Source organism: Candidatus Solincola tengchongensis (assembly GCF_015711935.1).
In the GTDB taxonomy this organism is placed as follows: Bacteria; Actinomycetota; Geothermincolia; order Geothermincolales; family RBG-13-55-18; genus Solincola_A; species Solincola_A tengchongensis.
In genome coordinates this window covers 1-57671 of the sequence record NZ_JACVJJ010000031.1, presented here as the reverse complement: position 1 = coordinate 57671, position 57671 = coordinate 1, and the positions used below count along the sequence as shown (strand labels likewise).

General features: G+C 61.7%; 51 protein-coding genes and 1 tRNA gene (1 of these 52 running past the window's edge). 44 read left to right on the top strand and 8 right to left on the bottom strand.

Going from position 1 to position 57671, the window contains the following annotated elements:
* The 3 genes from H7007_RS02055 to secG form a co-directional block, all read left to right on the top strand.
* Positions 1 to 985 carry the 3' portion of a phosphoglycerate kinase gene (locus tag H7007_RS02055; RefSeq protein WP_287152828.1) on the top strand. 200 nt of this gene lie to the left of the window's left edge, so only the last 985 of its 1185 coding nucleotides appear in the window; its start codon lies off the left edge, out of view; the stop codon is at positions 983 to 985.
* Positions 986 to 1004: 19 nt separating this feature from the next.
* Complete coding sequence (gene tpiA, locus H7007_RS02050; RefSeq protein ID WP_287152827.1) at positions 1005 to 1766, top strand: triose-phosphate isomerase; 762 nt, start codon at positions 1005 to 1007, stop codon at positions 1764 to 1766.
* Positions 1767 to 2363: 597 nt separating this feature from the next.
* On the top strand, positions 2364 to 2600 hold the full coding sequence (gene secG, locus H7007_RS02045; RefSeq protein WP_287152826.1) for a preprotein translocase subunit SecG: 237 nt from the start codon (positions 2364 to 2366) through the stop codon (positions 2598 to 2600).
* A 413-nt stretch (positions 2601 to 3013) separates the two neighbouring features.
* Here secG and H7007_RS02040 read toward each other — a convergent pair whose 3' ends face one another.
* The 7 genes from H7007_RS02040 to H7007_RS02010 are packed head-to-tail and all read right to left on the bottom strand — an operon-like array spanning position 3014 to position 9063.
* The gene (locus H7007_RS02040; protein WP_287152825.1) at positions 3014 to 3742 is read right to left on the bottom strand and encodes a 2Fe-2S iron-sulfur cluster-binding protein; all 729 of its coding nucleotides are present in this window, start codon (positions 3740 to 3742) and stop codon (positions 3014 to 3016) included.
* 1 nt (position 3743) lies between these two features.
* The gene (locus H7007_RS02035) at positions 3744 to 5600 is read right to left on the bottom strand and encodes an NADH-ubiquinone oxidoreductase-F iron-sulfur binding region domain-containing protein (protein ID WP_502754843.1); all 1857 of its coding nucleotides are present in this window, start codon (positions 5598 to 5600) and stop codon (positions 3744 to 3746) included.
* 4 nt (positions 5601 to 5604) lie between these two features.
* Positions 5605 to 6081 carry an NADH-quinone oxidoreductase subunit NuoE family protein gene (locus H7007_RS02030; protein WP_287152823.1) on the bottom strand — a complete coding sequence of 159 codons (477 nt, stop codon included), beginning with the start codon at positions 6079 to 6081 and terminating at the stop codon, positions 5605 to 5607.
* Positions 6082 to 6094: 13 nt separating this feature from the next.
* The gene (gene porB / locus H7007_RS02025) at positions 6095 to 7021 is read right to left on the bottom strand and encodes a pyruvate synthase subunit PorB (protein WP_287152822.1); all 927 of its coding nucleotides are present in this window, start codon (positions 7019 to 7021) and stop codon (positions 6095 to 6097) included.
* 10 nt (positions 7022 to 7031) lie between these two features.
* Complete coding sequence (locus tag H7007_RS02020) at positions 7032 to 8210, bottom strand: transketolase C-terminal domain-containing protein (RefSeq protein WP_287152821.1); 1179 nt, start codon at positions 8208 to 8210, stop codon at positions 7032 to 7034.
* Between the two features lies 1 nt (position 8211).
* Entirely contained in the window at positions 8212 to 8505 is a 294-nt protein-coding gene (porD, locus tag H7007_RS02015) for a pyruvate synthase subunit PorD (protein ID WP_287152820.1), read from the bottom strand.
* A gap of 6 nt (positions 8506 to 8511) precedes the next feature.
* Positions 8512 to 9063: a pyruvate ferredoxin oxidoreductase subunit gamma gene (locus tag H7007_RS02010; protein ID WP_287152819.1), complete on the bottom strand. Its 552-nt coding sequence runs from the start codon at positions 9061 to 9063 to the stop codon at positions 8512 to 8514.
* An 827-nt stretch (positions 9064 to 9890) separates the two neighbouring features.
* Between H7007_RS02010 and metK the strand changes: the two genes are divergently transcribed.
* The 36 genes from metK to H7007_RS01830 all read left to right on the top strand — a co-directional run bounded on the left by metK (position 9891) and on the right by H7007_RS01830 (position 49993).
* Positions 9891 to 11090, top strand: coding sequence for a methionine adenosyltransferase (gene metK, locus H7007_RS02005; protein ID WP_287152818.1), 1200 nt, complete (start codon positions 9891 to 9893; stop codon positions 11088 to 11090).
* A gap of 83 nt (positions 11091 to 11173) precedes the next feature.
* On the top strand, positions 11174 to 11674 hold the full coding sequence (gene def, locus H7007_RS02000; protein ID WP_287152817.1) for a peptide deformylase: 501 nt from the start codon (positions 11174 to 11176) through the stop codon (positions 11672 to 11674).
* Between the two features lie 35 nt (positions 11675 to 11709).
* The gene (gene fmt, locus H7007_RS01995; RefSeq protein ID WP_287152816.1) at positions 11710 to 12657 is read left to right on the top strand and encodes a methionyl-tRNA formyltransferase; all 948 of its coding nucleotides are present in this window, start codon (positions 11710 to 11712) and stop codon (positions 12655 to 12657) included.
* A gap of 31 nt (positions 12658 to 12688) precedes the next feature.
* Positions 12689 to 14056, top strand: coding sequence for a 16S rRNA (cytosine(967)-C(5))-methyltransferase RsmB (rsmB, locus tag H7007_RS01990; protein WP_287152815.1), 1368 nt, complete (start codon positions 12689 to 12691; stop codon positions 14054 to 14056).
* Positions 14057 to 14468: 412 nt separating this feature from the next.
* Positions 14469 to 15584: a recombinase RecA gene (recA, locus tag H7007_RS01985; protein WP_287152814.1), complete on the top strand. Its 1116-nt coding sequence runs from the start codon at positions 14469 to 14471 to the stop codon at positions 15582 to 15584.
* A gap of 290 nt (positions 15585 to 15874) precedes the next feature.
* The gene (gene rny, locus H7007_RS01980; RefSeq protein ID WP_350340601.1) at positions 15875 to 17416 is read left to right on the top strand and encodes a ribonuclease Y; all 1542 of its coding nucleotides are present in this window, start codon (positions 15875 to 15877) and stop codon (positions 17414 to 17416) included.
* A 386-nt stretch (positions 17417 to 17802) separates the two neighbouring features.
* Entirely contained in the window at positions 17803 to 18909 is a 1107-nt protein-coding gene (locus tag H7007_RS01975) for an ATP-binding protein (protein WP_287152812.1), read from the top strand.
* A gap of 425 nt (positions 18910 to 19334) precedes the next feature.
* Positions 19335 to 19595, top strand: coding sequence for a stage V sporulation protein S (locus tag H7007_RS01970; protein ID WP_287152811.1), 261 nt, complete (start codon positions 19335 to 19337; stop codon positions 19593 to 19595).
* 437 nt (positions 19596 to 20032) lie between these two features.
* On the top strand, positions 20033 to 20404 hold the full coding sequence (locus H7007_RS01965) for a DUF948 domain-containing protein (RefSeq protein ID WP_287152810.1): 372 nt from the start codon (positions 20033 to 20035) through the stop codon (positions 20402 to 20404).
* A gap of 30 nt (positions 20405 to 20434) precedes the next feature.
* Positions 20435 to 21205 (top strand): sugar phosphate isomerase/epimerase family protein, encoded by a 771-nt coding sequence (locus H7007_RS01960; protein WP_350340602.1) that lies wholly within the window; start codon positions 20435 to 20437, stop codon positions 21203 to 21205.
* 257 nt (positions 21206 to 21462) lie between these two features.
* Positions 21463 to 22779, top strand: a complete 1317-nt coding sequence (miaB, locus tag H7007_RS01955) for a tRNA (N6-isopentenyl adenosine(37)-C2)-methylthiotransferase MiaB (protein ID WP_287152809.1) — start codon at positions 21463 to 21465, stop codon at positions 22777 to 22779.
* A gap of 247 nt (positions 22780 to 23026) precedes the next feature.
* Positions 23027 to 23875: a class III extradiol dioxygenase subunit B-like domain-containing protein gene (locus H7007_RS01950; protein ID WP_287152808.1), complete on the top strand. Its 849-nt coding sequence runs from the start codon at positions 23027 to 23029 to the stop codon at positions 23873 to 23875.
* Complete coding sequence (gene amrA, locus H7007_RS01945; protein WP_287152807.1) at positions 23872 to 24411, top strand: AmmeMemoRadiSam system protein A; 540 nt, start codon at positions 23872 to 23874, stop codon at positions 24409 to 24411. Before H7007_RS01950 ends, amrA begins: the two co-directional genes overlap by 4 nt.
* A gap of 274 nt (positions 24412 to 24685) precedes the next feature.
* A complete protein-coding gene (gene miaA, locus H7007_RS01940; RefSeq protein WP_287152806.1) occupies positions 24686 to 25657 on the top strand; it encodes a tRNA (adenosine(37)-N6)-dimethylallyltransferase MiaA in 972 nt (323 codons plus the stop codon).
* Positions 25658 to 26515 (top strand): diaminopimelate epimerase, encoded by an 858-nt coding sequence (dapF, locus tag H7007_RS01935; RefSeq protein WP_287152805.1) that lies wholly within the window; start codon positions 25658 to 25660, stop codon positions 26513 to 26515.
* 123 nt (positions 26516 to 26638) lie between these two features.
* Positions 26639 to 27799, top strand: a complete 1161-nt coding sequence (locus H7007_RS01930) for an LL-diaminopimelate aminotransferase (RefSeq protein WP_287152804.1) — start codon at positions 26639 to 26641, stop codon at positions 27797 to 27799.
* Between the two features lie 63 nt (positions 27800 to 27862).
* Positions 27863 to 29158 carry a GTPase HflX gene (gene hflX, locus H7007_RS01925; protein WP_287152803.1) on the top strand — a complete coding sequence of 432 codons (1296 nt, stop codon included), beginning with the start codon at positions 27863 to 27865 and terminating at the stop codon, positions 29156 to 29158.
* Positions 29159 to 29289: 131 nt separating this feature from the next.
* Positions 29290 to 31401 (top strand): sensor domain-containing diguanylate cyclase, encoded by a 2112-nt coding sequence (locus H7007_RS01920; protein WP_287152802.1) that lies wholly within the window; start codon positions 29290 to 29292, stop codon positions 31399 to 31401.
* A 153-nt stretch (positions 31402 to 31554) separates the two neighbouring features.
* Positions 31555 to 31632: transfer RNA gene (locus H7007_RS01915), tRNA-Pro, on the top strand.
* Between the two features lie 233 nt (positions 31633 to 31865).
* Positions 31866 to 32441, top strand: a complete 576-nt coding sequence (gene pgsA / locus H7007_RS01910; RefSeq protein WP_287152801.1) for a CDP-diacylglycerol--glycerol-3-phosphate 3-phosphatidyltransferase — start codon at positions 31866 to 31868, stop codon at positions 32439 to 32441.
* A gap of 79 nt (positions 32442 to 32520) precedes the next feature.
* A complete protein-coding gene (locus tag H7007_RS01905) occupies positions 32521 to 33204 on the top strand; it encodes an MBL fold metallo-hydrolase (RefSeq protein WP_287152800.1) in 684 nt (227 codons plus the stop codon).
* Between the two features lie 361 nt (positions 33205 to 33565).
* Complete coding sequence (locus H7007_RS01900) at positions 33566 to 36055, top strand: sugar phosphate nucleotidyltransferase (RefSeq protein ID WP_287152893.1); 2490 nt, start codon at positions 33566 to 33568, stop codon at positions 36053 to 36055.
* 399 nt (positions 36056 to 36454) lie between these two features.
* The gene (locus H7007_RS01895; protein WP_287152799.1) at positions 36455 to 36988 is read left to right on the top strand and encodes a cysteine hydrolase family protein; all 534 of its coding nucleotides are present in this window, start codon (positions 36455 to 36457) and stop codon (positions 36986 to 36988) included.
* Positions 36989 to 36992: 4 nt separating this feature from the next.
* On the top strand, positions 36993 to 38171 hold the full coding sequence (locus H7007_RS01890) for a nicotinate phosphoribosyltransferase (protein ID WP_287152798.1): 1179 nt from the start codon (positions 36993 to 36995) through the stop codon (positions 38169 to 38171).
* Positions 38168 to 39112, top strand: coding sequence for a lipoate--protein ligase family protein (locus H7007_RS01885; protein ID WP_287152797.1), 945 nt, complete (start codon positions 38168 to 38170; stop codon positions 39110 to 39112). Before H7007_RS01890 ends, H7007_RS01885 begins: the two co-directional genes overlap by 4 nt.
* Before the next feature lie 533 nt (positions 39113 to 39645).
* Positions 39646 to 39954, top strand: coding sequence for an RsiG family protein (locus H7007_RS01880; protein WP_287152796.1), 309 nt, complete (start codon positions 39646 to 39648; stop codon positions 39952 to 39954).
* A 318-nt stretch (positions 39955 to 40272) separates the two neighbouring features.
* Positions 40273 to 40743 (top strand): double zinc ribbon and FHA domain-containing protein, encoded by a 471-nt coding sequence (locus tag H7007_RS01875; RefSeq protein ID WP_287152795.1) that lies wholly within the window; start codon positions 40273 to 40275, stop codon positions 40741 to 40743.
* Positions 40744 to 40785: 42 nt separating this feature from the next.
* Positions 40786 to 41520, top strand: a complete 735-nt coding sequence (ftsR, locus tag H7007_RS01870; RefSeq protein ID WP_287152794.1) for a transcriptional regulator FtsR — start codon at positions 40786 to 40788, stop codon at positions 41518 to 41520.
* Position 41521: 1 nt separating this feature from the next.
* Positions 41522 to 41998 carry a DUF5615 family PIN-like protein gene (locus H7007_RS01865; protein ID WP_287152793.1) on the top strand — a complete coding sequence of 159 codons (477 nt, stop codon included), beginning with the start codon at positions 41522 to 41524 and terminating at the stop codon, positions 41996 to 41998.
* A 104-nt stretch (positions 41999 to 42102) separates the two neighbouring features.
* Positions 42103 to 43911 carry a magnesium transporter gene (gene mgtE, locus H7007_RS01860; RefSeq protein ID WP_287152792.1) on the top strand — a complete coding sequence of 603 codons (1809 nt, stop codon included), beginning with the start codon at positions 42103 to 42105 and terminating at the stop codon, positions 43909 to 43911.
* Positions 43912 to 44121: 210 nt separating this feature from the next.
* On the top strand, positions 44122 to 45429 hold the full coding sequence (locus H7007_RS01855) for a D-alanyl-D-alanine carboxypeptidase family protein (protein ID WP_287152791.1): 1308 nt from the start codon (positions 44122 to 44124) through the stop codon (positions 45427 to 45429).
* Between the two features lie 167 nt (positions 45430 to 45596).
* Positions 45597 to 46187: a hypoxanthine phosphoribosyltransferase gene (hpt, locus tag H7007_RS01850; protein ID WP_287152790.1), complete on the top strand. Its 591-nt coding sequence runs from the start codon at positions 45597 to 45599 to the stop codon at positions 46185 to 46187.
* 398 nt (positions 46188 to 46585) lie between these two features.
* Entirely contained in the window at positions 46586 to 47056 is a 471-nt protein-coding gene (locus H7007_RS01845; RefSeq protein WP_287152789.1) for a bifunctional nuclease family protein, read from the top strand.
* A gap of 188 nt (positions 47057 to 47244) precedes the next feature.
* A complete protein-coding gene (locus H7007_RS01840) occupies positions 47245 to 48297 on the top strand; it encodes a potassium channel family protein (RefSeq protein WP_287152788.1) in 1053 nt (350 codons plus the stop codon).
* 125 nt (positions 48298 to 48422) lie between these two features.
* On the top strand, positions 48423 to 49439 hold the full coding sequence (locus H7007_RS01835) for a septal ring lytic transglycosylase RlpA family protein (RefSeq protein ID WP_287152787.1): 1017 nt from the start codon (positions 48423 to 48425) through the stop codon (positions 49437 to 49439).
* Between the two features lie 119 nt (positions 49440 to 49558).
* Positions 49559 to 49993 carry a PDDEXK family nuclease gene (locus H7007_RS01830; RefSeq protein WP_287152786.1) on the top strand — a complete coding sequence of 145 codons (435 nt, stop codon included), beginning with the start codon at positions 49559 to 49561 and terminating at the stop codon, positions 49991 to 49993.
* Here the strand turns inward: H7007_RS01830 and H7007_RS01825 are convergent.
* Positions 49956 to 50726 (bottom strand): helix-turn-helix transcriptional regulator, encoded by a 771-nt coding sequence (locus H7007_RS01825; RefSeq protein WP_287152892.1) that lies wholly within the window; start codon positions 50724 to 50726, stop codon positions 49956 to 49958. The genes H7007_RS01830 and H7007_RS01825 overlap by 38 nt on opposite strands.
* A gap of 129 nt (positions 50727 to 50855) precedes the next feature.
* Here H7007_RS01825 and H7007_RS01820 point away from each other — a divergent pair, with 129 nt between their 5' ends.
* The 5 genes from H7007_RS01820 to H7007_RS01800 all read left to right on the top strand — a co-directional run bounded on the left by H7007_RS01820 (position 50856) and on the right by H7007_RS01800 (position 56572).
* Complete coding sequence (locus H7007_RS01820; RefSeq protein ID WP_287152785.1) at positions 50856 to 51152, top strand: hypothetical protein; 297 nt, start codon at positions 50856 to 50858, stop codon at positions 51150 to 51152.
* 93 nt (positions 51153 to 51245) lie between these two features.
* Complete coding sequence (locus H7007_RS01815; RefSeq protein WP_287152784.1) at positions 51246 to 51455, top strand: DUF1858 domain-containing protein; 210 nt, start codon at positions 51246 to 51248, stop codon at positions 51453 to 51455.
* Positions 51456 to 51966: 511 nt separating this feature from the next.
* Positions 51967 to 52527, top strand: a complete 561-nt coding sequence (locus tag H7007_RS01810; protein ID WP_287152783.1) for a signal peptidase I — start codon at positions 51967 to 51969, stop codon at positions 52525 to 52527.
* Positions 52528 to 52941: 414 nt separating this feature from the next.
* The gene (locus H7007_RS01805) at positions 52942 to 53700 is read left to right on the top strand and encodes a glycerophosphodiester phosphodiesterase (protein ID WP_287152782.1); all 759 of its coding nucleotides are present in this window, start codon (positions 52942 to 52944) and stop codon (positions 53698 to 53700) included.
* A 1138-nt stretch (positions 53701 to 54838) separates the two neighbouring features.
* The gene (locus H7007_RS01800) at positions 54839 to 56572 is read left to right on the top strand and encodes an AMP-binding protein (protein WP_287152781.1); all 1734 of its coding nucleotides are present in this window, start codon (positions 54839 to 54841) and stop codon (positions 56570 to 56572) included.
* Positions 56573 to 57671 lie beyond the last annotated feature (1099 nt).

The window sequence follows — 57671 nt, the reverse complement described above, 5'->3', positions numbered from 1 at the left end:
GGTGGTGGAAACGCTGCGTCTGGACCCGGTGGCCGAGAGGCTAAAGGCACTTCTAGGCGTGCCGGTGCGCAAGCTGGACACGGTGGTAGGCCCCGAGGTGGAGGAGGTCTGCTCCGCACTGCGGCCCGGGGAGGTCGTGCTCCTGGAGAACCTGCGGTTCCACCCCGGCGAGACGGCCAACGACCCCGATTTCGCTGCCGCGTTGGCCCGGCTGGGAGACATCTACGTGAACGACGCCTTCGGAGCCGCCCACCGAGCACACGCCTCCGTGGTGGGGGTCGCAGAGCGCCTTCCGGCCGTTGCCGGACTGCTCATGGAGAGGGAGCTCCAGGCTCTAGGAGGTCTTCTGCAGGACCCCGCACGTCCCTTCGTGGCCGTGCTCGGAGGGAGCAAGATCTCCGACAAGCTCAAAGTGCTCTTCAGGTTGCGCGAACTGGTGGACACCTTGATACTGGGCGGGGGCATGTGTTTCACGATCATGAAATGGAAAGGTCTGGAAATAGGTAAATCTCTATGCGAGGAGGAATTTCTAGACCAGGTGGGAGAGCTCATGGAGGGAGAAACGCCCGGCAGGGCGGAGATCATGCTTCCCCAGGACGTGGTGGTGGCCGACGACTTCCGCCCCGACGCGGAGATCCGGGTGGTGGAAGCGGGCGGCATCCCTCCAGGGTGGATGGGCCTGGACATCGGCCCACGCACCCGCGATGCCTACGCCTCGAGGATAGGAGAAGCGGCCACCATCTTCTGGAACGGTCCCATGGGGGTCTTCGAATGGGAGCGCTTCCAGGAAGGCACGCGCAGGGTGGCGGAGGCCATTGCCTCCTCGGGAGCGGTTACCGTGGCCGGAGGAGGGGATACCATATCCGCCATCCGCAAGTTCGGCCTGGAGGAGAGTTTCACCCACATCTCCACTGGGGGAGGCGCTTCCATGGAATTCCTGGAGGGTAAGGCCCTTCCGGGAGTGGAGGTCCTTCAGGAAAAATAAGGAAAGGGGGACCGCAGACATGCGCTTACCGCTGGTTGCCGGGAACTGGAAGATGCACAAGGATCACCGCGAGGCCGTCGATCTGGTGAGGGAGCTGGACGGCCTCCTGGCCGGCCTGGAAGGGGTGGAGGTGGCGGTGTGCCCGCCCTTTACCGCTCTCTCCGACGTCGCGCGGACGCTCAAGGAATCCCGATCGCGTATCGTCCTGGGAGCCCAGGACGTCTACCCGGCACCGGAAGGGGCCTACACGGGGGAGATCTCCCCGCGGATGTTGAAGGCACTGGAGGTGCATTACGTCATCGTGGGACACAGCGAACGCCGGGAGATCATCGGGGAAGGGGACCAGCTGGTAGCCGCCAAGGCGCGCGCCGTCCTGGAGGAGGGCATGGTCCCCATCCTCTGCGTTGGCGAGACCCTGGAGGAGAGGGAAGAGGGTAAGGCGGAATCAAAGGTCAGGGGGCAGCTGGAATCGGCCCTGGCCGCCTGGAGCAGCGACGAGGCCTCCGCCTTGGTGATAGCCTATGAGCCGATCTGGGCCATAGGTACGGGAAAGACGGCCACCCCCGAGGACGCCCAGGAGATGAACTCCTTCATTCGCGGATGGCTCGCCGAGAGGTTCGGGCAGGATACCGCCTCCGGCGTGCGCATCCTCTACGGAGGGAGCGTCAAGCCGGATAACGCCGCCGAGCTCATGGCCATGCCGGACGTTGACGGGGCGCTGGTCGGCGGGGCCAGCCTGAAGGCAGCGGATTTCGCGGCCATAGCCCGTTTCCGGGAATAGTCATCGTCGCGTCGCAGAAGGCACTATCCGCGGCGACCTCCCTTACTCCACGCAGTTGGCGGAAGAGGCAGAAGGGAAGGCCTCGGAAGTTTTGCGCCTGCGTAAAACCCCTCCTGAAAGGCCGTATAAAAAGGGGGGTTGCTTTCCTCACGATTCCCGCGCCCGCGAGTCTTATGCCCGTGTGCTCAAGCCGGTAAAAGGGGTGGTGAGCATTCCGTTGACGGGGCGGCGGATGCGCCGAGGGATCACATAGGAGGCGCTGCCTTGCGTAAAACCCGGACCGGCAGGGGAGGGACCGCCGCGGCGCGGCAACAAGACGCGGAATCGAGCGAAAGAGGCTCACCCGTGGTGGGCCGGACGCTTCGGAAGGAGGGGTAGCGTAAAGATTCGGTAGGCGCCCGGGGTTTGAAAGGGGCCGAGAGGCCACTCCGTCGTCCCGGCAAAAGGAGCGAATCCGACTGGAAGAAAGGTTTGATCTCTCGACGGGGGGACGTTTGAGTCGCAGGAGTGGTACAATCGTAGACGAGAGGTCCAGGGAACATGACCTCAAGCCGTCGAAGAGGAGAAGAATTGAAAGGTAAGGTCAGGAGGTAGGAATTGGATATCCTGAAATACATAATGCTTCCCCTGTTCTTTCTCTCCGGGCTCTCCATGACCATCTTCGTGCTCCTGCATTCCGGCAGAGGAAGCGGGCTCTCCAGCGCCTTCGGTGGGTCCTCCTTGGGAGGCCTCTCCGGGACCCAGGTGGTGCAGAAGAACCTGGACCGCATCACCATAGCCAGCGCCTTCATCTTCGTCATTACCACCATAGTCCTCATCTACATCTACAAGTGAGGACGAGGGGTTCAATGCCCTCCCACGGCCTTTAAGGGTGTAGCCGTTGCTATTCTCATGCAGGGCTCCCAGCCTTTTTTCATCAGGCTTGGCTTCACCGGGAAATAAAAGAGCCCACCCGGGGACTCTCTTCTTCACGGGAAGATGTCAGAGTACCTGCTCGTACTTTGGGTGGACTTGTTCACGCCGTGTCTTAAAACCCAGCCGTTTTAAAAACGAGCCCTGGACGTCTTGTAGAGCCCAACCCCTCAGGGGACCAATGATGACTTGGCGCTTCATTACTGGATCAAAGGGTTATCCGGCGAGGTTACCTCAAGAGGCTCAGGAGATATCTTCCAAAGCGACCGGGAACTCCGAGTAGATGTTGATCACCTTCCATCCCGGTGTGCCCGCGTCTCCTCGCGGGATGGGAATCAGCGGTGGTCCGGGCACTTGTCGAAGAACGACCTGTCCTTGCCCGTTCTTTTCACAATCCAGTCCACCTGGGCCTCGGGTATGTAGGGGATGCCGCAGACGCTGCACCTGACCATATTGAAGTCCTTGTGCCATATATGGCGCACGCCGTCCCTCTCCTCGAGCTTGATGGCCCCGGTGGGGCAGGCGTAGGCGCAGGCGCCGCATCCGATGCACGCGTCCGACGGCTTGTCGTAAGGGGTGGCTGGTTTCTTGTCCGCCCCGCGTCCGACCATGGCTATGGCGTGTACGCCCACCACCTCGGCGCAAACGTTGGCGCACAGCGCGCAGGCGATGCACTTGTAGCGCTCGTTCTCTCCCTCGTCCTTGCGGAAACGGACCTCGGTGACGCCCTCGGCGGCGGCCATCCTCCGAATGACCTCCGAATCCGGCACGCGCGCCAGGAGTAGCTCCAGCAAGCCCCTGCGGACCCTGCGCACCAGGGGGGTGTCGGTCTTCACCTCCAGGCCCTTGCGCACCGGGTAGTTGCAGGAAGTGACCAGCCTCATCCTGCCGCCCTGGTGGGCCTCCACGAGACAGACGCGGCAGGAGCCGCCGCTGGAGGTCACCTCGCTGTTGTAGCAGAGCGAGGGGATGTAGATGCCGTTCCGGCGCGCCACCTCCAGCACGGGGGTGTCTCTTTCGGCCTCAAAGGTCCTCCCGTCGATGACCACGCTTATCTTTTCCATGCTACAAGATCCTCACCGCGTCGAAGGTGCATACGTCCTTGCAGACGCCGCACTTGATGCACTTTGACGTGTCGATCACATGGGCCTCCTTGCGCTTGCCCGTGATGCAACCTTGCGGGCAGTTCTTGGCGCACAGGCGACAACCGGTGCACGCCTCCGGGTCTATGGAATAGGTGATGAGCGCTTTGCACACCCCGGCCGGGCACTTCTTGTCCTTGATGTGGGCTTCGTATTCCTCCCGAAAGTACTTGATGGTGGAGAGCACGGGGTTGGCGGCCGAGGTCCCCAGGCCGCACAGTGCCCCCCAGGTCAGAAGATCGCACAGCTCCTCCAGCATGGACAGGTGCTCTTCCCGGCCCTTTCCCTCGGTGATCTCGGTGAGCAGGTCGAGCATGCGCGGCAAGCCGTCGCGGCAGGGAGTGCACTTCCCACAGGACTCCTCCACCAGGAACCCGGTGAAGTACCTGGCGACGTCCACCATACAGGTGTCCTCGTCCATCACGATGATGCCCCCGGACCCCATCATGGATCCGGCTTTGGTGAGGCTGTCGAAGTCGATGGGCAGGTCCGCAAGGCTTTCGGGGATGCAGCCGCCGGAGGGGCCACCGGTCTGCACCGCCTTGAACTTCTTCCCGCCCAGGATGCCTCCACCGATCTTATCCACCAGTTCGCGTATGGAGATGCCCATGGGGACCTCCACCAGGCCGGTGTTGTTGACCTTGCCCACCAGGGAGAAGACCTTGGTGCCCTTGGAGCTCTCGGTGCCCATGCTCGCATACCATTCCGCGCCCTTGAGGATGATCTCGGGCACGTTGGCCCATGTCTCGACGTTGTTGAGGACGGTGGGTTTGTTGTAGAGGCCCCTCTCTACGGAGCGGATGTACTTGGCCCGCGGCTCGCCCACGTTCCCCTCCACGGAGCGCATTAGCGCCGAGGACTCGCCGCACACGAAGGCACCGCCGCCGCGGCTTATCTTGATGTCGAAGGAAAAACCGGTCCCCAGGATGTTCTCTCCCAGCAGGCCCTTCTCGCGGGCCGCCTCGATGGCGATGGTCAGGTTGCGCACCGCCAGGGGGTACTCGTCGCGCACATAGATATACCCCTGATGCGAGCCCACGGCGTAGGCGCCGATGATCATGCCCTCGATCACCGCATGCGGGTCTCCCTCCATGATGGAACGGTCCATGAAGGCACCCGGGTCTCCCTCGTCGCCGTTGCACATCACGTAGCGGACGTCGCTTTCCACCGCCGCGCAGGAGCGCCACTTGGTCCCGGTGGGGAAACCGGCACCGCCGCGCCCGCGCAGGCCCGATCGCTCCACCTCGGAGATGATCTCCTCGGGTTGCATCCCCAATGCCTTGGCCAGCCCGGCATAGCCGCCCACCAGGATATAGTCGTCGATGCTGGTGGGGTCGATGGTGCCTATATGCCTCAGGGCGATGCGCAGTTGGTGCTTGTAGAAGGGGATCTCGCTGTAGCGCGGGACCATCTCCCCGCTGGCCTTGTCCTTGTAGGCCAGCCGCTCCACGATGCGGCCGCCCTTGATGGATTCCTCCACGATCTCCGGCACGTCCTCCGGTCTCACCTTAAGGTAGAGGATGTCTTGAGGCCTGAGCACCACCAGCGGGCCGTTCTCGCAGTATCCGTGACAACCCGTGGTCTTGAAGCCGATGTTCACGTCCACCTGGAGCCCCTGCTCCCTTATGGCCTCCGTGAAAGCCTCCGCCACCAGCCTGGAGCCGTTGGCCTGGCAGCCGGTGCCGAAGCATACCATCACCGTGGGCAAGTCGGGTTTGGACGCCGCGGCCAACTCCCGGCGGTAGGCCTCCAGTTGCTCTACGGAGTTGATGGCTCCCATATCCCTAACTCCCAACATGTTTCTTGACCATGTCCACGATCTTGGATGGGCGGCTCTGTCCGTGATATACCTCGTCGACCAGGACCACCGGCGCCATGGCGCAGGCCCCCACGCAGTTGACGCATTCCAGGGTGAACTCCCCGTCCTCCGTGGTCCCGTTACGTCTCACCTTCAGCTCCCGCTCCAGCGTCTCCAGGAGCTGGGGCGCGCCCTTTAGGTGACAGGCCGTCCCCGTGCACACCTTGATGGTGTGCCTGCCGCGAGGGGTGAGTGAGAGCGCCTTGTAGAAGGTGCCCATGGCATAGAGCTTGCTCAAGGGTACCCCCATGACCTCGCTCAAGCGGCGCATACCCTCCTCGGGGACATAGTGGAACTCCCGCTGGAAGTCCTGAAGGATCGCCAGCAGCGATTCCTCCGATTTCTCGTATCGGTCAATTATGCGGTCGAAACGGCTCAAGTCTTGAGTCGCGTCCTTGGTCATCTCCGCCATGTCGTCAACCCTCTTCACTCAGCTTGACCAGTTTCTCGTATTCCTCCGTAGTGCGTCGCTGGATGGCCTCGATGTCCTCTGGCGTGAGGTGCCGGAAACGGCCCTGTCCCTCGATATATTCCCGCACGGGGAGTATGGGATCCGGCCTGTAGGTGAGGCGGTACTTCCCATACTCGCATTCGTAGAGCGGGAACACACAGGTGTTCACTGCCAGGCGCCCGTACCTGATGGCCTCCTCCGAGGGGATGCGCCATCCTGTGGGGCACACGGACAGGATGTGCAGGTATGCCGGACCCTCGATGTCCGCCGCCTTCTTCACCTTCTCCATGAGGTCGAAGGGGAAGCTGGGGCATGCCGTGGCCACGTAGGGGATGTTATGGGCGATGGCGATCTTGGGCAGGTCCTTCTTCTGGGTGCGCTGGCCCTTGGACAGCCTGCCGGCCGGGCTGGTGGTGGTGCTGGCGCCCCAGGGAGTGGCGCTGGAACGCTGGATACCGGTGTTCATGTAGGCCTCGTTGTCGTAACACACGTAGACGAAGTCGTGCCCTCTCTCCAGGGCACCGGACAGCTGGCCCATGCCGATATCCGCGGTTGCTCCGTCGCCTCCCATGGCCACGAAGTTAATCTTCTTCGGGGGCAGTTTCCCTTTGCGCATCATGGCCTTCATGCCCGACTCGCAGCCGGTGATCACGGCCGAGGCGTTCTCGAAGGCCACGTGGATCCAGGGCACCTCCCAAGCCGTGGTGGGCAGAGGAGAGGAGACAATCTCCATGCAACCCGTGGCCATGGCCACTATGGTGTCGCGCCCCAGAGCCTTCATGACCAGGCGGACGGCCAGCGCCTCGGCGCATCCCTGGCAGGCGCGGTGACCGGAGGCGAAATATTCGCCCTTTTCGACCAGCCTGGCCGAGTAAACCGAGAACTTGTCCATATCCAGCTCCTCACTCGCGGACGCCGTAGAGCGTGAACCCGGCCGTGTCGCCCGCGGCGGCCTTGGCCTTTCCTCCCAAGATGATGGCCTTGAAATCCTCCACCCTCACATCCCTGCTGGCTAGTCCCGCCACGTAGTTCACTACCGCGGGAGCGTGTGGCCTGCGGTACATGGCGCTCCTCACCTCCAGGGCCACCGGGCCGCCGGGGCCCCCGAAGCTTATGGCGCGGTCCAGCACGATCAGGGCTTCCTTTCCGTCCACCGCCCTGTAGAGGTCCGCGAAGGGAAAAGGGCGCCATAGCCGGATCTTGATCACCCCGACCTTCTCTCCCTGCTCCCTCAGCTCGTCAACGGCGGCCATGGCCGTCTCCCCGAGGGAGCCCATGGTCACGATGCAGTACTCGGCGTCGTCGGCGCGGTAGGTCTCTATGGGGTTGTAGCGCCTCCCGGTGAGGGCGGCCCACTCCTCCCAACCCTTTACGCAGGTGGCGTAGGAATCCACGAGCGCCTTTTCCCGAGCCATCTGCGTCTCCGTGTATATTTCCGGCATGCCGAAACACCCCATGGAGACCGGGTTGTCCGGGTGCAGGGCTTTTTCCATCCTGTACTCGGGAATATATCGCCTTATCAGTTCGTCATCCTCGAACTCGATGGGCTCGATCATGTGGGTCAGGATGAAGCCGTCGATGTTTATGGCCACCGGCAGGCGAACCTCGGGGTCCTCGGCCACGCGGAAGGCCCAGAACACGTGATCGTAGGCCTCCTGGCCGTTCTCCACGAACACGTGTATCCAGCCGCCGTCGCGCACCATCATGGTGTCGGTGTGGTCGTTCCAGATGGACAGCGGCGCGGAGAGGGAGCGATTGGCGAGAGCCATGACCACGGGCAGCCGCATGGCCGAGGCGATGAAGAATATCTCCGCCATCAGTGCCAGCCCCTGGGAACTGGTGGAGGTGAAGGTGCGGGCGCCCACGGCGGCCGCACCGCAGCACACGCTCATGGCGGAGTGCTCGCTCTCCACGGGGATGAACTCCGCGTCCAGATGACCTTCGGCCACCATCTCGGAGAGGTGCTCGACGATATGGGTCTGCGGGGTGATGGGGTAAGCCGCTATGACGTCGCAATCCGCTTGCCCCACTGCCTCGGCCACCGCCAGCGATACCTCTATTCCCCTGCGCTCCCTGGCCATGTCAGCCTTCCTCGATCTCCATGTGTATGCATCCTACCGGGCATTCCCTGGCGCAGATGCCGCATCCCTTGCAGTAATCCAGGTCGGCCTCGAAATGCCCGTCCTCGGACTTTCCGATGGCCGCGTCCGGGCAGTAAAGCCAGCAGACGCCGCAACGGATGCACTGATCCTTGTCCACCACCGGCCGGAGCGAACGCCAGCTCCCCGTCTTGTACTCCCTGGAGCTTCCGGGCTCGCTTACCGTCGCCCCTATTTCCAGGTCCTGCCATCGGATCTCTTCCATGGGCTTGGCCACGTTCGCTTACTCCTTTAACACCAGCTCGCCATAGGCCCTCTCCAGGGCCTTCATGTTCTTCTCCCCCAGCTTGGGTCCGAAGCGCTCCATAAGGGGACCGCGCAGGTCCTCGACCCCCAGCAGGCCGGTGGCCCTTACGACCGCCCCCAACATGGTGGTGTTCACTATCACCCGCCCCAGCTCCTCCCGCGCAATCTGATCGGCGTTGATGGTGCCCACCCGGCAGGAGAAACGGCATTCGTTCATTATCTCCTCGTAGGACTTCTTGGTGTTGATGATGAGTATGCCGTCCTTCTTCAAGCCTTCTACCGGATCGATGATGGTGAGGAGCCCCGAATCGAGTACGACCACCACGTCTGGCTCGTATACCTTGGCGCGGAGGAGAATCCTCTTATCGTCCACCCTGCAGAAGGCCACCACCGGTGCGCCCCTGCGCTCGGGCCCGAAACTCGGGAAGGCCTGGGCGTACATGCCCTTGTTTATCGCCGCCACGGCGAGCAGCTCGGCAGAGGTCACCGCACCCTGACCGCCTCTGCCGTGAAACCTTATCTCCAACATGCGGTAAGCTCCCGTCGAACTGGCGTCCTTATCCTTTTCGGGCTGTTTTTCCGAAAAAGTTTTTCAATATTATATCTGAATCCGCTACCGGTTCAACCGGCTATTTCCGTCCGGCAGGAAGCGAAGACGAAGGTGGAGCCTGTTTCCCATAACCGGCTACGTCCAGGGCCTACAACACCGGCTCCTCAAGTTCTCCGTACAAACATGATATAGGTAGGCTCATAGCCCTCGGGTTCCCCTTCGGTGTGGCCCGGTCAACCTGGATGTGAACGGGTTTTGCCGGCACCGGGCACTCCGCAATGGGCACCTTACCGCCCGTCTGAGTTCGGCTATCCGTCGCCGGAGGACGAGGAGAGCGGCCGCATCCCGGCAAGAGATAACCATAGGTCTTCCTGCTCGAGATTCGGAAACCGCGAGGCCCTGTTCGAAAGGCGCGCAAAGAGAAACATCTCGTTGCATGGACGGCGGAGTGCGCCATGAAGGCGGCAATCACTTATGGTTCGTTCGCACCCCCTTAAGAGCGTGACGGAGACCACCGCGTATGGGGTTTACCGACATCCGGACCGGGCGCTTCAGAAGGTTTTGCGGAAAGAACAGGTGGGTTTGAGGTAAACCCCCATAGAAGGAAGGGACCTCTCTGATATCCTGACAGAGGACCAGGCCAAAACAGGGAGGTTGCTTCTCCCGGTAAAGACAGTGGAAGAAACGGTGAGGAAAGTCCGTCAGGAAGGCGGGCTATAAAGAGATATTATTGTAGTATAATGTTGCGATTAGGATCGGAAACGCCGCCGGGACTCCTTTGTGCGGCCAAGGGGAAAGGAGAGGAAGTGACCGACAGGTATCTGTTCACCTCGGAGTCCGTTACCGAGGGACATCCGGATAAGATAGCCGACCAGATAAGTGATGCCATCCTGGACGAGGTGTACCGCGACGACCCCTTCGGAAGGGTGGCTGTGGAGACCCTGGTCACCACCGGCCTGGTTATAGTGGCGGGGGAGATGACCACCTCCACTTATGTGGACATCCCCGGCGTGGTGCGCAGGACCATTGAGGAAATCGGTTACACGAGAGCCAAGTACGGGTTCGACTATGAGACCTGCGGCGTGGTGGTCTCCATCGACCCCCAGTCACAGGACATCGCCCAGGGCGTGGATCAGGCCTACGAGGCCAGGATGGGGATGACGGAGGACGAGATGCTCGATTCCCTCGGGGCCGGGGACCAGGGGATGATGTTCGGCTTCGCCTGCAACGAGACGCCGGAACTCATGCCCATGCCCATCATCCTGGCGCACAAGCTGGCGCATCGGCTGGCGGAGGTGCGCAAGGCGGGAATACTTCCCTACCTGCGCCCGGACGGAAAGTCTCAGGTCACCGTGGAATACGAGAACGGCAGGCCGGTCAGGGTCAACACCGTGCTCATCTCCGCACAACACCGCCCCAACGTGGACATCGAGGAACTCATGAAGCCGGACCTCATAGAACACGTGATCCATCCAGTCCTCCCCCCGGAGATGGTGGACAAGGACCTGCGGGTGCTGGTTAACCCCACGGGGAAGTTCGTTACCGGCGGGCCCATGGGCGACACCGGCCTGACCGGGAGGAAGATAATCGTGGACACCTACGGGGGCATGGCCAGGCACGGCGGAGGGTGCTTCTCGGGGAAGGACCCCACCAAGGTGGACCGCAGCGCGGCCTATGCGGCCCGCTACGTGGCCAAGAACGTGGTGGCCGCAGGTCTTGCGGACCGCTTCGAGATACAGCTGGCCTACGCCATAGGTGTGGCCAGGCCGGTATCCATCATGATCGACGCCTTCGGCACGGAGAAGGTGGAGCTGGACACCATCCTGGAGCTCATCCGGGCCCATTTCGATCTCCGACCGGCGGCCATCATCCGGGACCTCAACCTCAGAAGGCCCATCTACAAGAAGACGGCGGCCTATGGCCATTTCGGACGCATGGATAAGGACTTCACCTGGGAGAAGACGGACAAAGCGGAGATACTGCGGCGGGAAGCCGGACTGGACTGAGACCGCTCAGTGTGGGTTGCGTCCAGGGATGTTAACCTGGAATAGTCGGAGGAAAACCTATTGTCGCCATTGGAGGCATGAGGATGGCCGTTCTGCCCATAAGGGTCTTCGGGGACCCGGTTTTACGTGAGGTCTGTCCCGAGGTGAAGGAGATCGACGAGAGCGTGGAGGCGCTGGTCCGGGACTTGACGGACTCGCTCCCGCGTCCCGGCGGCGCGGGTCTTTCCGCGAACCAGGTTGGGGTGTTGAAGCGCGTCTTCGTCTTCGAGGACCAGGGGGAGGTAAGGGCCTGCATCAACCCCAGACTCTTGTCCGTTTCCGAGGAGACGGAGGAGGAATTGGAGGGCTGCTTGAGCCTTCCGGGAGTGACCGTTCCCGTGCCCAGACACCTTGCCGTGGTCGTGGAATATATGGAACTGGACGGAAGCACCAGACGGCTGGAGGTCGAGGGATGGCTTGCCAGAGTTTTCCAGCATGAGCTGGACCACCTGGAAGGCAGGCTGATCCTGGACAGGACGGACCGCGAGAGCAGGGTACAGGCCATCCAGTACCTGCAGGGGGAGGCGGCCATCGAAGGCCATTGACGGCGTCGGGGACAAGGGGAGGGACCTTCGATTTCTTGAACTACCTGTACATGGGAAGCGGCGAATACGCGCGCGATGTTCTGGGATACATTACCAACGAGGAATGGGTGCCCCTTGCGGTGATTACACGACCGGACAGACCATCGGGCAGGGGGCTGCGAGTGCGGCCCACGCCGGTGGCGGAGTTGGCGGAAAGGATACGGCTGAAGCTTTACAAACCTGAAGCCCTGGACGCCAGCGAGTTCGAGGGATTGCTGCGGAGTCACCGGCCGGACTTCGTCCTGGTATGCGACTACGGAAACCTGATACCCGAAGGAGTGCTTTCCCTCATGCCACAACGTTTCCTTAACCTGCACCCATCTCTTCTGCCCCGTTACCGGGGAGCGGCGCCCATAAGACGCGCGTTGATGGATGGTGCGTCGAGGACCGGGGTCTCCCTGATGGTGATGGACGAGGGTCTGGACACCGGACCGGTGGTCCGGGCCCTGGAGGTGGAGGTCCTTCCCGCCGATGACGCGGAGACCCTGCGACGCCGGCTTGCCGAGCGGGGTGCGGAATTGATCCGGGCCACCGTCCCCGCCTATTTAGAGGGAAGGCTTCGGCCCCGTGAGCAGGACTCCGGCAAGGCCACCTACGCCCCTCCCCTCCGGAAAGAGGAGCTTTATATAGACTGGAACGAGCCGGCCGCCGAGATCCACAACCGCATACGGGCCCTTGCCCCCTCACCGGGGGCACGGGGGAGGCTTGGCGGGAGATGGATAAAGATACTCCGTTCCCGGCCCAGGGAGGAGGTCCTGACACTCAGGCCCGGGGAGATTGTCGCCGAACGCGGTGGGGAGATGCTCGTGGGAACGGGGAGAGGGGCTCTGCAGGTCCTTCTTCTGCAGCCGGAAGGCCGCAGGCGCATGGAGGCATCCGAGTTCCTGAGGGGTTACCGCGGCGGGAAGGGAGAGTCCTTCGAGACGGTGAGCGAAAATGTCTGACGCAGGAAGAAAAAAGAAAAAGAAGGGTCCCGTGGCCAGGGAGAGGAAGTCGGTGCTCACCGCCGTGGATGCACGGGATATGGCCTACCAGCTCACCCGGCGGGTGCATGCCGGAGGAGGATACCTGGGGCTTTTGATCAGATACAGCCTGGACAACGGTAAGCTGGACGCCCGCGACCGGGCCCTGGTGGCCGAGCTGGCTTACGGCGTGCAGAGGCATAGGAACAAGGTCGACCACGTCATCGCCGCCTTTTCCAACCGGCCGCTGAAGGAGCTCAATCCCGAGGTCCTGGACATCCTGAGACTGGGAATCTTCCAGCTTTTGGAAATGCACGTCCCCCCGCACGCTGCCGTGAACGAGAGCGTGGAGCTGGCTAAGCGGCACCTCGGGAAGGGTGCCGGATACGTCAACGCGGTTATGCGGTGCGCGGCCGAGGGTCTGGAACAGGTCTGCTGGCCCGGGCCGGACGACCTCCCCGCCCATCTGGAGGTGGTCCATTCCCATCCCCGCTGGCTGGCCGAATACCTGATAAAGCGCTTCGGTGCGGAGGAGGCCCTGCAGCTCTGCCAGGCCAACAACCTGGTTCCCACCCTCACCCTGCGGGTAAACCCCCTGCGCGCCTCAAGAGAGCAGCTTCTCGCGGAGATAGCCTCCCGTGGCTGGCGGGGAAAGCCCTCCGGCCTGCTGCCCGAATCCCTGGTGGAGGTGGCCATCCCCTATCCCACCCTCATGGAGTGGCTGGAAAAGGGTTTCTGCGTGGTCCAGGACGAGAGCTCGATGGTGGTAAGCCGCGTTGTGGACCCCCGAGAAGGGGAGGTGGTGGTGGACGCCTGCGCCGCACCGGGCGGGAAGGCCACTCATCTGGCCCTGCTGGGTGGGGAGAGGTGCCGGGTGATAGCCGTGGACCGCAACCCCAAGCGCCTTAAGGCCATGCGCAACGTCGTCGACCGGCTGGGCCTGAAGAACGTCGAGATCCTCGCCGGGGACTCCGCCCACCTGAGCGAGGTGGTGAAGTCCCCGGCCGATGCCGTACTCCTGGATGCCCCGTGCAGCGGGCTGGGGACCCTGCGCCGGAATCCGGATCTGAAATGGAAACGCTTCCCGGGCGACATCGCCAACCTGGCCGCCGTGCAGTCCAGACTCATCAGGGGCTGTGCGGATGCGGTGCGCCCCGGCGGCGTCCTGGTCTATTCCGTGTGCACCTTCACCCTTGAGGAGACGGTGGGGGTGGTGGAGGGCTTCCTTCGGGAGAGGAAGGACTTCGCGCCCGAGAGCCCGGAATCACTCCTGCCCGAGAGGCTGGCCGCGGACCTGTCACCGCGTGGGTACCTCCAGATTCTGCCCCACCGCCATGACATGGAGGGGATGTTCATCGCCCGCCTGCGGAGGAAGGGTTGAGAAGGGCAGCCTGACGCCACCTGTTTTGTCCATCTTCGCCACCCTGTGCAACTTCTTCGAAAGCGGCACGGCCACTCAGCGGAACGGGGTTCCTTCCATGATGGGGGATGCAAAAGCTCGATACCCGTGCCCGAAGGGGAAGGGGCAGCTCGCTATCGCCGCCTGAGGGGGAGCACTCAAGGCATGTCGTGAGGGCCGATTCTGTTCCCGCCGCCGGCGTCACGCTGCACGGCGGGCGGAGAAGCCGTCATCCCCCTTCCGGGAAACTCCGTGAGGCGGACCCTTAAGGGAGGGCCGGCAGTAAGAGAGGTTATTTTGTCACCCCGCGGAAATATAATCAGTGAAGACTTGATGGGATGACTTCGCGCGCGGGCGGTTGACGGTGTAGCCGGGTCTTTCGGAGAGCGGGAGGATGAAAGTGGAGAAGGAAAAGGCGTTGGAGATGGCCCTCATGCAGATCGAGAGGCAGTTCGGAAAGGGCTCCATCATGAAGCTGGGCCAGGACAATCACCGATTCCAGGTAGAGGTCATCCCCACGGGGGCTCTTTCCCTGGACATCGCCTTGGGGATCGGAGGAGTGCCGCGGGGGCGTATAGTGGAGATATTCGGCCCCGAATCCTCGGGAAAGACCACCGTAGCCCTGCACATCATCGCCGAGGCGCAGAAGCGTGGAGGTATCGCCGCCTTCATCGATGCCGAGCACGCCCTGGACCCCAGCTACGCCAAGGCCCTAGGGGTGGACGTGGACGAGCTACTCATCTCCCAGCCGGACACCGGCGAACAGGCCCTGGAGATAGCGGACATGCTGGTGCGCAGCGGGGCCCTGGACGTGGTGGTCATCGACTCCGTGGCCGCCCTGGTACCCCGCATGGAGATCGAGGGGGAGATGGGTGATTCCCATGTGGGTCTCCAGGCTCGCCTGATGTCCCAGGCCCTGCGCAAGCTCGCCGGGACCATAAACAAGTCCAACACCACGGCCATCTTCATAAACCAGCTCCGGGAGAAGATAGGCGTGATGTTCGGGAGCCCGGAGACCACGCCCGGTGGGAAGGCCCTGAAGTTCTACGCCTCGGTAAGGTTGGACATCCGTAAACTGGACAGCATCAAGCAGGGGGCGGAGATCATCGGCAACCAGGTGAGGGTGAAGGTGGTCAAGAACAAGATGGCCCCGCCCTTCCGGAAGGCGGAGTTCGACATCATGTACGGGAAGGGGATTTCCTCTGAGGGTAACGTCCTGGACCTGGCGGTGGAGCATGGCCTGGTGAAGAAGAGTGGTTCCTGGTATACCTACGGCGAGGAGCAGTTGGGGCAGGGGAGGGAAAACGCCAAGCAGTACCTTTCGGACAACCCTGACCTCATGCGCAAGCTGGAGAACCAATTGAGGGCCATGCTCAATCTCCCTCCCGTCCCGGAAGTAGCGCCTCGCGTTCCGCAAGAGGGAAAGATCAACGGTTCCAACGGCCCTAAGGCCAAATCGGAGAGCGCTCCAACGATTCCGGGCAAGGCTGCGGGTAAGGGCGGCGAGTAGAGCATCGAGCTCTTCTTGGCGAAGGAAACCCCGTTCCCCTGGGCTACGGGGTTTCCTTGACACTTTATCAGCGCTTTTCTTAGAATTGAAATCGGCTAAGGTTATTGGCAGCTGGTCGATATCCGAGCGGCGAGGCCGCTTCTTGGATAGCCGTAAGAGAGCGAGGGGTTGGTACCTGGACCTTACGGTAAATCTTAACCGTAGATTTAACCTTATGCCGAGAATCAAACTCGGCATTTTTGCGTTATTAATCCGGGTATAGCCCGGTTTGACATACAAGAAGGGAGGAAATGACCATGATCCTGGCAATCATTTGCGGAGCCGCGGCCCTTCTGGTTGGGGTTATTTCCGGTTACCTGGGGCGAAAGATCGTCGCCGAGTCCAAAATATCCTCAGCCGAGGACGCAGCAAGGAAGATCATCGAGGAAGCGGAAAGGGCCTCGGAGAACAAAAAGCGCGAAGCTCTACTTGAGGCTAAGGATGAGATCTTCGCCATGCGCAGTGAGGCTGAGCGCGAGATTAAGAATCGCCGCAGTGAGCTCCAGAGGTTGGAGAGGAGGCTGCTCCAGAGAGAGGAGCAGATGGACAGCCGGGCGGAGAACCTGGAGAAAAGAGAGAAGGCCCTAGCGGAGAAGGAGTCCCGGCTTGAGAGCATGCAGAAAGAAGTAGAGAGGACTCTCCGCGAACAGCAGGAGAAACTGGAGAAGATCGCGGGTCTCTCCAGGGAGGATGCCAAGCAGATCATACTGGCGCAGGTGGAGGAGGAGAGCAAACGAGAAGCGGCCCAGATATTGAAACGCATGGAGCAGAAGGTCAGGGAGGAAGCTGACAAGAGGGCCAAGAACATCATCGCCAACGCCATACAGAGATGCGCCTCCGATCACGTGGCGGAGACCACGGTGTCCGTGGTGCCCCTGCCCAATGACGAGATGAAGGGGAGGATCATCGGGCGGGAAGGCAGGAACATCCGCACCTTCGAGACCCTCACGGGAATCAACCTGATCATCGACGACACGCCGGAGGCGGTAATCCTCTCCAGCTTCGACCCGGTGAGGCGAGAGGTGGCGCGCCTCACCCTGGAGAGGCTCATCGCCGACGGGAGGATTCAGCCGGCGCGCATCGAGGAGATGTACGAGAAGGCCAAGGCCGAGGTGGAGGCGGAGATAAAGGAGGTCGGAGAGCAGGCCGTCTTCGAGGTGGGCCTACACGGGGTGAACCCGGAACTCATGCGGGTGCTGGGAAGGTTGAAATACCGTACCAGTTACGGGCAGAACGTGCTCAAACATTCCCTGGAGGTTGCCCACCTCGCCGGGCTCATGGCCGCCGAGCTGGGCACGGACATAAAACTGGCCAAGAGGGCGGGGCTCCTGCACGACATCGGCAAGGCCATCGACCACGAGGTGGAGGGATCCCACGCCATCATCGGTGCCGAGCTGGCCAAACGCCTCAAGGAGAGCCCGGCGGTCATCCATGCCATTGAGGCCCATCACGGCGAGGTGGAACCCCAGACCATCGAGGCCGTGCTGGTACAGGCCGCGGACGCCATAAGTGCGGCACGTCCGGGAGCGCGGAGAGAGACGCTCGAGAGCTACATAAAGCGGCTGGAAAAGCTGGAGACCATCGCCGATTCCTTCGAAGGCGTGGAGAGCTCTTACGCCCTCCAGGCGGGTAGGGAGATAAGGGTGATGGTGAAGTCCGACGTCATAGACGACCTGGGTTGTGTGACCCTCTCCCGGGAGATAGCCCGCCAGATAGAGGAGGAGCTGGAGTATCCCGGTCAGATAAAGATAACCGTGGTCCGGGAAAAGCGGGTCGTGGACTACGCCAAGTGAATTCTGAGCCGCGGGTTCGTAAAGGCACGGGAGACCGGATTCGCGGCCTTTTCCGGAGTGATTCCTGCGCTGGCCCGGGGACGGTATAATGCCCCCACTCATACGGCCCACGACATGGAAGGGAACAGGTCAATTTAGCGAGATCGGCTTGGCCGCTTGACCGGCGGATGAGACTTTCCTATCTTATTCTGGGTTTCTGTCGTGAAGGGGCAGAGCCCTTTTTTTCGGTGCAGGGGTTCAGGTACCTGCACAGGTTGCCGAGATGAAGGAATGGGGCAAGCTGTGTGACATAAAATCGGTCACCTTTACAACGGCGGGCCCCATAAGTAACCGCGTGATAAAAGCCATTCCGGCCGCGCGGATACCGAAGGGCGAGGTGTGAGGAGATGCGCGAGGCGGATAAGGGGGATGACCTGCTCGATTTCGTAAAGGACCTCACAGATCCCTCCACCTTAGCCGTTGAGGAGGACCTGGGTCATGGTTACGTGCGCCTCCGGGTGACGGAGGCAGAGAGGAGGCAGGCCCTCCAGGACATACGCAGCGTTGAGGACGTGGTCAAAGAGCTGGTGCGCAACGCCCGCGACGCAGGTGCCAGGCACATCCTCGTCTCCTTTCAGAAGGAGAGGGGGCGCTGGAGGAACATCTGCGTCTTGGACGACGGCGGCGGGATACCACCCGAGCTGCACAGCAAGATCTTCGAGGCCCGCGTGACATCCAAAGTGAAGGACGTGGTATCCGATCATCTGGGCATCCACGGCAGGGGGATGGCCCTGTACTCCATAAAACAGGTGGTGGGGGAGGTGGACCTGGTCGGCTCCGAATTGGGGAGGGGAACCGTGATCAGGGCTCGAATAGACACACGGAGCGTGCCCGAGAAGAAGGACCAGTCCACGTTTCCGAAGCTGGAGGTCAACGAGGATGGCATCCTCCAGGTTGCCGGCGGCCCGAACAACGTGCCCCGTGTGCTCACCGAGTTCGTCATACAGGACGGAAACGTGGAGATATACCTGGGATCCAATGCGGAGATCCTCTCCACCCTGTATCACCTCTCCTCGGAGCTTCGAAAATCCTGGGCCGGCGGGAGGGAGATAAAGGGGCGTCCTCTGTGGTTCGAACTGGGAGGCATAAGAGAGGGAAAAGCCCTCAAGGCCTTCGCCTGGGAGCGTCTGGGGCTGGCGGTCTCCGAGCGCAATGCCTTCCGGGTACTCGAATACGAGATACCGCCTCTGATGAGCATCAACGAGCTCCTGCGCAGTGGAGCCGACGACCCGTGCATCCGCCGTTCTGACCTGCATCGCCCTACCCGCGCGGACTGGGGCGAACAACTGGCGCGCCGCCTTACCCCGCAGGATTTAAAGGTGCTGGCCGCACGCATCGCCGAGGCCTTCGAGACCATAGGGGATAAGTGCTGGTTGAGCACCGAACAGCCAGTAATCAAGAGACGAAAGGACCGGCTGATAATCTCCCTTCGACTGCACGAGAAGGAGGATTGAGGGCTACGGGGCTCAAGGACGACCGAGACCTTTTGGGCGACGTTTCCCAGCCAGAGCAGCTTGTCCTCCCTTTCCACCATCCAGGCCTGGAGCTCAGGCCGGTTGCGCTAAAGTGGCCATACGTGACCCCGCCGCATCGCTCCACCGGGTAAAGGAGGGAGGGCCTCCATGGCGCTTTAAAGGCGACGTGGCCGCAGTGTATCGGATTGGTAAACCCCGATCCCCCTCTTCTGAGAGGATGGAACGGTACCGCGGGAGGGGGAGGTCGCATTACGCGTTCGGCTTTAAGGATCTGGAGCAGGCGGGAGCTTCAAAGAGAAGGCCATGCATCGCTCTTTAAAGGCGCATCTGACCACATTATAATAATGTCGATACCTGGGATGTCGGCTTCGCCGCACGCAAGGAGCAATGGGAGGAGTAAGAAGATGGAAGTGCTCAAGGTTTCCTCGAAATCGAACCCCAATTCGGTGGCCGGTGCTCTGGCTGGAGTTCTCCGTGAATCGGGAAGTGCCGAGATCCAGGTGATCGGTGCCGGTGCCCTGAACCAGGCTATCAAGGCCATAGCCATCGCCAGGGGATTCGTGGCTCCCAGCGGAATAGACCTGGTATGCATTCCTGCCTTCACCGACATCATCATCGATGGCGAGGAGAGGACGGCCATCAGGCTATCCGTAGAATCACGCTGACCTCGAGAGCGCTCTTGGCCTCGAGATGGCCATGAAGAATCTCTCCTTCCTTGCCGGCTCCCTCACGCAAGCGGTCTCTCAGGGTGCCGGCGCGCCAGAGGACCCTTTTATGGCGAGGAGAGGACGGCCATCAGGCTATCCGTAGAATCACGCTGACCTCGAGAGCGCTCTTGGCCTCGAGATGGCCATGAAGAATCTCTCCTTCCTTGCCGGCTCCCTCACGGAAGCGGTCGTAAAGGTTCGCAGCGCCAACGGTCTCTTTCCGCGGAAGGGTCGGCGTGCTGCCCGGCATCCGACTGGAACTACGTTCATCTCTTTCCCCGGGGGTTGTGGTTATAATATGTTAACCGGCGCAATGCTCCGTTACGGCCGTGCAGAACGTAAGCCGCCGCGGAGGCGGGACGCCGCCCGATGGACGACCTGGAGGATGAGGGAGGATGACCGCGCTCAAAGCGATATTTCTGCTGGTGGCCATCGTCTCCGTGCCCACAGTCTGTGTCTTCCTAATCCGCCTCAGCCTGAAGCTGTCCAGGAGCGTGGACGAGGTGAACCGCACCCTGAGGGATGCCCGTCCTCAATTGAACGTCTTTCTGGTCAATCTGAATAAGGCCGCCGAGGAGATAAACCTGGAACTGGAGAACCTCACCGTGGCCACCGGCGAGATACGCGACTTGCTCACAGGACTGGAGTCCGGCCTCGAGGCTGTGGAGAAAGCCCTCCGTTCTCCGCTGGCCAGATGGGGAAGTGCACTCGCCGCCACGGCTGCCGGCAAGAGTATCCTGCGCCGCGTCCTTCATCCGCGGGGATGACATAAGACGCCGAGAAGGGAGGTATCGGCCATAGACTTCATCTTTTCCACGGCTTCGCTCTTCCAATGGGAACTGGAGCGCATATTCTACCTGGCAGGCGAGGCGGGTTTTGCTGGCGTAGAGCTTATGGTGACCAAGCGACCGGAGACCCAGTCCCCGGAGGAGGTGAAACGGCTGGCGGACAGATACGGCTTGAGCGTCGATTGCATTCACGCTCCCTTTCTGATGGCGGCGCGAAAGGTCTGGGGCGATTACCGGGGCAAGATAGAGCTCTCCCTGCAGATGGCCAGGCACCTGGGAGCGGAGGTGGTGGTGGCCCACCTGCCCTACCTGTGGCAATGGCAGTACGCGCGTTGGATACGCCGGAATCTGGATGCCAGCCGCAAGGAAGGAGGCGTTTGTCTGGCTCTGGAGAACGCCATGCTGCTCAAGCTGCGCCGCCCCGTGAACTTCAGTTTCTATAACAACCTTCACGCGCTGACCCGTTTCCCCCACCTGGTGTTCGATACCAGCCATTTCGCCGTGGCCGGCGTGGACATTTTCAGGGCATGGGACATTCTGGGAGAACGGGTGAGGCATGTCCATCTTTCCAATAATTACCTCAAAGGCTTTGACGACCACGCCCTGCCCTTCGAGGGCCGCCTTCCCCTGGAACGCTTCCTCAAACTGCTCTCCGCCGCCAATTACGGAGGAAAGGTCTCCCTGGAGCTCGGACCGGGCCCGCTGGAAGCGAGGCTGGGCGAAAGGCGAGTACTGTCCAATCTAAGGCGCAGCCTGGAGTTCTGCCTGAGCTCCGTGTGAGGCCTGGCATCCCATCCCTTGTTTTTCCTCCAGGAGGTATGACTTCCTCTTGAACCGCGCCGGAGAAGGCTCCCCATTTGCAGGGTATGGCATTTGGGCCGGAATGCGGCCCGTTTTTAGGCGCGGAAGGATACCGGCTCTCAAGCGGATTACACCTCGACCGGGCAAGGGTGAGGGATGCCTTGCTGTTCGAGCCCACGCCGTGGGGGTTTGGAGGCCGGCGATCCAACATCGAGGCATGGTTTACAATTGAAGGTATGGAAACGGAAAGGAGTTATGCGCTGCTCGTCTTCGGATGCCAGATGAACATCCACGACGCTGAGCGCATCGCGGGCATCCTTGAAGAAGCGGGCTGGAGGGAGACGGAGCCCGGGCAGGCCGAGGCGGTCATCCTCCTAACCTGCTGCGTTAGGCAGAGCGCCGAGGAAAGGCTGTACGGACGGCTCGCTTCCCTCCGTCCGCTGAAGGAGGAGAGGGGTACCCTCATCGCCGTTGGCGGGTGCCTGGCCCAGAAGGAAGGGACGCGTCTTCTGGAAAAGGCTCCTCACGTGGATCTGGTCTTCGGGACCCACCAGTTCCCCCGCATAGCCGAGCTTCTGGACGAGGCCTCCAGGAGCCGCCTTTGCGAGCTGGGGATGGACGGGCTCCACCTTTCCGGGCTGCCTTTCCGGAGGAGGGAGGGCTTCAGGGCCTGGGTGACCATCACTCACGGCTGCGACAACTTCTGCGCTTACTGCGTGGTCCCCTTTGTCCGCGGGAGAGAGGTGAGCAGGCCCATAGAGGAGGTTCTCGAGGAAGTGGGTCGCCTGGTGGAGGAGGGGGTAAGGGAGGTCAACCTTCTGGGCCAGAACGTCAATTCCTACCGCCTCCGGGAGGAGGGGCGGAGCCGTTTCGCGGAACTGCTGCGGCTCATGGGGTGTGAGTTCCCGGGGGTGTGGGTACGATTCACAACCTCCCACCCCCGCGACTTCGACCGCCGCATCATGGAGGCCATCGCCGAGACGGAGAACGTGTGCGAGCACGTACACCTCCCCTTGCAGGCCGGCTCGGACAGGATACTCAAGGCCATGAACCGGGGGTACGGGGTCGAGGATTACCTGTGCAAGGTGGAAGAGCTGCGGCGCATGGTGAGGGGGGTAGTGGTGAGCACCGACCTCATGGTGGGCTTCCCCGGGGAGACCGAAGAGGACTTCAAGCGCACGCTGGAACTCGTGGAGAGGTGCGCGTTCGATGCCGCTTTCACCTTCATCTACAACCCGAGGCCAGGAACCGCTTCCGCGCGGCTCAAGGACGACGTACCCCGGGAGGTCAAGCTGGAGCGGCTGCAGAGGCTGGCGGACCTCACCCGGCGATTGACCGCCGAGAGCCTGCGGCGGAGGGTAGGGGGGGTGGAGCGCGCCCTGGTCGAAGGCCCCAGTCGCAAGGACGACAAGGTATGGAGGGCGCGCACGAGGGGAAACCAGGTGGTTCACTTTCCTCGGGGAGAGGAAGACCTCACCGGCAGGGAGGTACGGGTGAGGATCACCGGCTCCGGCAGCTGGAGCATGCGGGGAGATATAGTGGACGTCTACTGACGAACTGTCGTGCATACGCATGGTAAAGAGGGGCCGGTGGGGGCAAGAGGGCAGCTCGCACATCTCCTCCGGCGTGGATTCAAATGAGGGAAGAGGAGGCTGTCCCGGCGCTGTCGTTTTACGGGGCCCGGAGCGGGGTATCTTTATAACTGGCCGTTGCGACGGCATCGGGAACCGTCCTCTGGACATGAGGTGCGGGACCGGCGGGGAAAGGATGTCGAACGGGTGTCATAGGGGGGGTGATGGAGTGAATGCGGAAGCGGGAATACTTGGCGGATGCATAGTCCCCCACCCTCCGCTGCTGGTGCCCGACATCGGGGGAAGGGACGTGGAGACGGTGCGCTCCACGCGTGAGGCCATGGAGAGGCTGGGTTCTGCGGTCAGGGATCTGGGCCCGGACGTGTTGGTAATGATCTCCCCCCATACCCCCATCTTCAGGGACGCTTTCACCGTGAAGGTGGGTGAAAGGCTGGAGGGGAGTTTCGCTTCCTTCGGCTGCCCTCAGGTCCGCATATCCAAACGCAATGACGTCGAGTTAGCCCGCGCCATGGTCGAGGAGGCCGAGTCGGAAGGCCTCCCGCTGGTGGCCCTGGAGCGCTCGAGGGGAGGGTGGCTCGACAGGGGAGAGGAACTCGACCACGGGCTCCTGGTGCCCCTGTACTACCTCGACCAATATCTGGAAACACCCATAATCTCCCTCTCCATCTCCGGTCTGGATTACCGTAGCCACTTCCACCTGGGGAGGATCGCCCGCGCGGCCTGCCTGAGGATGGGAAGAAAGGCCGTCTTCGTGGCCAGCGGAGACCTCTCGCACCGCCTGACCCGGGGGGCGCCCGCCGGGTATCATCCCCTGGGGTCGGAGTTCGACCGCCGCATAGTGGACATCGCCCGCACAGGCGATTTCGACTCTCTTTACCTTCTGGAGGAGGACCTGGTGGAGGCGGCGGGCGAATGTGGACTCCGTTCCATCCATGCTCTTTGGGGGGCCCTGAAAGACGGGGAACTGGAAAACCATGTTCTTTCCTACGAGGGCCCGTTCGGGGTCGGATACCTGGTCTCCCTGCACCTGCCCGCCACGAGGGAGGTGGGAGTATGAGCGGGAGGGACGCTCCGGGTGCCGCAAGTCCCCTCGTCTCCCTGGCCCGGTCGGCCATCGAGAAATGGGTCCGGGAGAGGAAGGTCCTGGATCCCGGGCCCCGGGAAAGGCTGCCCGAGGAGTTGAGGGAGAGGGCGGGAGCCTTCGTCAGCCTCAAGAAAGGAGGCGAGCTCAGGGGGTGCATCGGTACCTTCCAGCCCACCCGGGACAACCTGGCCGAGGAGATCGTCTCCAACGCCATAAGCGCCGCCACCCGCGATCCCCGCTTCCCGCCCGTGAGCCCCGAGGAGCTCCCGGACCTGGAGATAAGCGTAGACGTCCTCAGTGAGCCGGAACCGGTGGAGGACATCTCCCAGCTCGACCCCCGGCGCTTTGGGGTCATCGTCCAGAGTGGAGGACGGCTGGGCCTCCTGCTCCCGGACCTGGAGGGTGTGGACACCGTGGAGCAGCAACTGGATATAGCCAGGCGCAAAGCCGGAATCGGGCAACACGAACCCATCCACATATACCGCTTCACGGTCCGGAGGCATCATTGAGAAGCTCATCTTGCGGGACGTGCGCCGCAGGAGTTATCGCAGGGCGCAACGGTTACGAGGCGGCCCCGCCATCTCCCTCCCGGGACGCTTCGATGAAGCGTTTCCCCACTGCGAAGGCCTCGCTTTTCCGCCCCACCCCCCGAGCATGGGAGTCCGGGACCCGGAAGTACGGGCCCCGAGGGCAAATCGCGGGGCCGCTTAACGGATATGGAATCCGCCTATTCGACCTGCAGGCATCAACAGAGGAAATAAGTTACCAGGACAGGCTCAAGGATTGAGGAACGAGGGAAGAAGCAGCAGGCACATAAAGGTCGCCGCCATACTGGGCCCTACGGCGGTGGGAAAGAGCCGCATAGCCGTTGAGGTGGCCAGAAACCTCGAGGCGGAGATAATCTCCGTCGATTCCATGCAGGTGTACCGGGGTATGGACATCGGCACGGCCAAGCCGGGACACGAACTGCGGGAGGCCATCCCCCACCATATGATCGACGTGGTGAATCCCGACGAGGAGTACTCCGTAGCCCGTTTTCAGCTTGAGGCGCGCCGGGCGGTGGAGGAGGTGGCCTCGCGGGGAAAGGTCCCTCTTCTGGTAGGGGGCACGGGACTGTACTTCGAGGCCGTGGTCTACGACCTCCGCTTTCCTCCCGGAGGTGAGGAGAACGGGCTCCGGGAGGAATTGGAGGAGTGGGCGCGGCGGGACCTCGAGGGCCTGAGGGCACGCCTTAGGGAGGTGGATCCGGAGTTCGCCTCCCGCAGTGACTTCTCCAACCCCCGCCGCGTCATCCGGGCCATGGAGGTCTATATGCGAACGGGTGTCCCCATCTCTCGGTTACAGTCGCGCCGCGGAGAGCAGCCACTGGTGTATCCCTACGTTGGTGTGGTTCTGGATGCCCCCCGGCAGGCCCTCTACCGGGCCATAGACCGCCGGGTGGAGGAGATGTTCTCCGCCGGCCTGGTGGAGGAGGTGAGGTCCCTGGCGGAAAGAGGCCTTTCCCGCACCGCCCGCCAGGCTCTGGGGTACAAGGAGGTCCTATCTTATCTTGACAGCCGAAAAACGCTCGGCGAGACTATCTCTGAAATAAAGCGCCGTTCACGGCGCTACGCCAAGAGGCAGTTGACCTGGTTCCGCCGCCTCCCGGGATTGAGGTGGCTCAGGCTCGAGGAGAGCGAGCTTCTCCGGAGTTCCCCCGAGAGCTGGAAGAGGGTGTTCGAATGCCTGCGAGAGGGACTGGACGGAGGGGATTAGGTGGTCTTCTATAAATACCACGGCACGGGCAACGACTTCATAATCTTCAGCGCTATGGAACGGGGAGAGCCCTTCCTCTCACCGCAGGAGATCGCTGAGCTCTGCCGCAGGCACACAGGCGTCGGGGCGGACGGGGTGATATTCGCCTGCCCTCCGCGTGCCGGCGGCGACGCCGGGATGCGCATCTTCAACGCCGACGGCTCGGAGGCGGAGATGTGCGGGAACGGGATACGCTGCTTGGCCAAGTACCTGTACGAGAGGGAAGGAATCCGAAGGGACAGGATTTTTATAGAGACCCGTGCCGGCACCAGGGAGCTCCTCCTCACGGTCGAGGGGGGGAAGGTGCGGGAGGTGGACGTGGATATGGGATTTCCGGAGTTCGGCGGTCCGGATCTGCCCGATTCCGTGGAGGCCGGCACGCCCGTGGAGGTGACCCTTGACCTTCCCGGAGGAGAGAGGACCGAGGCCCTCTGCCTTTCCATGGGCAACCCCCATTGTGTGGTCTTCGTCCCCCATGTGGAGAGGGCACCGGTCGAGGCCTGGGGCCCTCACATCGAGAGGCATCCATATTTTCCCCGTCGCACCAACGTGGAATTTGTGGAGACGGTGGACGAAGGGCACATACGGGTGCGTGTGTGGGAGAGAGGAGTGGGGGAGACCCAGGCCTGCGGGACGGGAGCCTGCGCCGCCTTCGTTGCCTCCGTGCACTCCGGAAAGGGAGCTACCTCAATGGAGGTGTCGCTTCCGGGAGGTAGATTGCGGATCTATGCGGATCCGGGAGGTCACGTACACCTGGTTGGTGCTGCGGTGGAGGTTTTCAGCGGTGAGTTGAGTTCCGGGTGGATGGAGAGTCCGTGACCGGATGCAGGCATCTCCCAAGCTCCTCATGGGGTCGACCGCGGCCCCTTCTCCTGAGCTACCGTGGTGAGACGTATGGATACGAGTACATGGATAGAGTCATGAGGTTCCAAGGAGGAGACGGTGAGGTTTTCCGATAGGCTCGAGAACCTGCCCCCCTATCCCTTCGCCGAGATAGACAGGCGAATGGAAGAACTTGGCAGGGAAGGCGTGAGGTTGATAAACTTCGGCATCGGGGATCCCGACCTGCCGACCCCGCAGCACGTGGTCGAGGAGCTGCGGTTTCAGGCGGCCCGCCCGGAGAACCACCGTTACCCTTCCTATCAGGGCATGAAGCGCTTCAGGGAGGCCGCCGCCTCATGGTTCATGCGGCGCTTCGGCGTTGAGCTGGATCCGGACCGTGAGGTCCTCACGCTCATCGGCTCCAAGGAGGGCATCGCCCACCTTCCCCTGGCCTGCCTGAACCCGGGTGAGGCCGCGCTGGTCCCGGATCCCGGTTATCCCGTCTACCGCACCTCGGTCATCCTATCCGGCGGGATCCCTGTAGACCTGCCCTTGAGCGAGGAGGACGGTTTCCTCCCCGACCTGGACTCCGTGGAAGGCGCGGTATGGGACCGGGCCAGGATGATGTTCATCAATTACCCCAACAACCCCACCTCGGCGGTGGCCGACCTCTCCTTCTTCGAAAAAGCGGTTTACTACGCACGACGCCATGAGGTCCTCCTGGCCCACGACAACGCCTATTCGGAGATCACCTATGACGGTTACCGGGCACCTTCGCTTCTGGAGGTCCCCGGCGCCAGGGAATGGGGGCTGGAGTTCCATTCCCTGTCCAAGACCTACAACATGACCGGATGGCGTCTGGGTTTCGCCGTGGGAGGGGAGAGGGTCGTCGCCGCCCTGGGCAAGGTGAAGACGAATGTGGATTCAGGTGTCTTCAACGCCATCCAGCTGGCGGGAGTGGCCGCCCTGGAGGGCCCACAGGACTGCGTAGAGCACAATCGGAACGTCTACCGCCGGCGGAGAGACGAGCTGGTGAACGCATTGCGCCTACTGGGCTGGAAGGTGGAACCTCCGCGGGCCACCCTCTACGTCTGGATGCGGGTACCCGAGGGGCACACATCGGGATCCTTCACCAGGGAGCTCCTGGAGAGGGCGAGGGTGGTGGTGGTCCCGGGTGCCGCATACGGGTCCCGCGGGGAAGGCTACGTGAGGTTCTCCCTCACCCTGCCCGACGATGAGCTGAGGGAGGGCGTGCGCAGGATAAGGGAGGCCTTTTCCTGAACGGTGGACCTGCATCGCTCAGGCTTCCCGGTAAGGGCTGATCATAGGACGGTGTGAAGGCCTTTGAGCGAGGAGCGTAGCGACCTTACCGAACGGCCGCGGGAAGAGGAGGCGGAGAAGGCCGTCCTGGTGAGCGTGCTCTGGGGTGACGTCCCGGAGGTGGAGGCGGAGGAGAGCCTGTCCGAACTGCGCTCCCTTGCGGAGACCGCCGGAGCGGTGGTGGTTGATTCCCTCGTCCAGTCGCGCAGGAAACCGGATGCCGCTACCCTGCTGGGCAAGGGGAAACTGCAGGAGCTGCAGCGGCGGGTGTCGGAAAGCGGCGCCGATCTGGTCATCTTCGACCAGGAACTCACCTCCTCCCAGCAGCGCAACCTGGAGAACGCCCTGGACATCAAGGTAGTGGATCGCACCGCCCTGATCCTGGACATCTTCGCCCAGCACGCGCATTCCAAGGAGGGCAAAGCCCAGGTGGAGATGGCCCAGCTGCGTTACCAGCTGACCAGGCTGACCGGGAAGGGCGCCCAGCTCAGCCGCCTTGGAGGGGGGATAGGGACCCGCGGACCCGGGGAGACCAAGCTGGAGGTGGACCGCCGGCGCATTAACATGCGCTTGAGGACCCTGAACCGGGAACTGAGAGAGCTGACCCGGGTGCGGCGCGTGAAAAGGAAGAGGCGCCTCCGCCTGGAGATCCCCACCTTCTCCCTGGTCGGCTACACGAACGCCGGGAAGTCCTCTCTGCTCAACCTGCTCACCGATGCCGGAGTGCTGGTGGAGGACGGCCTTTTCTCCACCCTGGACCCCACGACCAGGAGGCTGATGCTCCCGGGGAACCGGCGCGCGGTGATCACGGACACGGTTGGTTTCATCAACCACCTCCCGCACCAGTTGGTGGAGGCCTTCAAGTCCACCTTGGAGGAGGTCAGGGAGGCGGACGTCCTGCTGCACGTCATCGACGCCTCCGCTCCCAACATCGAGAGAAGGACCAGGGCCGTGGAGGAGGTCCTGGAGGAGCTAGGAGCCCTGGATATCCCCACCATCTACGTGCTCAACAAGATCGACCTGCTGGACGGGGAGGCCAGGGAATACCTCCGCAAGAGGTATCCCGAGGGGGTGCTGACCTCCACCGTCACCGGTGAGGGCATCCCCGAGCTCAAGGAGAGGATGGCCGCCTGCATTCCCGCCTCGCGCACCATGCGCTTGAAGCTGCCCCTGGAGGAAGGCCGCCTCCTCTCTCTTCTCTATCGGCGGGGAAAGGTGCTGGAGCTGGGCTCCCGGGACGGATTCTACCATCTTTTGGCAGAGGTCCCTCCAGAACTGGCGGAGAGGTTGCGGGCCTTCAAGGAGGAGGAAGATGCCTGAAACGGCGGCACGCCACCGGTTGCCGAGGATATCAGAGGCGTGATGCGAGGAGGACCGAAACACCCTCCACGGCGTTTTATTGTAATATTCTGTTATATCTTCCTGTCCATTTCCACTTGCCACGAGGGGAGATGAGGGATACGGCCGGCGGAGTTAGTGAAGGCGGCCCATGGGCCGGTGAAACGGACCGTGAGGTGCGGGGGCGGGAATTCATCTTCCGGCTCTTCTCCACCTTGGGCTTTCTGCTGCTCGTTCAACTGGGGCGGCTTAACGTGAACTTGGGGGGAAAGGTCGACTACCCGCCTCTTTATGCGTTGGGTGGCGCATATATTACTTACACCCTGGCCGCCTACCGCTACCATGGCGTCTTGGGCAACAAGAGAGGGCTCCGATTGTTGACCACGGTGGTCGATCTGTCCGCCATCTGTCTGGCTATCTACCTCTGCGGGGGCGTGGAGAGCTACACTTTCCTCCTTCTCGGGATGTCCCCGGTCATCGGAAGCGTCTACGGCGAGCTCAGAGGCGCCCTGTTGGCCACCTTCCTGGGATTCCTGGGATACACGGTAGTGGTACTCGCCGACCGGAGCCTTCCCCCGGGTTTCGACCTCGCACAGGCCCTAATTTTGCGTTACGGCTTCCTGGCCGGCGCCTCCATCCTGGATATCTACCTCATGGACATCCTCATGAAGGACAGACGGCGGCTGCGTCTCTTCTACGAGATAAGCCACAGCTCGAGCAAGAGTCCGGCCCTTTACAACGTCATGGCCGAGATCACGCACCGCATGGCCGAGATCATGCGTGCGGAGATCGTGCTCCTCCTCACCCGTGACGAGAACGACGCTTCTCTGGTGGCCCAGCAGCCCTCGCCGGGGCTTGACTATCTGGTCGCCTCCCGCCTCAGGATTCCCCTGGGCTCGGAAAGCCTCCTGGCGAAGTCCTTTGAGCGTGGAAGCCCTCTCCTCTTGACCAGGCGCGCCTGCCGGGAGATGGAGCTGCCCATGCCGCTTCCGGTGATGCGCTTGCTGGACCTGATGGCCTGTCCACTCGAGGCACGGGGAAAGAAGATCGGCCTCCTGGTCCTGGCCAACAAACTGGATCGCAGGGGTTTCTCCCGCCGCGACATGGACATCCTGAAGCTGCTCGCGCCGCACATCTCCGTCTTTCTGGACAACGCCATCCTCTTCCGGCGCAGCGAGGAGAAGGTGGCCCAGCTGACCAGCCTCATCAGGGTGGTGGACGCCATCCATACCACTTCCAGCCTGGATCAGTTGTACAACCTGGCCATGGACGTCATCCGGGCCCTCTTCGCCCCTGACAAGGCCCTGATCAACCTGGTGGACGCTCAGTCCGGCAAGTTGAGGACCGTTCGCAACCTGGGTTACGACCAGGAATATGCCGAGAGGCATCTGAGCCATCCCTTCGAGCCGATCGCCGGATGCTTCGTCTTCAAGAGCGGAGACTACCTTATATGTCCCGACGTGAAAACGGAAAAGCGCTGTCCCAACATGATGGTCAGCGAGGACATAAAATCCGTCCTCTGCGTGCCCATCCGTTCGGGCACCAAGCTCTACGGGATACTGCATATGGCCAGCCGCTTCGAGAGGGCCTTCGACGAGGAGGACGCCGCTCTGGCCAAGGCCATAGGGGAACAGATAGGCGTGGCCGTGGAGAGGGCGCGCCTCTTCGAGGAGATAAGCCAGCTGGCGGTCACCGACGAGCTGACCGGCCTTTACAACATCCGCCATCTGAAGCGGGTTCTGGGGGAGGAGGTCAAGCGTTCCCTGCGCTACGGAAGGGCTTTCTCCTTCATCATGCTGGACATCGATTATTTCAAGATCTATAACGACCAGCACGGGCACCTGCGGGGAGATGAGGTGCTGCGCATACTCGCCGGGCTCCTGCAGCAGAACGTCCGGGAAGTGGACACCGTCTTCCGCTACGGGGGGGAGGAGTTCTCCATCATCATCCCCGAGGTGGCCAAGCAGGAAGCCATGGCCATGGCGGAACGCATCAGGCGGATGGTTCAGGATTACGTCTTCCCCTTCGAGGAATTCCAACCCGGCGGAAACCTCACCGTCAGCATGGGGATATCCGGTTTTCCGGAGGACGCCGAGGAGACGGAGGAGCTCATCGACCGCGCCGACCGCGCTCTGTATCGGGCTAAGCTCACGGGGCGCAACCGCGTCTGCCTCTACGACCCCTCGCTGGACCGGGAGGCCTTCCACCCCCATGTGCCCTTCTGACCCCACCATTGCCCCCCCACAGTCCCGGGTGAAGAGGGGGCCACATGCCGATTCTCGAGGATCGGGTATCTCCCGCTCGCCATCGCGTTCATCCCTTTTCAGGGTCGCATTGTCACGGGCGCCGAAGGGGGTATAAAATAGCATTCATCAAGGCGGGATGTGGCGCAGCTTGGTTAGCGCGCTAGACTGGGGGTCTAGAGGTCGCCGGTTCAAATCCGGCCATCCCGACCAGCGAGAAAGGCGGTCAAAGCCGCCTTTTTGATTTTGCGGCCTGCGCACGCTTACCCGCGCGTCACCCCCCTTGATTAGAATAAGCGCCAGGACGGACCATATGGGTATGCTTAAGCGCCTTGGGGGTGGCGCCGTCCCGCCCCGCGCCCGTCGAAAGGAGGCTTCATGGGGGAAGGATTGACTAAAGGCCCAGAGACCCTGGTCAGCATACCCCCGCAGAAGGGAGGTCCTCGATGATAAGGAGAAACATCGCCAATTTCTTCACCTGCCTGCGTGTGGCCCTGATCCCGCTGGTGGTGTGGCTGATCTTTACCGCCAGCCAGCACACAAGGGATGCCGCCCACGCCTGGGCGCTCGCCGTTTTCCTCTTCGCCGCCCTTACCGACTTCATAGACGGCCAGATAGCCCGCCGCACCAACACCATTTCCGAGTTCGGCAAGGTGGTGGACCCGCTTGCCGACCGCCTCCTGGTCATCGCCGTGCTGGTGGCCCTAATGTGGCGCCTCTTCATGCCCCTTTGGATGGGCATCCTCATCGTGAGCAGGGACGCGCTCATGCTGCTCGGCGCCCCCGTGGTGGGCATAAGGGATCCGCAGGTAAGGGAGCGGCTGGCCGTGCACTGGACGGGTAAGCTGGCCACCGCATTGCTCTTCACCGCCATCTGCATATTCATCTTCTGGAACCTCTACCGGCAGGTGAATTTAGTGGGGCTGGTGATATTCTGCGTCGGTATCTTCTTCTCCTATCTCAGCGGTTTCATCTACCTGCGCCGGGGTATAAAATTGTTAGGCGCTCGGCTGGAATCCTGAGGTATGCGGCGGTAAGGTCCGGATGTTCACGGAACGACATCCGGCGCGAGCCGGTAGCGCTCGGTGAGGAGGTGAGAGTATGAGTCCCCGTTTTACGCAGGAGAAAGACCTTTCCGAGGCCGTCCGCGTGAGCTGGTTGGGGCATGCCATGTTCCTCCTGGAGGACGGTTCAGGCCATCGCCTGGTCACCGATCCCTACGGGGAGGGGGTAGGTTATTCCCTTCCCCGCTTAAAGGCGGATATCGTCCTGGTGAGCCACGATCATTTCGACCACGCCAACGTGGGCCTTGTGGAGGGCGAACCAAGGGTGGTCCGGGAGGCGGGCAAAACGGAAATAGACGGCGTGGTCATCGAGGGCTTCTCCACCTTCCACGATGCCAGCGGGGGAAAGGAGAGAGGGCCCAATACGGTCTTCCGTATCCGCATGCAGGGCTTGACCTTCATCCACCTCGGGGACCTGGGGCACCTCCTCGGGAAGGACCTGGTGTCCGAGCTGAAGGGGGCAGACGTGCTATTCGTTCCCGTGGGCGGCACATTCACCGTCGACGACCGCCAGGCGGCGGAGTTGGTGAAAGCGCTTGCGCCGCGCATCGCCGTGCCCATGCATTTCCGCAATGCCGGATGCAATTTCCCCATCCTCACCGAGGAACCCTTCCTCGCGAGGTTCTCCGCCGTGGAGAGGGTAGGGAAGAGGCCGGTGTACATCGATCCCCGGGAACTACCCGAGCCCACCCTGATACTGGTGCTCGATTTCATCGACTGAGGCGCCCAAGGGAAAAGGGATAAAAGGGGTCACGCGGCGCGGGAGACTTTTCCGCGTTCCTCGTCCATTGGCTCGCTTCTTCCTGCACGGTCATCCCCGCCAAGCGTTCCATTCGCCTCTACGGACGGGGCCTCCGGCGGAAAAGAGGAGGGGGAACTTTTGGTTATAATAAGAAATGAATGGCCGAAAAGGGTTGCCGTGATCCCGACCCATGCAAGGCTGCGGCCGGAAAGTGGTTCCATTCCGGTAGGTGAGACGGAAGGGGGATCGAGGATCACGACCCCTCACGGCCGTCGTAACCGACCACACGTCTTCCACTTGCTCTTACATACCGGGAACCAGGAGGTGGACTTTGAAAGCGGTGATCATGGCGGGAGGCCAGGGCACAAGGCTGCGCCCTCTTACCAGCAACCAGCCCAAACCCATGCTCCCGGTGGTCAACAAGCCCATGATGGAGCACATCATCGAGCTGCTGAAAAGATGCGGGTTCCGGGAGATGGTGGTGACCCTGCAGTTCCTGCCCACGCTGATCACCAACTACTTCGGGGACGGGACGGACTGGGGCGTTAGCCTCGAATACACCACGGAGTTCGCCCCTCTGGGCACGGCGGGCAGCGTGAAGAACAGTGCCTCCTTTCTCGACGAGACCTTCCTGGTGATCAGCGGAGACGCCCTGACGGACATAGACCTCAACCAGGTGGTGGAGTTCCATCGCCGCCGTAAGGCCATGGTGACCATCACCCTCATACGGGTGGAGAACCCGCTGGAGTTCGGGATCGTGGTCACCGACGCGGAGGGACGCATTGAGCGTTTCTTGGAGAAGCCCAACTGGGGGCAGGTCTTCAGCGACACCATAAACACCGGGATATATGTGCTGGAGCCGGAGGTGCTCGAATTCATCCCCGAAGGCCAGCCCTACGACTTCTCCAAGGACCTCTTTCCTCGCCTCCTGGAGGGAGGTTACCCCCTCTACGGATACGTGGCCGACGGTTACTGGTGTGACATAGGCAATTTCGAGCAGTATGTCGCCGCCCACCGCGACGTCCTGGACGGAAAGGTGAAGGTGGAGATCCCCGGTTTCCGCATGGCGGAGAACGTGTGGGTGGGCGAGGGGGTGGACATCGAGCCGGGGGCGGAGATAAGGGGCCCCACGGTCCTGGGAGACCACTGTAAGGTGGAGTCCGGGACCAAGGTCCGGGAATACACCGTTCTGGGGCACAACGTGGTGGTTAAGAAAGACTCCTTCCTGCACCGGGCCATAATCTACGAGAACTCCTACATCGGCAACGGGAGCCACCTGCGCGGCTGCGTGGTGGGGAAGAACTGCGACCTCAAAGCCAACGTGCGATTGGAAGAGGGAGTGGTCGTCGGCGACGAATGCCTCATAGGGGAGAGCGTCCTGGTCAAGCACGACGTCAAGATCTATCCCTTCAAGACCGTGGAGACGGGGGCCACGGTAAACACGAGCATCGTCTGGGAATCACGAGGCCTGCGCACCCTCTTCGGGAAGAGAGCCGTCTCCGGTATAGTGAACGTGGACGTGACCCCGGAAATGGCGCTCCGCCTGGCCATGGCTTACGGCTCCACGCTTCCCGTGGGTTCCACGGTGGTCACCTCAAGGGATGCCTCTAGGGCCGCCCGGACCATCAAGAGGGCCATCATCAGCGGACTGAACGCGGCCGGGGTGAACGTGGCCGACCTGGAGGTCTCACCGGCTCCGGTCAACCGCTACGCCATCAGGGCGGAGCGGGCGGAAGGGGGCGTGGATGTCCGCATATCGGCTTTCGACCCTCAGTCCATCGAGATACGCCTCTTCGACGAGGAGGGGATAGACATCCCGGAATCCAAGCAGAGGGACATCGAGAAGGTCTTCAGCCAGGCCAGTTTCCGCCGCGCCTTCATGGACGAGATCGGCGCCATCGTCTTCCCGCCCCGCGTCCTGGAAATGTATACCAGATCCCTGCTGGATCATCTGGACCTCGACCGCCTGCGGGAGAGGCGCTTTCGCGTGGTGGTGGACTACGCCTACTCCAGCGCCAGCATGATCCTACCCGTGATCCTGGGGAAGATGGGGTGCGACGTCCTGAGCCTCAACAATTTCACCGACGAGAAGAGGGTCACCCTCTCGCAGGAGGATCTGAACGCCTCCCTACGCAACCTCTCTCGGCTGGTGAAGTCCTCCGAGGCCGAACTGGGAGTGCTCCTGGACAACGCCGCCGAGAGGCTCTACCTCCTGGACGAGATGGGACGCCAGATCCACCCCCAGGTGGCGCTCCTGCTCTTCATCGAGCTCATGGGCGAGGCGGGAGTGAGTGGCAACATCGTCGTCCCGGTAAGCGTGACCTCTCAGGTGGAAAAGGTAGCCTCGCGATACGGGAGTAAGGTGGTGCGCACGAAGGTGAGCCGGAGCGAGCTCATGAAGGCTTCCCTGAAGGACGGGGTGGTCTTCGCCGGAGCGGGGAGCGGCGGGTTCATCTTCCCTTCCTTCATCCCCACTTATGACGCCATGGCCAGCACGGCGATGCTCCTCGATGCCCTGAGCCGCGTGGAGGGGCCACTATCCCGGCATGTGAATGCTTTGCCTCCCATCCATATGCTGTCCACCGAATACCTAGCCTCCTGGGAGCAGAAGGGCACCATAATGCGGCGGCTGGTGGAGGAATACGCGCAGGAGAGGGTGGACCTGGAGGACGGGGTCAAGATCTATATGGACGGCTCCTCTTGGGTCCTGGTGTTGCCCGATCCGGACGAACCCACCCTCCACATCATCAGCGAGGCGGAGAGCGATTCCGAGGCCGCCCGCCTGATAGCCGAGATGACCAGGAAGATAAACGCCCTGGTGTCCGCCTGAGGCCCCGGGCCGGAAGGGCGAGGCCTGTAGGCATATCGACTGCGGGTTCAAGGGGAGGGGCCTCTCTACGATGCCGGAAGGAGAAAGGTTTGCCTTTCTATCCTCCCCCTTGCCCCGCCAAGACGAGAGCCTTGCCGATCGGGCATGGATCAGGAGAAAAGCGCCTCAGTCGGCAGAGGGAGCAGGAGGCAGGTGGGAGCAACGGGGAAGAGCAAGGGCCGGGAAAGGGCAATCCATGAAGACCATCTCCTGCCCCCGCCATCCTTAACCAGGGGCCGTGAAAACGGGTATTATAAGTGAAAAACCCGGGACGCGGCGGTCGGCTTGGGGCCGGGATGGGCAGAGAAGGCTCGCCTTCGCCGCGGGGAAGAAGTTGAATACGCATGGAGGTGTTGGGGAATGGCCTTTAACTTCGACGCTGATGGAGCCCTGCTGGTCATAGACATGCTCAACGACTTCATACACCGTGACGGCTCGCTGGTGGTGCCCGGGGCCTCCCGCATCGTGCCCAGGATCGCCGAGCTGGTAGGCGATGCCCGGGAGCAGGGGATACCGGTCATCTACGTGGCCGACCGGCATCGTCCGGATGACCGTGAATTCCGCTACTGGCCGCCTCATGCCGTGGCCGGCACCTGGGGAGCGGAGGTGGTGGAGGAGCTCACCCCCGGAGAGAAGGACTACCTGATACCCAAGAGGCGGTACAGCGCCTTCTTCGGCACCGACCTGGATACATATCTCCGGGAGATGGAGGTGGGCAAGCTCTACCTCACCGGCGTGCTGACCAACATATGTGTCTACGCCACCGCTCTGGACGCCGCGATGCGCAATTACCGGGTGGCGGTGTTCAAGGACGGCGTGGCCTCCCTGAGCCAGGAGACCGACGCCTTCATCTTCAAGCAGCTGGAGGAGGTGCTCCAGGCCGAACTGATCTGAGGAGGTGAGTAAGATATTTCACGTCGCATCCAATGAGGACATCCTGCAGGGCAGGGTGACCGACGTTTACTTCACCAACGTGGTAAAGGCCCTCCGCCACCTCGACCTCAACCCCCGCGTCGCTGCGGAGGTGCGGGCGGGAAGCCTACCGGAGGACTGGGAGTGGGCGGTCTTCGCCGGGCTCGAGGAATCCCTGCGCCTGCTCGAGGGACGCCCGCTGGACGTTTACGCCATGCGGGAGGGGACCCTTTTCCAGCCCGAAGAGACGGTGCTCGTCGTGGAGGGGAGATACCAGGACTTCGCCGTACTGGAGACGGCGCTCCTGGGCTTCCTGTGCCAGGCTTCCGGTGTGGCCACCAAGGCGGCCCGCTGCAGGCTGGCCGCTGGCGAGCGGATGGTCATAAGCTTCGGCGCGCGCCGCATGCATCCGGCCATCACGCCCATGATCGAGAGGAACGCCTTCATAGGGGGATGCGATGGAGTGGCCGTGGTGGCCAGCGCGGAGCTCATCGGCGAGAGGCCACTAGGTACCATGTCTCACTCCCTCCTCCTCTGCGTGGGGGATGAAGCGCGCGCCTTCCGGGCCTTCGATGCCACCGCCGACGAGTACATCCGGCGCGTGGCCCTGGTGGATACCTTCCAGGACGAGAAGTTCGGGGCCCTTACCGCCGCAGAGGCCCTTGGGGAACGCCTCTTCGCCGTGCGGCTGGACACCCCCAGTTCGCGACGGGGAGATTTTCTGAAGATCATCCGGGAAGTGCGCTGGGAACTCGACCTGAGGGGCTACCACAAGGTGAAGATATTCCTCAGCGGAGGGTTGGACGAATACGATATCCTGCGCTACAACCCCTATGCCGACGCCTACGGCGTGGGGACCTCCATCTCCAACGCGCCGGTGGTGGACTTCTCGCTGGACATCGTTGAGGTGGACGGGAAACCTCGGGCCAAACGGGGGAAGATGTCCGGCAAGAAGCAGGTCTTCAGGTGCCCTTCCTGCGGTGCGGGCAGCCTGGTCCCCTGGGATGCGAAGCCTCCCGTATGCCGGTGCGGGGAAGGGATGCGGCCGGCGCTGCGCCGTTTCCTGGAGGCGGGAAAGCTCGTAGAGGAGCTTCCCAGGCCCCAGGAGATACGCAGCTACGTGCTGGAGCAGCTCTCCGGGCGGGAGTTGAGGCCGCCCTCATGAGATTCCCAGGAACCGCTTGTCCCAGCTCCGGGAGCGCCTCGAAGCCCACCGCCATTCGCGAGGCGGCGGAATCCGCCCTGAGGAGGAGCGAGAGATTGGAGACCTGGAGATTACTCCCCCACCAAGCGGATGAGGGGGCCTCTCATATGGCCCTGGACCAGGCACTGTTGGAATGCGCCGCGGAGCCTTCCTTCCCGCCCACCCTCCGTTTCCAGCGCTGGATCCCACCCGCGCTGTCGCTGGGGAGATTCCAGAAGCTGGAAGAGATCGACCTGGAGGCCTGCGCGGGCTCCGGGGTGCAAGTGGTCAGGAGACCGACCGGGGGAAAGAGCATACTCCATTTGGAGGATTTCACATACAGCCTGGTGCTCCCCTCCTACATGTCCCTGCCCTCCGGGGTGGTGGAGACCTATGCCCTCATCGGCAGGGGGATAGTGGCTGCTCTGCGCCTCTTGGGCCTGGATCCGGTCATACACGTGGGGGGAGGGGCGAAAAGAACGCCTTCCAGCGCTGCCTGCTTCGCCTCCTCAACCCAGGCAGATATCCGCTGCGGGGAGAGGAAAGTCTGCGGAAGCGCCCAGCTGCGCAGGGGCGGCGCAGTACTGCAGCACGGTTCGGTGCTCTTGAAAGACCGGTCAGAATTCCACTTCCGTCTCCTCCGCTTCGAGGGGGGGACGGAGAGGTCTTCGTCCCTGCTGGCATACCGGCGGAACTGCGCTTCCCTGGAGGAACTCGGCGTCGAAGTATCCTGGGAAGAGATGGCGGAATGCCTCCGCAGGGGCTTCGAGGAGAGCTTCGACATCCGGCTGAGGGAGGAGCCTCTCCGCGAGGTGGAGGAGCTGCGCTGGCGTTCGCTCATACCCGCTTACCGTTCCCGGGAATGGCTTCACAACCCCCATCGCCTGGAGCTCCCGCCCCTCGCCGAGGAAATGGTTCCCTGAAACCTTCCGCTCCTGACCAGCCCGCTCATCCACAAAGCCTGGATGACAGGTCGCCGTTCATCCGCCAAGTAACTCGGGGAGTGCCGCTTTTCTGAGATGGACGCCGGCTGGGGATGGGATGTTTCATCTTATGGGTGGACAGGCTGCGTGTGGAGAGGAGTTGAACACCGACCTGTCATCCCGGCGCGTGTGCCGGCGTAAAGGTCCCCATCCGATTCGGACTCGGTGGCTGGTCTCGTATCCGGTTCAAGCGCGCACTGTTTTGGCCTCTTAGGCCAGGTGCGGGAGGACACCCGAGGAGTGAGCAAGGATATGGCCCTGCCCGTGCCGCACCCCTCTCTCCTGGTGCTCCGGGTCTTGAAAATGGTTGAAGAAACAATCACCACCCCGGCAGAGCAGGCAAATTTTAAGAAGGGATGACATCTCGATGTCCAGCTTGAAAGATACCAAGGGATGCGACCCGGAAGGATTTTTGGAAGTACAGGGAGTTTCTGTTAAAATATTAATCTAGGGTAACCAAAGGAGGGCTGTGGATGGAAAAGGATAAAGAGGGGTCCGATAAGGTTCCCATTCACGAGGCTTACATCGACTATACCTCGAAGAGCGACGAGGAATTGCGCAGGATCCTAGAGGAGCTCCTCAAGGAGGAAAAGAGGATCTCCTATCAGAGAAGGATCCTGCATGGAAAGATCGACCTCCTCCGCGCCGAGTTGGTGAGGAGGAGGAAGGAGGGTCTCAAGGAGGGCCGCATCCTCTTCAACGAGGAGGACATACGGAAGCTCAGCGAGATACTGGCCGGAGAGGCGCTGGGAGTCAGCCGCAACGACCCCACCTTGGATTGATTCCTCCAACGGGAATGGCACCCGCAATCTTTGCCGCAGACCTTCACAGATTGAGCTTATCATCTCTTCGCTTCCGAAGAGCGATCGTATTCCCACAACCTTAACCATAAAGTTTTTCTTTAAAAATCCGGCGGGAAATATTATCATTAAGTCCGTAAAGGCCTCGATCTTCGGTAGCCCATGACCTCTTTGTGGGGTGCTTTTGGCGAGTGGGCACGGGATAGACGGCGAGTTCTGGCCACAGAAGGGCCGGAGGCCGTCTTCAAGGATACCGGAGATGCCCGAGAACGGAGGATCGGAGGGGAGGAGGGATAGGATTTGCGCTGCCGAAAGTGTGGTTTCGTGAACCCTGATGGCAGCTCCTACTGTTCCCGCTGCGGCACGATACTGGAGGAGAGGGCCTGCGCCGATGAAGCAACACGGGGCATCCCGGTCATCGAGCCCGATATGGAGGAGGAGGATGTGGAGGTAAGCCCTCCACTGACTGCTCCTGCGAAGGGAACCGCCATTCTGGTGATAAAGAAGGGGCCGGACGCGGGGATGAACTTCACCTTGGAGAGCGACGTCACCGTGATAGGAAGACACCCGGAAAGCGACATCTTCCTGGACGATATCACCGTGAGCAGGCGTCATGCGGAGATAAGGAGGGAAGGAGATTCCTATTTCATCACCGATACCGGTTCCCTCAACGGCACTTACCTTAACCGCGAGCGCATAGACAGCGCGCCTCTTTCCAGCGGCGATGAGATACAGATAGGGAAGTTCAAGCTGCTCTTCCTACGGGGCTGAGGGGATGTGAGGGAAAGGAAGACGTGCCCGAGGGGTGAAGCGATGGGCCAGGTCAAGGAAAAGATGAGCATCGGGGAGCTTCTTAAGCTTCTCCAACAGGAATTCCCGGAACTTACCATCTCCAAGATCAGGTTCCTGGAGAGTGAGGGCCTTCTCAGCCCGGAGAGGACCCCATCGGGTTATCGTAAGTTCAGCCAGGCCGACGCCCAACGCCTGCGCTTCATCCTCAAGCTCCAGAAGGAGAAGTACCTCCCCCTGAAGGTGATCCGGGAGAAGCTCAACGAGCTGGAAAGCGGAAGGATGCGCGCTGGAGACCTGGCCGCGGCCGGAGAATCGGAGGCCTTCAGGGTAGGGGAGGAGATATCCGCATACCAGGAAGCCACCCTACCCCGGGAGAACCTTCCCCAGGCGCTGGACATCGACCTCTCCTTCGCCGACACCCTGGAGGAATACGGGCTCATCTGCTCCCACCAGGGAGAGGACGGCCTTTACTATGAAAGGGAGGACGTGAAGATCCTGCGAATAGCGCGCGAGTTCTCGCGCTACGGCCTGGAGCCGCGCCATATGCGCATGTACGAAAACCTCACCGACCGGGAAGTTATGGCCTTCGAGCAGATCATCATGCCTTCCCTGAAGTCCAAGGACCCCGAGGCGCGGAAACGCGCCCTGGATGTCCTCCTGCAACTGGTGAACCTCTCCCGGGAGCTCAAGGACCAGCTGCTCAAGAACCGGGTGAAAGAATATTTCCGGCAGAACAACCAACCCGTACCCTTCTGAGTTGACCGCCTCATGGACGCCATACCGCTTCCTGGCCGACCGCATGTTAGGGCGGCTGGCCCGCTATCTTCGCCTCCTCGGATACGACGTCTCCTACCCCGAGCCCTGTGAAGATGCCGGACTGGTGGCCATGGCCATGAGCGAAGGCCGCGTTCTGCTGACCCGTGACCTCGGGTTTCTGGAACGTATCGGGCCGGCGAGAGGCAATCCCAAGGTGGTCATACTGCGCTCTTCTGTGGTGACCGAACAGGTCGCGCAGCTGGCATCCGAGGGATGGCTGGACCGTCCCGGACCGCCGCGCTGCGCCTCTTGCAACCGGCTACTCGAGGACATCGACCTCCTTGAGGCCCGCCACCTGGTCCCCCCGTACACTTTTTCCGTCCATACTCGGTTCCTCTACTGCCACGACTGCAACCGCGTCTATTGGGAGGGAAGCCACCTGGAGAGGTTCCGGCGCCGCCTCCGCCTCCTGCAGTGACCACCCGGCCACTCTCCGGCGAAGGCGGGACTGAACTCCCCTCGCATTGACTGCCCGTGTGGCGGGAAATACAATTTTTCCCGTGTCCGGAAGGGGGTTCATACATGTACTTCTTCTCCGAGCTGCAGGAAAAGAAGGTCCTGGACAAGCACGGTCGCCTGGTGGGCAAGCTCCAGGACATCGCCGTGAAGTGGGGCCACGGGTTTCCGCGCAGCGAGTCGCTCCAGGTGTACAGGACCAGGAGGGGCCGCCGGGAGACGGCGGTGGTGCCCTGGGAATGGGTATCCTCTCTGAGCCGCGACGGCGTGACCCTTTCCTGCGAGCGGGACGCGGTGTGGAAGAGCGAGTTCCAGCCCGAGGGCCTGTGGCTGGGACGCAACCTCCTCGACCGCCAGATCGTCGACCTCAACGGGTACAAGGTCGTTCGAGTGAACGACCTCCGTCTCGCTGAATCCAACTCCCACCTCACCCTCACCGGGGTGGACGTGAGCCAGAGGGCCCTCCTGCGCCGCCTGGGCCTGGAGAGGATGGTCCGTGCCGTGGCCAGATTGGGCATCGACATCCCGGAGAGGACCATTCCCTGGAATTTTGTGGCCCCCTTGGAGGTGAGTCAGGCCGGTTTGAGGCTCACGGTCACCCAGTCCCAGCTCGGGGAGATGCACCCCACGGACCTTGCAGACATACTGGAACAGCTCGATGCCGGACAGCGCGGCCGCCTCCTCGATCTTCTGGATGCCTTCACTGCCGCCCAGTCCCTTTCCGAGGTGGAGCCCGAGATGCAGGCGGAGGTCATCGAGGGGCTCGCGGAGACCAGGGCCTCGAACCTCCTGGAGATCATGCCCCCCGACGAAGCCGCGGACATCCTGGGACACCTCCCCAGGGACAAGGCGGAGCGGCTCCTGAACATGATGGGTGTGAAGGAGGCGAAGCTCATCCGGGATCTGCTGGGCTATGCGGAGGATACGGCGGGCGGGAAGATGACCCCCGAATTCCTGGCCGTGCTCAGCTCCTACACCGCGGGGGAATGCATAGACTTCCTGCGCCGTAAGGCGCCGGACGCGGAAACCCTGTACTACGTCTACGTGGTGGACGACGAGGGGCGGCTCAAAGGCGTAGTATCCCTGCGGGACCTGCTGACCGTGGATCCGGAGGAGAGGGTGGAGGAGTTCATGCGCCGCGACGTAATCTCCGTGAACCTGGACGACGATCAGGAGGCGGTCGCCGAGGTGATGGCCCGCTACAACCTGCTGGCCCTCCCCGTGGTGGACGATGATAACCTGCTCAAGGGGATAATCACCGTCGACGACGTGATTGACGTCCTGCGCGAGGAGGTCATGGAGGACCTCTCCTATCTGGGGGGTCTGGAACTGGCGGATGCCGGGCTGGCCACCTCCTTGCGCAGCCGGTTGCCTTCCCTGGCCGTCACCCTCCTGGGGGGCTCTCTCTGCGCCCTGGTGCTCATGCTCTTCGAAGGGCGCCCCATCCCCCTCGTCTCCCTGGCCTTCTTTATCCCTCTGGTCCTGAGGGCGGCGCAGGATGTGGGATTAGTCTCCCAGGCGGTCATCCTGGAGAGGCTGGGCGGTGTGGAGGCCTCCGTAAAAGAGGTCGCTAGACTGGCCTGGAGGGAATTCCGCCTGGTGTTCCTCATCTCCTGCGGCCTGGCATTCCTGGGAGGAGCAGCCGCCTTCCTCTGGAGGGGATACCTCCGCCTGGGTCTGGTTCTCGGCTTCACCCTCCTGTCCTCCATACCTCTGGGCGGGATGCTGGGCATGATCTTCGCCCTCGTCTCGCAACGCGTCACGGGAGAGCTCCATTTCGTCCAGGCTCGCCTTTCCGGCTTTCTAATGAGTCTGACATCCCTGGCCATCTACCTGGGCCTCGCCACGGCCCTGCTCTCCGGGCACGCGCCCTGAAAACGGCCTTTTCCGCGCTCCTGGAGGCGCACTGCGGCACGAAGACTCTCCCTCTGCTGAACGGTGAGACCGTCTTCTGATAAACTCCACTTGATGATGGAACACGACTTGGAAGGAAGAGAGCGACGCCGACCGGCGTCGAGGCCTGCGCAAGGCGGGATACTCGATCCCCGCCAGCGGCGCCGGATGGCCCGTAAAAGGATACGCGATTTGCGCCGGAAACGGCGGCGCGCGCTGAGAAGGTCCCGGAACACGTCCAGGATCGTCCTCTCCCGGGTGCTCGCCCTCCTTTTCGCAGTCCTCTTCCTTGCCGGCTCGCTGACTGCCTGGGCGGGAAGAGGCAGAAGCGGCGAAACCAGGACCTTTCAGCTACCCGCCTCCAACCTGGATGACCTGCGCGGGCAACAAACATCCGGCGTGGTCAGAGAACCGGAAATCCCGGCCAAAGCGGCCATACTCATGGATGCGGAGAGTGGAGAAGTGCTCTGGGAAAAGAACTCCGACCTGGAGCTGCCCATGGCCTCCACGACCAAGATCATGACCGCGGTGATAACCCTGGAGAACGCCTCCCTGGACGAGAAGGTGGTGATCAGCGAGAAAGCGAGTTCCACCGGCGAATCCTCGGCTTGGCTGGAAAAGGGGGAGGTCCTCACCGTGGATCAGCTGCTTCACGCCCTAATGGTACAGTCGGCCAACGACTCCGCCGTGGCCCTTGCCGAACACGTGGGCGGATCGGTGGAGGCCTTCGTGGAGATGATGAACCGGAAGGCCGAGGCCCTGGGAGCCCGGCACACCCATTTCGTCAATCCCCACGGATTGGACCAGAACGGCCATTACACCACCGCCCGCGACCTGGCGATGATAGCCGCTTATGCCATGCGCAACCCGGTCTTCCGGGAGCTGGTGGTCTCCGACGACTATCAGATCCCCTGGCCCGGACATCCCTACAACCGGGTTCTGGTCAACCACAACAAGTTCCTTAAGATGTACCCTTATGCCACGGGTATCAAGACCGGTTATACCGAAGGAGCCGGCAAGTGCCTGGTGGCCTCGGCGAGGAAGGAAGGCCGTGAGCTCATATCCGTAATCCTCAACGGGGGAGACAGCTACTGGGACCAGACCGTGCGCCTCATGGACTACGGGTTCGAGGGCTTCGTGAAGGTGGATTACGCCTACGCGGGCCAAGCGCTGGCCGTGATAGAAGTGGGAGATTTTCCCAGAAAAGAAGTAAATGCGGTCGCCGGCGAGGACATCGCCTTCACCGTGCGCAAGGACCAGCTTGAGGATTATCTCCTCTCGGAGGTCCACTGCGCGGTTTGGGTCGAGTACCCTGTGGAGGAAGGACGAAAAGTGGGGGAATTGAAGGTGGGGGAGGGAAATCCCGGGGAGCGGACGGCAGACCTGGTAAGTTCCGTGGACTGCCGCCCCCCCAACCTGTTTCTCCGTTTCCTGTCCTTTCTGTGGGCGGTCCTCGGGGTCTGGTGGAGATGGCTGAAATGGCTGATTCCCGGCGTATGATGGCAACCGCTTTGGGATGGACCGCAAAAGAAGCATGTCGCTCTTCAAGCTGAAGGGGGGCAAGGCTGAAGTTTGCTTCCCGGATGGAGTTGGGCAGCTAGCCTTTCGCCACCGCCAGGATCGGGCAAAAGATGGAGTCCCAGGGCTCCGATACATCGTAGAACCTTATGAGCGAGAAGAATGACGATGCGGAGGAGATCATGGAAGGGATAACCCTGGGACCGGTGCTGTTCAGCGCGGAGGCCATTTCCGCAAGGGTAAGGGAAGTGAGCGCCGAGATCGATAGAGATTATGGTCCCCGGATTGATTCCGGAAGAGAAGTATTCCTGGTAAGCGTGCTGAAGGGGAGTTTCATCTTCCTCGCCGACTTGATACGGTGCTTGCGGCTCCCCGTGGTCATCGATTTCCTGGCCATCTCCGGGTATGGGGAGCGCGGTACCTCGGCAGGGGTCCGCATCCTCAAGGACCTCTCGGAGGGAATCCGGGGCAGAGACGTGCTGGTGGTGGAGGACATCGTGGATACCGGCCTGACCTTGAGCTATATCCTCCGCAACCTCGAGGCCCGCGGCCCGGAATCGATCAGGGTATGTACCTTCCTGGACCGGGCGGCGAAACGTATAGTACCCGTGGAGGTACACTACCGCTGCTTCGAGGTGGGGGAGGAGTTCGTGGTGGGATACGGGCTGGATTACGGCCAGAAATGGAGGAACCTCCCCTACGTGTGCGTCCTCCGCGGCAGGGAGGTGCCGGCAACCTGAATGTGATATGGAAGCCACGGCGCCGTGCGCCGAGAAAGGTGCGGGGATCTACGGGAATGCGACGGATAGAGCGTAACGGAGACCAATCCTCCCCGGTTGACAAAAAGATGTCAAACCTTTCGGCGGAGGGAACGATAAAAGAAGTATGAGGTCCTACCGAAGGCCTTAAATTCCATGCGGAGACCGGCTGCTCTCCCGAGGAATGGTTCACCACGGGGACCGCTCCTCTCACGGATGGATTATTATATTATATAGCCTCCGCGAGCGATGTCGGGGAGGGAGAGAGGGTTAACCCGCACAACTTCCGGACAGGATGCGGAGGCAGGAAGGCGGTTTGACAGGGTGATGGTGGTAATATAGTTTTTACCTTGTAGGCAAGGCGCGAGGATGTGAGGGCCATGGTGGAACTGACCCTGATAGGCGTTAGAGTGGAGCTTCCGGCCAATCAGCCCATAGTGCTCCTGAAGGAGAGGATGGGGGACCGCTACCTGCCCATCTGGATCGGGGCCTTCGAAGCCACGGCCATAGCCTTTGCCCTGCAGGGGATTGAGACGGCCCGCCCCATGACCCACGACCTGATGAAGAACATCCTCGATCAGCTGGGCATCGTCATGAAGGACGTGGTCATCTCCGACCTAAGGGAAGGCACCTTCTACGCGGACATCAACCTGGTCTACGAGGGAAAGTCGTTCAAGATCGACGCCCGCCCCAGCGACGCCATCGCCCTCGCGGTGCGTACCGGCGTCTCCATCTATTCCGACGAGCACGTGCTCAATGAGGCCAGCGTCTTCATCAAGACCGACGAGGAAGAGGAGATCGAGAGGTTCCGTGACTTCCTCAAGGACGTAAAGCCGGAGGATTTCATGTAGGAGGGGCCTCTCGATAGAAGACCGTATGCCCACGGACATCGTCTTCATTCCCCGAGGCTCTCGGGGCTCCAAAGGATTCCCTTCGCGACGGATCCTGAAAGCCCTTTCGTATTCGATTGGTCTTCCGGAAAGAGTTGATTTACAATTTTAACCAGGCAAAATGAGGAGAGGATAGCAAAGAGGCCTCCATGCTTGACAGACTGAAAGCCCTGGAAAAGGCGGTCATCCTCCTGGTGATCATCATCCTCATCGGGACTATTGGCTATATGCTCATCGAGAAGCAGAACTTCCTCGATTCCCTGTATATGGTGATCATAACCGTCACCACCATCGGATACGGCGAGACCTTCATCCTGAGCACCAACGGACGGGTCTTCACCATCTTCCTGGTCATCGCCGGCGTGGGCACGGTGGGATACACGCTGGTCAGTGGGGTAGAATTCATGATAGAGAACAGCCTCTCTGGATTGATGGGAAGGAGGAAGATGCGCCGGGAGATAGAAAGCCTCATGGGACACTACATCCTCTGCGGTTACGGGAGGGTGGGGCAGCGGATCGCCGAGGACCTCAAGGACGCCAAGGCCAAGTTCGTGATCATCGAGAAGGATCCCTCCGCCGCGGAGAAAGCCGCCAATCGCGGCTACCTGGTGGTCAGGGCCGACGCCACCACCGAGGAAGCCCTGCGGGAGGCGGGCATCGAGAAGGCCAAGGGCCTGGTCACCGCGCTCAGCAGCGATGCCGAGAACCTCTACATCACCCTGACCGCCCGCGAGCTCTGCCCCCACCTGTTCATCGTCAGCCGCTGCGACGTGGAGGAGTCCGAGTCCAAGTTGCGGCGAGCGGGGGCCGACAGGGTCATCTCCCCGCACTCCATCGGCGGGCGGCGCATGGCGGCCATGCTCCTGAAGCCCATGGTCTGGGATTACCTGGACCTGGCCACCAAGGGTCAGTATATACAGTTCAACATCGAGAACCTGGAGTGGCGAATAGATGACGTGGAGATACAGCCCAATTCCTATCTGGACGGGAAGACCATCGAGGAAGCCAAGATATATTCCGTGTCCGGCGCCCTGGTCCTGGCGGTCAAGAAGAGAGGGATGAGCTTCGACACCAAGCCTTCCAAGGACACCCGACTGGACGCCGGGGACTGCATCATAGCCATCGGGACCGTCGAACAACTGGCCAAGCTGGAGGAGATCGCCACCTCCAAAGCCTGGATGCAGGGAGGACGTTATACCTGACATCCGCCCCTTTCTGACGGGCCACTCCCGGTAGAGAAAGGACCTCAACCTCCACTTTCTGTTATCATGAAAGGCGAACCTTTACCGGAGGTTTCGATATGCGGATATGGCCAGGAAAAGGCGGCATGCCGGCTGCCGGGACCAGCGTTGTCCTGGCGGTGATCCTTGCCTGCTGCATGATTCTCGCCCTCCCCCCACTTGCCGGAGCCCAGGACGATGAGACCTCCCTGGTCCAGGAGGCCAACCGCCTCACTTATCAGATCCTTGACCTCAGGGCCAGGCGCGAGAAAGCACTGAAAGAGGGGGATGCTGTGCGGGCGGAACTGGAGGACCTCGACCGGAGGATCGCCGCCGGCCAGGAGGAGATGGACGCCCTGGAGCGGGAGCTCTCCCGGGCCCGCGAAGCTTATCGTGAATCCCTGCGGCGGCTCTACATGCAAGGAGACATAAGCGAGCTCGAGGTTATCCTGGAGTCGCGGGAGCTGGACGAGATGTGGCGGGACGTGGATTACCTGGACCGCATGGCGGGCCTCCATCTCCAGGTCCTTGAGGATCTGAAGGACAAGCTGTACTCCTGTCAGGTGAAGGAACGGGACCTGCGTGAGTACCGGGAACGGAGGGAGAGGCTGGCCGAGGCCCTGGACGCGGAGGCCCTGGAGCAGCGCATCCAGATGCTGGAGTCCCGCTTGAGCGAGATAAACACGCGCCTCCGCGAGCTCCGCGCCTCGAGGCCCCCCAGCTCTCCCCCCCAAACCTCCGCCGCTCCCTCGACGTGGAAGCTCCCGCCCCCAGGAAAACTACTTGACCGCGTCCCCGTCATGCCGCCTCTCTCGGACTTCGAGCGTACGGGGATCGTCTTCTCCGGATACACCACCTTCTACGGCCCCGAGTGGCACGGCAAACCGACCAGCAGCGGGGTCATCTACAACATGTACGACTACACCTGCGCCCACCGTACGCTTCCCTTCGGCACTTGGCTGCTGGTGACCTACCAGGGGAGGCAGGTCATAGTGCAGGTCAACAACAGAGGGCCCTTCGTGCCTGGGCGCGTGCTCGACCTGTCTTGGGCCGCGGCCCAGAGCATAGGGCTGAGCGGGGTGAAGTGGACGGAGTTCGAGATAATCGTTCCCCGCGGAGGTTGAGGGGAAAGGCTTAGACATCCCCGTGAGTGACGGAAGGACCGGGCCCGGTAGGCGGCGAAGGTAACACACGATAAAGACGGGCTCCTTCATCCGGGATCGGTCCGCATCGGAGAGGCTAAATGTCCGAGAGGGAGAGATATCCTCGCTGGGATGAGGTCCGGTTTGCGCACCGCAGCGAACAGGAATTTGCCAGACTCCTGGATTTCTACGATATAAAATGGCTCTACGAGCCGGTGAGCTTCGATATCGCCTGGGACAAGAAAGGCAATCCGGTCTCCAGGTTCACCCCTGATTTCTACCTCCCAGAGTTCGACCTCTATATAGAGATAACCACCATGAACCAGAAACTGGTGACCAAAAAGAACCGCAAGATACGCAGGCTCATGGAGCTCTACCCGGATGTGAAATGCAAGATCCTGTACCGAAAGGACTTCGAGCACCTGCTCTTCAAATACCACATCAACCTGGGCGGCGCCGAGGAGGAGGGCGAGGAGGAGAACGAGGAGCAGGGGGCCGCTATCTCCGGGGAGAACGCTCCAGACGGCGGGCCCTGAACACGCAAGGCCCCTTGCGGCTCACGCGCCAACCTCCCGAAAGGCCCACCCGCCCATCTTCAATGGCGGCATGAATCTCGCATACCAGATCACCAACGGTCTGGGGGAGCTCACCAAAGGGGCAACCGAGGAACACCGTCTCTACGCATCCCTCCTCCAAGACTCGGCTGCGCTTCCTTAAACCCCTCCTTCCCAGATCCTCGTCCCAGGCGCGAGCCAGGGACTGCGCGTCCTCTCCCCGCAGGTGAAGAAGGGGGGAGACCTCCTCGATCGCCTCCTGGCGGCTGCGGCGTCGCGCTTCCTCCAGGACGGAGAGCCGGGCACGCCCGCCCAGTCCGGCCATCGCTCCGGCCAGAATCTCCGCCAGCATGCGGTAGTGTCGGGGCGGGAAATGGAGCTCGCCTCCGCCCTCGTCGACCTGGTAATGATAGGCGGGACGGCCGCCCAAGTCTCCACGGCGGCGTATCACCCGCACCAGCCCTATCCCGGCCAGCTTTTCCAGATGGAGGCGGGCCGCGTTGACGTGCAACCCGAAGTGTTCGGCCACCTGGCGGGCGGAGAGGGGAGCCTCGCTCTCCCTTAGGTACTCGAATATCCGCCGGCGGGTGGAATCCGCCATGGCCGAGGATATGCGGCCCAGCCTTTCTCCGTAATCGAGCATTTTCCCTTTCACCCGTCCTGTCCTATGCCCGGCCTGCAGCGCCACTCCCGCCGCGGCGATCAAGGCCTGCATCCCTCGCAAAGATGGTTTCCCTCACCTTTTGACAACCGCTCCTTGACATAGTAATTATAACATAGTATATAAATACAGTATATACAGTATTAAATATAAAGAAAGGGCTCAAATATAAAGGAGGGGCTCATGCTGAGGGTTAAGTCTCGGTGCTGGAGGTGTGGGGAAGTGACCCTGGCCCTTGAGGAAATCATGATGGTGGAACACGGGGACGGGGACGGCGTCTTCTATTCTTTTTTCTGTCCTACCTGCGGAGACGTTCAGGCCTACGCGGCAGACCCTCGTTTCGTGGATTTCATGCGCATGAACGGGTCTCAACCCATCCTCCTCCCCGAGCCCATCGAGTGCAAGCGGGAGGCGGCCTCGCCGCCGTTGACCTGGGATGACCTCCTGGACCTCCACCTACAGTTGGAAGGCGATTCATGACCCCCGTCATACCGGCGCCGTAAATCGGTCTGGCGTAAATACCGTTCCTGCGGTTAAACTAGTCCCAGGATTTATAAAGAGGAGGTATGAGGAATGGCCATCGACAAGCACATGACCATACAGGAAGTGGTGGAGAAGAATCCGGAGACCATCCGGGTTTTCCTGGAGCACGGTTTGCACTGCATAGGTTGCGCCGTGGCCCGCTTCGAGAACATCGAGCAGGGGGCACTGGCCCACGGGATAGACGTGGACGCCCTGATCCGGGACCTAAACGCCAAGGTCGCGGAGAAGGAACAGGGTTAGGGTTACCACCACGGCTCGAGATTTGATCTGATGCCGCTTCCGGTTCCGGCCGGAAGCGCGACTCACCTCATCGGGAACAGAGGTTATCGTTCTTCCTCGTGCCGCCGGGTCCCAGGAATCCTGCGCCGAGGGGTCACCGACCGCAGGGCGGAATGATTCTTCCTGGCCCCACTTCTTTGCGCCGGCCACGGATTTCTCCATTACGGCCCGTTCGGCCTGTCCACGGGGAGCCTTGGACGTCCCGGGCGGCTGCGGCCCCAATCCCTATCACAGCCCTCGCCGTGACCCGCAATGCCATATCCTCCATTCGGCGCCCCGCATTAGCACTGAAGGCCTATTGAGAAGGGACATACCGAAAACGAGACCCTTATAGAGCGCGAAACCCTCTCGCAAACAGAGCACGGAGTGGGAAAAACCTACAGCGTCGCCCGGGTTACGGCCGACGGGAAGATTCCGAGGTCGGAGAGACGGGCCTTCCGGGCGGCCCAAGCCCCTGAGGACGAGATGAAGGATGAGGTTCGTGGTTGAGAGATTGTTTTCCCGTTTCCTGGAAGCCGCGGTCATCGGATTGATGGCCATGGCCCTCATGGTCAATTTTTTGATAATCATCCAGGCCGTCTTCTCACCTTTGAGCGTGGTGCAGGGAAACTCCATGTACCCGTACATCGAGGACCAGGATGCCGTTCTCGTCATGCCCTCCGATCCGGGTGAACTGGACCCGGGAGACGTGGTAGTATTCCCCGATCCGGAACAGGAAGGATTCAGCATCGTCCACCGCATAGTCTCCATCGAGGAGAGGCATGGCCGTCTGTATGCCCTCACCAAGGGGGACGCCAACCCGGTGGCCGATCCCCTGCCCGTGCCCCTCACCCGCATCTCAGGAAAGGTCAAGGTGGTCCTCCCCATGGGAGGCGCCCTTCTGGAATTCTTCCATTCCTCACGGGGATTTCTCCTCTGTGTGCTTATGCCCTTCGCCGTGCTCCTGCTCTACACGCTGACCCAGCGGTACAAAGAAAAGGTGGGCGAAGGCGGGAGCCTCCTTCTCCGTCCAATCCTGAGGGCCCGACCTTAAAAGAGGACCCTTCCTCTTCACCGCGCTCAGTCATACCAAGGAGTGTCCTCTTCCGCTTCGCTGGACGATGGAACCGACCTGCTCGCGACGTTCAACGACCTTGGCCGCCACGCCCGCGGTCTACCGCCTTTGCCCGCATCGACCTTTCACCGCGCCGGGGCACAGGATAGGGTGGGCATGATCATGGCCCCCCACGACACGATTCGGCGAGCCCTCCTCCACGGCCGGAGAATGCTTTTGCCCATCCTCCCGGTAAGGGACGGGTTGACGGAGGCCGATGATCTTTAGTGGAGAAGGAGGGCGCCTTTAAGGAGGGCGATGGGCCGGCGCGAGAGGAGCCGGAACTCATGTGCCAGCGGCGTCGCCACGCAAGAGACGCTTTTTGAGTGGAAGGCAGGTAAAGTGAGGATCTTCATGGGCCCGGATAGGTCGGGGGAGGGATGCGACTTCCGGCTCATAAGCCATCGGGGCGGGAGGGGGTTCGGCCCGGAGAACTCCCTGCAAGCGCTGCAAGCGGCTCTGGAATCCGGGGTGGAGATGGTGGAGACAGACGTGCGCATGACCGCGGACGGCGTTCCCGTGATCCACCACGGCCCCTTCCTGGGGATGCGCCTCATCAGCCGCATTTCCATTGCCGAACTACGGGAAACGGATTCCTTGGTGCCCACCCTCCGGGAATACCTGGAGGTGGCGGCGGACAGGATAGCCCTGAACCTGGAAGTCAAGAGGTGCGATCCCTACGTCCTGGCCGACCTTCTGCGCGAATTCGACCTCCCGGAACCCCCTCTGGTGAGCTCCTTCGACGACGCCTTCCTCTCCGAATTCCGGCGCACCGGATACCCGGCTTGTTTGGGCTTGCTCGACCAGTACGATCCCGTCAGGGACCGCCTGTTCAGGAAGGCGCGGGAATGCGGGGCGTCGGTGATCCTTCCCCTCTACCTGGGGGTGGACAGGGAGCTGGTTGCCGCAGCCCGCAAGGAGGGGTTACGGGTGATAACCTGGACGGTGAACTCTCCCTCCGCCCTCCGGACGCTCATCGATTGGGGAGTAGAGGGCGTGATAACCGACGACTACCCGCGCCTGCGCTCTTTTCTGGAGGAAAACTACAAGGCTGCAGGAGTACCGCCTGCGGCGGGAACCCTCCTTCCGGGACGCGAGGCTTTTAGGGATTGACTTCGGGAAAGAAAACCCTATCCCGGGAGGAGGGCGGGAGTGCGCAAGCCCGCGCCCCAGTGCCGAGCCTGCATAAAAGGCACATAGGTAGGGACCAAGATGCGGAACAGCCGCATTATATCGGCCCCATGGACCCGACGAGGCGTCTTCGCCGACGATGCACCGTCCATTCGGGATGCGGCGTACATGGCCGGACCTGATCGAGCCGTGGACGAGCTCGTTCCTCAGGGCCTTGAAAGGGGCCGCGGCGTAGCGGGATGGAATGGGGGCGCGAAAACGCCTTACGGTCCGAAGGACTGCCTATAAAGGTGGAAGCAGCCGACCGGGGTGGCCAGCTGCTTTCCGGGTGGGGCGTTGGACTCTCCGTCCGAGGTACATTTTCGGGTAACCGGAAAGGGTTTTGAAATCGGCCAATGGTATTAAAAAGAGGTGGTATTCACCACTTTATGGTAAATTAGGTAGTATTGCTTAACAGGATTAAACATATATAAACGCATTCCGTCGCAAAACCGGCATAAAAGGGGCCGAGTCTTTGAAGGATCCGGGCACGGAGGTTCCGGGACAGGAAAACGTCAGCCGGTTCAGGGTTTTGTCATCTCACCCCCATGCTGTTCCTGAACCGTTCACGGGAGGTTGGAAATGGGGGAGGAGAGATGGGGGTAGGGAAGAAGTGCCCACCGTGCGGTGGAACAGGATACAGGGTGGCCGGTGGGCGCTTTTTCGATTAACATTAAGATACCGCATGACCGTCATGCGGTCGGCGGGACAGGGGTAGATGGAAGCCGGACGGCGGGTCAGAGGCTCACGAGGACATCCTACCGAGGCGCGGCTATCTCGTCACTGAACGGAAACCCGCCGCATAATAGGGGCCATGAGACCGCCAGCACCAACGGCGAACCTGATCGCACCATCCGGCGCCTTTTGCAGCACGGGCCGAGGTATTCGCCGATAACGGATTCATTTCGCCGGGAGGGAGGGCAAGGGCCGCATTTCCGTTGCTCAAGGCGGTGCCCCGTGGCCAGACCCTCTGGGGGATGAACGCCGTTCAAATTACCTGCGGCTACCTCTAAGCAGGCAACCGGCTTGAGGGAAAGTACCTGACCGCCAAGAAGCTCGAAAGCGGAGAAAGGGGGAGGTCATGGAGAAGAATTTCAAGTGCTGGCCCAAGGGAGTGCCCAAGAACCTTTCCTATCCTGAGGTCCCCGTTTTCCAGATACTGCGCTCAGCGGCGGCGCGGTGGCCATGGCGCAATGCCATCATCTTCGGGGGGATGGAGATCACCTATCAGGAGCTGGACAACCTCTCCGACCGTTTCGCGGCCGCCCTGGCCTCGCTGGGGGTGAAGAAAGGGGACCGGGTGGGCATACACCTTCCCAACTGCCCGCAGTTCGCCATCGCCTACTTCGGCCTCCTCAAGGCGGGAGCGGTATTCGTCCCCATGAGCCCTCTTCTGGCGGAGAGGGAGATCGAGTTCCAGCTCAATGACGCGGGCGTGGAGACCTTCATCGGCCTGGACATGCTCTACGCCGCCCCCCAAGCGGTGATACCCAGAAGCCCGGTCAAGAGGGTGATAATGGTCAGCCTGGCCGACTGCTACCCGCCGGTGTCCGCCCCGGCTAAGCTCCTCCAGAGGCAGCCCACTCCGGAGGGGACCATGGACTTCTCGGCCCTGCTCGCGGAGCACCCTCCGGAACCGCCGCAGGTGGAGTTCGACGTCAGGGAGGACCTGGCCCACATCGCCTATACCGGGGGGACCACGGGCACTCCCAAGGGGGTCATGATCACCCACTACAACGCGGTGGTGAACTGCTGCCAGTATGCCTACTGGTTCAGCGGGGGGGACGTGGACTACCGGGACGGGAAATTCGGGATCAGACGGCTGGAGGGGGATCGGGACGAAGACCATCCCACCCGGGAAGGCACGGAGGTCTCCCTCATCGTGGTCCCCTGGTTCCATGCCATGGGGGTGATCGGTTACCTCACCATGCAGATGATAGGAGGGAACACCCTGGTGGTATTCCCGCGCTTCGACCCCACCGAGTACCTGTTGGCCATAAACAAGTACCGGGCCACGGTCTTCGGCGGAGCTCCCCAGCTCTTCGTGCAACTGGTGGAGAACCCGCTCTTCCGGGAGCTGGACCTCTCGGAGATCAAGATGGTGGCCTCCGGGGCGGCACCCATCCCGCGACACCTCCTGGAGACCATGCAGGAGAAAATACCCGGGGTGGTATGCGAGGCCTACGGCCTGTCCGAATGCACCATGGGTTGCGCCGCAAATCCGCCCAGCCGGGAGGGCTTCCGCCTGGGGTCCGTGGGGCTTCCCGTACAGGACACGGAGATTAAGATCGTGGACCCCGAGACGGGGGAGAAGGAGATGCCCGTGGGGGAGATAGGGGAGATATGCATCAAGGGCCCGCAGGTCATGAAGGGTTACTGGAACAAACCGGAGGAAACGGCCGACGTGCTCCGGGACGGCTGGCTGTACACGGGAGACATAGGCAAGTTCGACGAGGACGGTTACCTCTACATAGTGGACCGCAAGAAGGACATGCTCATCTACAAGGGGTACAACGTCTATCCGCGCGACCTCGAGGAGGTCCTGAATTCCCACCCCGACGTGACCCAGTCGGCGGTGGTGGGGAAGTACCACGAGAGGTACGGAGACATCCCCATAGCCTTCGTGGAACTGGTCCCCGGAGGAAAGGCCACGGAGGAGGAGCTCCTGGAGTATGCCAACCAGAGGCTGGCCAAGTACAAGAAGCTGCGCAAGGTAAGCATAGTGGAGGCCTTACCCGCCAGTGCCGCGGGGAAGATACTGCGCCGCGAGCTCAGGGAGCAAGCGCAGAGCATGAAACTGGACCTGGGAGATTGAAATTTAATTAACTTTACATAAGATATATTATCGGCTTAATTCTTTTTCCGGGATTTGCCTCCCGATCCGGGACGCGATATTGGGGTTGTGAAGTGAGACGGGCCCCGGTCACGTCCCGTCGGAAAAGCGGGAGCTAGTTGGGACGCGGCCATTTGATACCTCCACTGCCTTTCTCGTAAGACCGCCGCCACCGCTCCACCGCCCGTACGTCTTCTGGAAAAGCCGTGAACCTCCGCCCGCAAAATGTCCTTCTCGCGCCTGCTATCTCTACGGGGCATGCTCGCGTCCTCGAAAACGCATGAGGACATACGGAAGGCGGTGTTAACCCAAATGACTCTTGCCCCCGGCATATCCGGCAGCACGTAATCCCTCGACCTCCCCTTAAACCCGCCATCGGCCGAAACCGGACCTCTTGGCCGAGGCGCCTGTGAAGGTTCTCTCGCGACCTACCTGTAATGTGATGTAGTGCGCCTACCAAAAGGGATGATGCGATGGGGACTCTTGGGCCAAGCCCGTGCTTCGAAACGCTTCCGGCGTTCGATATATAAAATGAACATATTATATTAATATGTATATATAAAGCCACGGGACTGCTTGCCCGAGGCCCGCGCCGGAACCCGAAAGCACGTCGTTCAGAGCGTCCAGAGGAGGATCGGGGCTCCCCTCCTGCCCTTAACGCTTAAGAGCATACCAGGTGAGAGGTTTGCCCCCGTCCGGATAGAGATGCAGAACGCGTCGTGGAGCGAGTGAAGGAGTCTCGGTGCGCTCGGTATCGAGCGGGACCCCGACACATCGCAGAAGGCAAAACCCCGCGCCTCTTTCCTTCGATGGGCCGCCGGAGCCCCGGGCTTTCTGTCTATAAAGGAAGCCCTTCCATTTTACGAAAAAAGGGTTGGTGTGAGTAAAGCCCACAATCTTCTGTAAATTTTCGCTCCCCAGGATAAAGTTCCACTCCTTCCATCCGGAGGAGAGGACAAATCACCGACGTCTTCCTCCGGTATCGCAAACCAAGGGCAAAAGGACATGACGGCACATAGGCCATCAGCTCTTGTGCCCTGGGGATATTCCTTATTGGGTTGTCAAGGAAGACGTTATGAGG

What these genes read in the sequence shown, in the direction of transcription:
- tpiA (WP_287152827.1), top strand. Translation starts at nt 1,005, where the DNA reads ATGCGCTTACCGCTGGTTGCCGGGAACTGGAAGATGCACAAGGATCAC.
- H7007_RS02040 (WP_287152825.1), bottom strand. Translation starts at nt 3,742, where the DNA reads ATGGAAAAGATAAGCGTGGTCATCGACGGGAGGACCTTTGAGGCCGAA.
- H7007_RS02035 (WP_502754843.1), bottom strand. Translation starts at nt 5,600, where the DNA reads ATGGGAGCCATCAACTCCGTAGAGCAACTGGAGGCCTACCGCCGGGAG.
- H7007_RS02030 (WP_287152823.1), bottom strand. Translation starts at nt 6,081, where the DNA reads ATGACCAAGGACGCGACTCAAGACTTGAGCCGTTTCGACCGCATAATT.
- porB (WP_287152822.1), bottom strand. Translation starts at nt 7,021, where the DNA reads ATGGACAAGTTCTCGGTTTACTCGGCCAGGCTGGTCGAAAAGGGCGAA.
- H7007_RS02020 (WP_287152821.1), bottom strand. Translation starts at nt 8,210, where the DNA reads ATGGCCAGGGAGCGCAGGGGAATAGAGGTATCGCTGGCGGTGGCCGAG.
- H7007_RS02010 (WP_287152819.1), bottom strand. Translation starts at nt 9,063, where the DNA reads ATGTTGGAGATAAGGTTTCACGGCAGAGGCGGTCAGGGTGCGGTGACC.
- def (WP_287152817.1), top strand. Translation starts at nt 11,174, where the DNA reads ATGGCCGTTCTGCCCATAAGGGTCTTCGGGGACCCGGTTTTACGTGAG.
- recA (WP_287152814.1), top strand. Translation starts at nt 14,469, where the DNA reads ATGAAAGTGGAGAAGGAAAAGGCGTTGGAGATGGCCCTCATGCAGATC.
- rny (WP_350340601.1), top strand. Translation starts at nt 15,875, where the DNA reads ATGACCATGATCCTGGCAATCATTTGCGGAGCCGCGGCCCTTCTGGTT.
- H7007_RS01975 (WP_287152812.1), top strand. Translation starts at nt 17,803, where the DNA reads ATGCGCGAGGCGGATAAGGGGGATGACCTGCTCGATTTCGTAAAGGAC.
- H7007_RS01970 (WP_287152811.1), top strand. Translation starts at nt 19,335, where the DNA reads ATGGAAGTGCTCAAGGTTTCCTCGAAATCGAACCCCAATTCGGTGGCC.
- H7007_RS01965 (WP_287152810.1), top strand. Translation starts at nt 20,033, where the DNA reads ATGACCGCGCTCAAAGCGATATTTCTGCTGGTGGCCATCGTCTCCGTG.
- miaB (WP_287152809.1), top strand. Translation starts at nt 21,463, where the DNA reads ATGGAAACGGAAAGGAGTTATGCGCTGCTCGTCTTCGGATGCCAGATG.
- amrA (WP_287152807.1), top strand. Translation starts at nt 23,872, where the DNA reads ATGAGCGGGAGGGACGCTCCGGGTGCCGCAAGTCCCCTCGTCTCCCTG.
- H7007_RS01920 (WP_287152802.1), top strand. Translation starts at nt 29,290, where the DNA reads ATGAGGGATACGGCCGGCGGAGTTAGTGAAGGCGGCCCATGGGCCGGT.
- pgsA (WP_287152801.1), top strand. Translation starts at nt 31,866, where the DNA reads ATGATAAGGAGAAACATCGCCAATTTCTTCACCTGCCTGCGTGTGGCC.
- H7007_RS01905 (WP_287152800.1), top strand. Translation starts at nt 32,521, where the DNA reads ATGAGTCCCCGTTTTACGCAGGAGAAAGACCTTTCCGAGGCCGTCCGC.
- H7007_RS01895 (WP_287152799.1), top strand. Translation starts at nt 36,455, where the DNA reads ATGGCCTTTAACTTCGACGCTGATGGAGCCCTGCTGGTCATAGACATG.
- H7007_RS01885 (WP_287152797.1), top strand. Translation starts at nt 38,168, where the DNA reads ATGAGATTCCCAGGAACCGCTTGTCCCAGCTCCGGGAGCGCCTCGAAG.
- H7007_RS01880 (WP_287152796.1), top strand. Translation starts at nt 39,646, where the DNA reads ATGGAAAAGGATAAAGAGGGGTCCGATAAGGTTCCCATTCACGAGGCT.
- ftsR (WP_287152794.1), top strand. Translation starts at nt 40,786, where the DNA reads ATGGGCCAGGTCAAGGAAAAGATGAGCATCGGGGAGCTTCTTAAGCTT.
- mgtE (WP_287152792.1), top strand. Translation starts at nt 42,103, where the DNA reads ATGTACTTCTTCTCCGAGCTGCAGGAAAAGAAGGTCCTGGACAAGCAC.
- hpt (WP_287152790.1), top strand. Translation starts at nt 45,597, where the DNA reads ATGAGCGAGAAGAATGACGATGCGGAGGAGATCATGGAAGGGATAACC.
- H7007_RS01845 (WP_287152789.1), top strand. Translation starts at nt 46,586, where the DNA reads ATGGTGGAACTGACCCTGATAGGCGTTAGAGTGGAGCTTCCGGCCAAT.
- H7007_RS01840 (WP_287152788.1), top strand. Translation starts at nt 47,245, where the DNA reads ATGCTTGACAGACTGAAAGCCCTGGAAAAGGCGGTCATCCTCCTGGTG.
- H7007_RS01835 (WP_287152787.1), top strand. Translation starts at nt 48,423, where the DNA reads ATGCCGGCTGCCGGGACCAGCGTTGTCCTGGCGGTGATCCTTGCCTGC.
- H7007_RS01830 (WP_287152786.1), top strand. Translation starts at nt 49,559, where the DNA reads ATGTCCGAGAGGGAGAGATATCCTCGCTGGGATGAGGTCCGGTTTGCG.
- H7007_RS01825 (WP_287152892.1), bottom strand. Translation starts at nt 50,726, where the DNA reads ATGCAGGCCTTGATCGCCGCGGCGGGAGTGGCGCTGCAGGCCGGGCAT.
- H7007_RS01820 (WP_287152785.1), top strand. Translation starts at nt 50,856, where the DNA reads ATGCTGAGGGTTAAGTCTCGGTGCTGGAGGTGTGGGGAAGTGACCCTG.
- H7007_RS01815 (WP_287152784.1), top strand. Translation starts at nt 51,246, where the DNA reads ATGGCCATCGACAAGCACATGACCATACAGGAAGTGGTGGAGAAGAAT.
- H7007_RS01810 (WP_287152783.1), top strand. Translation starts at nt 51,967, where the DNA reads ATGAGGTTCGTGGTTGAGAGATTGTTTTCCCGTTTCCTGGAAGCCGCG.
- H7007_RS01805 (WP_287152782.1), top strand. Translation starts at nt 52,942, where the DNA reads ATGGGCCCGGATAGGTCGGGGGAGGGATGCGACTTCCGGCTCATAAGC.
- H7007_RS01800 (WP_287152781.1), top strand. Translation starts at nt 54,839, where the DNA reads ATGGAGAAGAATTTCAAGTGCTGGCCCAAGGGAGTGCCCAAGAACCTT.